Origin of the sequence: Gracilinema caldarium (assembly GCF_029265695.1) — a bacterium.
Classification (GTDB): Bacteria; Spirochaetota; Spirochaetia; order Treponematales; family Breznakiellaceae; genus Gracilinema; species Gracilinema caldarium_A.
In genome coordinates this window covers 173,015-224,448 of record NZ_JAJUHW010000001.1, presented here as the reverse complement: position 1 = coordinate 224,448, position 51,434 = coordinate 173,015, and the positions used below count along the sequence as shown (strand labels likewise).

The following is a 51,434-nucleotide window of genomic DNA, read 5'->3' as shown; positions in this document are numbered from 1 at the left end:
TACAACCATCCGTTGCAGCTCCGCACCACTATTCGCTAGCAACTTTCATGCCAGCTCCCTGTCTGCCTCGCGGCGACAGGCGCGAATCTATCATATCTCGCTTTTCTTTGTCAAGCAGCTTTCTGCTTTTTTTTCTTTTTTTCTACACGCCGCTTTTTTAAGGCGGATACTAAGCTAGATCAAATCGCAATAAAAACCAAGCTTCCAACACTCCGCAACCGAAGTGAAGAAAACATATAGAAGTTTACGCTCTGCAGTTGAAAATTACCAACAGAAATGTATGGCAACGCAACAGACCAGACGCATGCACCACAGAAGTTCGTGGAGCGTGAAAAAGATGATAGCACCACTTTTAATTTAATGCAAGTGTTTTTTTAACTTTTTAGCTCTTTTTCACGTTTTTCAATAGATTTTTTAATCTCTGTAATTTGTGCTACCAGGGCAGCTATTTCTGAATCAGATACAGAAACAGTTTCGGCATTTTTTTCAGAAAAGGCGGTATATACTTCTGTTCCAAGACGGGCAAGTAATTTCTGGGCCTGTCCTTGAAGCTGTGCAATCTCAAGCTTTAATACCCCTTTTTCTCCCAGATCCTGCGCTTTAGCTCCTGCTTTTGCCATAATATCCCGGGAAGTCTCTAAGCCTTTTTCTAAAAAATCTTTCATTTTTTCACCAAATGTCATAACCGGCTCCCTATTTTCTTTTGATACCAAGAATCGTGAGGTCATCGTACTGTTCATCCTCACGAATTCCCATATAGTAAATGTACTCTTTTTGCTGTGCATTTTCCATTTTTTGCGGCACATAACTACTGTACTGTACAAAATGCGCCTGAAGGAATTCATCAACCTTTTTATCCACTAATACTCGCTCATCGGGGCGAACTGCCGGGTCTTTATAGAGCCGGAATATTTTTTCAACCGATACGAGGGCCATGACGGCTTCAGTTATGGTACCCTGACAGTTGGTAAAATCAAAGACAAGGTCTTTGTCCGGGTCGGGATTATGGAATTTGGTAAGAATGAATTTGTTTCTATTGAACACAGCGTTGATTATTCCGGAAACACGATCATAGCCCAGTTCTTCATCGGTCTGGCCCGCCACATGGTTTTCATGGGGGGTTCCGGTCTCACCTTCCGTGCAAGCTATTACTTCATAGGCACTGTTTCTGAAACTCCGTTTAGCCTCCTCAATACCGTCAGTATAAAGGAACAGCACATCGCCGGGATCAAGCTGCAGGGTTTGTACTTTGTAGCCCCCTTTCATATCGATAAGGTCATTATCCAGAACGCCGGCCGCGGGAGAAGGGGGCAAGGTGAGGGTCTGGAGGCTGCCCTGGGAGGCATCAAACCAATGAACAATATTGTCACCTGCGTTACAGAACCGTACAAGGCCAGTCTGGGAATCGAAAAGACAGAGGGTAAAGGCGGCGAATCGGCCCTTAAACTTTAATTTTTCAAGGAGCTCATTAATTTCATAGACGACCCGCTCTATTCTGAGGCCCTCAGAATTGGGTTTCCAATGCTGGAAACTGTTTAAGAAAAGGGTAGCCACCTGAACCATGATGAGGGCTGCGGGAACCCCCTTTCCTGCCACGTCACACTTAATCACCGCAAAATAGCGGTTATCCAAATTGATGTAATCAAAATAGTCGCCTGATACGCCTTTAGCCCCTTCGTAGTATCCAAAAAACTCTGCATAAGCCGCATCCAGATGGCCGGTGGTCAGCTTGTTTCCCGATGCATCGGTTTCCAGGGGGATGAACTTTTTCTGCACCTCCTTACCGATGGTAAGATCCTTGGAAGCAAGTGCGGCCTTTACGAGTCCATGGGTCATATCGTTGATAGTTTCCCCAAGGACAGCAATTTCATCTTTGGACTTTATCGTTATTTCATGCCCCTCGAGGGTTGATTTGTCCTCCGTATCCTTTATTTTTTTTACGTGTTCCACGAGCTTTAGGATGGGGCTTACTATATAAACCGACACGAGAATAGCGCCGATTACACCGATCACCAAAGCTATAAGGGCGATTAGGGCCGTCACCTGTATCAAGGCCTGTCGGCCCGCATCCACCTGGGCATAAATTGAATCGATGGTAACTTCGAGCCGTACCAGACCGCGGAAGTAAATATCGTCCGATCCTTGGCGATATAGAACAGGTTTGTAGAAAATATAGCGAGAATTTTCCCTTGGCGGTAGTTTGTCCGTTAGGAAAGCCGGTTCGGAACCAATATTGGATGCCAGTTGGGTCAACTTCTCATTTAACCGGGCTTCCAGGTTTCTCGTGGTAAGCTGAATGTCATCCCGCCGGCGTACACTTTCCGCATCGGTTTTCAGGGCCAGGATCAGGGCTTCGCGGGTCAAGTCAGCGATAGTTTTGGATATATCCCCCACCTCAGATCGGGCACGGTCATCAAGTTCTTTTGCGATTGCAGCAATATTTGGACTTATGGGGTCCTGCAATCGGGAAATACCGGGCTGGAACTCAGCGGTATCTATTTTTTTCTGAATATCTGGATCGTTGGTTGCCCAGACATGGTCTGAGAAAATGGTTGCCTTTGATCCAAAACCGGTAATCGTGGCATAGGTAGCTTCTGGCACCGCAGATGTCTGGGCTGGAAGGAATCCCAGCTCCAAGAGGTTTTGGGCAGGCAAATATGCCCGAGCTCCGGAGGCAAGACTTTCCAATAATACCTTTGACCGATCCCGAAGGCCCTGCAGCAAGGTTGCTTCTTGGGTGCGGGTCATCATGAGGGTGAGGGGCACCGAAACCATAAGAACAACCATACTAACAAGGAAAATGGTGAATATTGCCAGTTTAATACCAAGGCCAACACCTCGACGCTTAATCCTTGTTATCTTTTTTTGTTTTTCCGCTGTCATAGGCACTCCTGTAATTAGGGCAGCTGCATCGAGCCTGAGCATGGCGGTTTCGGTAAGCACACTGCCAATACCCCTGATTGCGATAAAGAATCCAAGCAATGCAAATAGGAGAATGGCGAAAACTCCCAGCATGGCCACATCCACCGAGAAAGACCGCTTAGCTGGTTTTGACCATGAGGGCTGCCATACTCTGGAAAAATCGCCGAATTTGATGGTTCCCATCTCATCAACCTTGAGAATGGGGCCGGTTCTATAGAGACCCCGACCTGAATGAACAAGGATAATGCGGTACTGGCCCGCATCCAGATCCTCAAGGCGGATGCCTCCAATTTCCCGGTCTGAAATGATCTGGTAATCCCTTTTCTCCAATTGGAACTCCCGGTCATAGGGAGGCACTCCATCACGGTCGATGTAGAGGGCAGTAATTTTTCCACCTTCTAAATATCCCCGGCCCAGAATCCGTATGAGAAGCTTTCCCTGTTCATCGGTTTTTGTGTCCACATAACGGACTATGGTGTAGGGTATATATTTGTTTGTCCTGAAATAATACACCGTTGGCTGACTTATATTGCCAACCCTATCTACTACCGCAAGGGTAAAGCGCCATATTCCGTTATCCTGGTTTGTAAAGGACGCTTGGGTATCGGTTCCCATAAATCGCAAAGGAGTGGTCACTGTAGGGAATGATGCACTAAGACGGGCAGCGAAATCCGCTAAGGAAAGCTTGCCGAATAGATCGAGGGGGCCTAAATATTCCAGATTCCAGGTATAACCTGCCACATCCGAAGCCGGAGGGGCATTCCAAGAAATGGTAAAGGTGTTAGATAACAGATACCCCTCAGCATCAAGATCTGGGCTTATAATACTGGCCGCCGGAGGAGGTGTGGTGTCCCTCACAAAAGAGACAGTGCTGGGCTCGGACCAGTTGCCGGCAAAGTCCTGGGCTCGAAGAGAAAAGTACCAGGGACCATCCTCAGAGGCTACCTGTTCTAGTCGTGTAGTACCCGCATAGAGTTTAACAGTTTTAGGAGGTATTTCGCGGGGATCCCTAGTCCAGATATAGGAATACCCCAAAATACCGGAAGAATCTTCTGGCGCAGACCAGGAGATCTGAATCCGATCGGTTCGCAGCCGTACTCCATCCTGAAAATTATTTGGTCTCAGTATGGGTTTTGCAACGCTTGTGTCCGGCGCAAGAAGGACTAGTCTGTTTTGAGATGCCCTCTGGGTCTGCCAGAAGGCATACAAACCAGAGTCATCGTATATGGGCCTGCAAAAGGTAGCATCCCCGCTTGTAACTGAAAGGTCTGTGTCTTCCCAGTCCAAACCCCTTTTCTGTGCCATATAGACACGATTTTGACCTCGTCGGTTATCAAACCAGAAAAGGGTCCAGCGGCCCTTGATATTTAGAACCACCGGATTATTTGCATACACGCCCCGTGGGCTTATTTGTTCCGCCTCTCCGATAATTTGACCGTCCGGTTTTAATTCCAAACCATAAATCTGGGGATTTCCGTTCGTAGTCCGCCGTTCCCATGCAAGAAAGAGACTGTTGCCAGATCCAAGGATAAAAGGCCGTTGGTTATCGAAATTTTCTGGTTCCCGTCGGCTTGTCACATAGGGATCAATAAAATTGGTAATCTGCCGGGGGGCAGACCAGGTGCGGCCCCCATCGGAACTGGTCACCATAAAGAGCTGGAAAGTAGGCCGAATTTCTCCGGTAAGGGCCTGAAAGACAACATAATCCACAGAACCAAGACTGGTATGGCTGGGTAAAAAGGTCAGCTTGAGGCGCTGATCGGTAACAAAGGGAGTAAAGTCAGTCCAATCCCGGCCATTGTCAGACCGGGCGTAAAAGAGGGAGAGACTTTGTTCCTGTCCCCGGGTGATAAAAAGCAAGTACCCCCCATCGGCCCGGGCAACAATACGGGGCGCGAGAGAAGAATTTATATCTCCTTTGAGTCGATAGGATGAAAAACTTTCCCCCTTATCTTCGGATAACAAAATTTCCGTTTCACCGGATATAAGCCCGACGGCAATTAGAATACGGCCCCTGGCATCCACCACGGCTGAAGCAATGGGCGGTTCGGTACCTGAATACGGATAAGGACCAGCTATCGCACGCTTCACGGACCATGGCCCATCCGCAGTTTTAATTGCCATTGACAGGCTGATAGCGGATGCGGTGGATTCCTGCCAAAGCAATAGAGAAAGTTTTCCATTAGACGAAGTGACCGGGAACTTCGCAGGACCGGGGCTAAAGATTATGGGATTTTCCCAATAAAAGACATCCTGGGCATCCGTAAACGGGATAGTAAAGAGGAATAAAAGACCAACGAGCAAAAGTTGATAAGGCCCCGGATGTTTTTTCATAGCCTCGACTGAATCCTTTTTTGCAGTTCTACCAGTTTGGTGGAGTTTCTATTCTTTGGATCCTGCAACAGTTGTTCAACGATTGCAAGGGCCACAATGGTATTGCCGTTCTGCAATTCCTGGACAGCCCTCTGGTATTCCCGTTCTGCAGCGCTGGAGAGCACCACCGTTGCCTGGCCGCCCACATCGGTTTGTATCCGGTCCTTGAGTGCAATAGCCTGCTCATTGTTGGGGTTCAGCTTAAGAGCTTCATTGAGCTGCGCAAGAGCCACCGGAAACTGGCTTCGGGTATTTGCATCGATAATGCGCCGGGCAGCCGCAGTCAGTTCATTGGAACGGGCTATCGCCTTAGGATCCGGTGGCGGCAGCCTGAGCCCGAGCTGTATTTCGGCTTTTTCGATGATAGTCTTGATTCCTGGATAATTAGGATTAATGGTGTACAGGTCCTGAAGTTCCGCATACCCTTCCTGAGGTTGGACTGCGAGCTTAGCCTGAGCGTCGCTCAGTCGCTGTCTAAAGTTGGCAGAAAAAGCAGCAGGGTCTATAAGCTGATCAATCTGAAGTTCCAAAAGCCCCGCGTCCTGATTAAGGGGAAAGAGGATGCGCACTTCCTGGATCTTTGTGCGGGCTAGGGCAAACTGTTCAAGAGCTTCGGTTCTTTTTTTTGCAGCCAGGAGCGCCTTGCCGGTCTCAAAAGCTTTTTGGGCAGCGCTGAGAAGCTGGCTCATTTCTGGATACAACGGAGCGGTTACCGGAATGGTCCGGCCGGTCTTTATGGAAAGAGCACTGCGGGCAAGGGTAAGCCAATAGGCCACTTCCGGTTCATCTTCCACATTGGTGGTCTTCCAGCGGTTCTGGGCCTGTAACAGTGTTTCCTCAGCCTTGGTAAAATCTCCATTAAAATAGCTCCTTTTCGCCTCCGTAATAAGCCGGCGAACATCCCGGACCACCGTCTCATTTTCTGTCTTGGAAATTTCCGCAGCAAGGGAAAGAAGCCGCTGATCCCGCAGGGTTCGCAGATCCGCTGCTTCTTGGACAGCCAGGGACGCATCATACCGTTCCCCCGACTGCTGCAGGCGCTGCCGAGCAAGATCAAAATTAAGATTCCTTAATGCCGCTTGGGCTTCCAGGAAACGCCGGTCTCCTTCCAGCCTTAACGTCTCGGCCAACGCAACTTGCTGCTGGGCCGTGGCGATATTGGTTTTTGTTTTTCCCTGGAGGGCCTCGAGGGCTGTTAACAATAAAACGGTTTCCTGCTGGAGTTCTTGAATTACTTCCGCTTGCCGTATCGGTACTGGCTCCGTATTGTAGGCTGAAAGAACAGTCCGGACCTTTTGAATATCAGCGGCAAGAAGCCGATCCAGATCGGTGAATAATGGAAGACTTTCCTTTGGATATTTTGCCAAATAAGAAGTGCCCTGTTGCTGTGTTATCTGTACCCCCTGCAGAAGCCTAAAGGCTTTCTGGAACGCCCCATCCCGGGCAGCAAGCCGATTGTTAATTCCTGTATTTTCAATAATAAATCGCTGAGACGCAAGAGTAAGCTCCTGCTTATTTATCAATTGTGTCAGATACGCTAGATGTTCTATTGATTTTTGGATGCGTTCTACCGCAGTTTCTATTGAGAGTGCGTTGTTCGCATAATTTTCATAGGTTTTTAACCTTGATGCAGCAACGGTTTCGCTGGCTGTTACATAATTTTTAAGGTCTAAAATGGCTAATCTCAGATTTGCAAGACCAGCGATGGTATTGTCATCCGAAGCGCGTCCAGCCTGCCAAGTATCAAACACTGAATTCTGCTGTCCTGATAAATCCAGTAAGTCCTTAAGGGCCTTGTAATAAGATGTCATGATCCCGGTATTTTCCAAAAGGCCCTGAACAGCAAGATAGACAGGGACTTTGTTTTTTGCAATGCTTTTACCATAGACGGACACCTGGTCCTGAAATTCCTTAACGGCCACAGAAGACCAGACAGAAAGGAGCCGTAAGGCAAAATCGCTGTATTGCCGCAGCTGTTCTATCATAGGGCTTTGCAATGATACAGGATTAGCTTGGTAGACTTTTTCAAATCCAGTATACATGGTGTCCAATTTTTGAACCGTCGCAGTTTCCAAAGCATTGACACCCTTTACCCAGAAGGTATCCATAGCTCCCACAATACCTTCCGGCTGAATTTCAGTTTTTCGGCCGAGAATAAAACGGAATGCAAAGGGCAAAAATGAACTATCTCCCAAATTTGCATCGGCGCTTTGCAGCAAGAGGAATTGACCTTGGAACCCAAGACCGACAGATGATGCGGTATTGCGCATGGATGCGAATTGGAGCAGCAGCGGTTCCAGTTCAGCATAGGCTGCAAGGATGGGTGCAAAATCACTGTTATAATCGAATGCATTTGTCAGATTGATGAATGTATCTATTCGTTTTTGCAATTCCGGCAGGAGTGTACCAAAGGTACCAAGGTTCTGCTGAATAGTCTTTAGCCCCTGTTTTACATTATTTTCGATAATCTCACCGTAACCAGCCTGAAAAAATTCTTCCTGATACAATGAAAAACCATCCGCATAACGCCGGGCAGCACCGACATAGTCCCCTTTGTCTATGAGCGACCTGCCTTCAGCCATAATTTTTTCGAATTGGGCACGGTTATAGGTAAACAGGGCTGTTTCCTTTGTTTTAAGAATAAATTCCCGGGCTGCCCGGTTTGGCGCTGCTTCGAGGCTTTCCAATTGGCGGATCATGGCCAGTTTCCGCTCATCGTTTGTTGGATCCGTTACCAGCACATTGAGCAGATCCCCCGCAATCGCATTATATTCTTCCCTCAATTTTACAATTCTTTGCAATCTTCGCTGGGCATCATCAAACCGATCGGGATTCTTTTTAATAAATTGGGTTAAAAGCAGTATGGCTTCATTGTATTTCCGTTCTGCGATAAGGGTATCTGCGGTTGCCAGGGGATCTTCCTTCTGCCCCCCGGCATAGACCTTCCCCTGACCATATACCATCATTAAAATTATGGCCGCCACAAGGAGAATGGGAGAGAATCTCAATTTTAAGAACCGCTTCATGTACAAGGTTTACCCATTACTACCTTATCGGAGCTATTACTTTTATCCTATACAGTAGAAATATATATCAAACTGATATATATTTACAGTGAGTACCGATGAAGCGAACCTTCCATATTTTATTAGCAGCTTATTTCTTTCTCACCTTTCCGCTGTATGCCCTTGATATAAACAACTCGTTTTATGGGTCCGTTACCGATTATATACTTGCCATTAATGGAATTGATTCGAATCAGGGATTGACCGCCCTGCCGGTGCTTTCGATTCCTATGGGGGGCCGTTCTGAAGGGCTTGCCACCGCCTTCGCAGCCGTGGCTGATGATGCATCTTTTATTGAATGGAATCCCGCAGGGTCTTCTATGATGGCCAATACGGAGCTGTCCTTTTATCACAACAACTGGATTGCGGACACTAAAATTGAAGGGCTTGTCTATACCCAGCGTTTTGGGAATTTTGGCTTCAGCGCCGGCGGAAAATGGCTGTATGTGCCCTTTACTGAATACAACGATTTCGGCGACAGGGCATCCAAGGGTTTCTATTCGGAAGCGGTTGCCATAGTTAATGGATCCTATAATTTTTTTTCCGGCTATTATTTTAGCGGTCTATCCCTAGGAGCAAATCTCAAAGCTGCACTGAGACTCGTTCCGGACTATTCTGACGATCAGGGAGCCATTCGCACCGGTTCAGGGGCGAGCCAGTCGGCCCTGGCGCCTATGATAGATATTGGGGCATTGAGTCGTTTCAATTTTATGAAATGGTATTACAGCAGGGAACGAAATAGTTCGGTGGCCCTGGTGATAAAAAATATTGGCTTTCCTGTCCAGGGAGATCCCCTGCCAACGGAAGCGGTATTTGCATTGGCCTACAAACCAATCCGGCCGATCCAGTGGTCCTTTGACGGTACAATTCCCATAAATCTCTCTGATCCGGCTCTATCGGAAAAACCCTATTGGGCAACTGGCTTATCCGCGCAGATAACCGAATTCCTGGCCATGAGAACTGGACTCTTATTCAAATCGGGGAATATCCGCATCACCTTAGGAAGCGCGGTCCTAGTTGATACCATTGCGGTAGATATTAACTATACATTAGATCTCTTAACCCAGCTGCAGCCCCTTAACAGGGTGAGCGTGGGAGCAAAATTTAATTTTGGAGATCAGGGCCGGGGCGAACGGGCAAAACAGGTAGAAGCCTATTATCTTGCCGGATTGGAAGCCTATGCGCGGGGCGAAACCGAGGCGGCGATTAAAAACTGGGAAGCGGCCCTTAAAATAGACCCCCGCTATGACCCTGCAAAAGAAGGGTTAAGAGCCATTCTAGGGACAGAAGCCCTTTCCAAACGCATACAGGAAATCCAAAAAATCGAATAAATAAAGCTTTTACCGCTTCTTTCTGAATACCCTGTAGTTGATATCAGGGAAGATATTATGTTTCCGCTCAAGCTGAGTAAGCCATTCGGTACTGATATAATTGCTACCCAAAGAATCGTAGATGGTTGTGAAATTTTGGATACATTCTTCTACAATTGACCGTGCGAAACTGCTGGAGAATCCGACATGCTGGATAGATGCCCAGTCTGCAGCCTGTGCAAGCATAACTTCTCGGGCAGCCTGGTTTAGGGTCCGTTCCTTAAGTCCACCGTCGTTGGGAAAGCGCTCTGCCAGTTCGATCATCCGTTCTATGGCTCTCAGAATATGGGGGTACATCCAGTCATTTGAGGAGTCGAGCCATGTTTCTGCGTAGCCATTCAGACCCCAGGAAGAAAACTCGGGCATGACCTTTTGGAGCGCTTCCTTTTCAAGCTTACTGGCGTAGGTGCCAGGATTAACCATGGAAATGTGTTCCGCTGCCGCCGCTTCCCTGAAAAGGGCCTCAAGGAATTGGGGGCCTTCAAACCAGCGGTGTCCAAAAAGGTCCGCATTAAATGCACAGATTGATATGCCCTTTTCTCCGGTAATTTTTTCCGCTTCTTCCAAAGACTTGAGCCGATCGGCAAGGAATGCTTTAGCGTGAGATCTGGCACGTTCGGATGCAAGATCAGGATTATACAGGTCCTTATGCTGGTTCCGGTGTGTAATGGACCAATACTTATACCCCGTGGGTGTACGCTCTCCTGTTGGTTCAAGGAAGGCTCCGATTAAATCCTGGTCAAGTTCATAGCCCACATCTCGATAAAAATCCCGGTATACAGAATCTGCAGGGTAACCTGTATCGGGATGTAAAATCGTCCGGCTCGCATGCAGATCCCGTCCATATATAACAAGCCCACTCGGAGATCGCACTGGCGAAAAGGTGCCTTTCTGGGGAGTTGGAGTGCCAAGCAGTATACCATGAGTATCGACCATGGTATACGTAAAATTATAGGACCGCAGATATTCATCCAAAGCAGGATGCCACCCCGCTTCAGGCAGCCAGAACCCCTGGGGCAATCGGCCAAAAAGAGACCGATGAGATGAAATTGCCACTTCTAACTGGGCTTGAATATCCTCTGGATAGGATGTGTAGAAGGGAAGAAACGCATAGGTAGCTGCAGTGGTAAGAAGTTCTATTTTTCCTTTTTTTTGATAAAAATCCAGAGTCTTAAGCAAGTCATATTCATAACGGCCGGTAAAAAGTGCCTTGGCTTCTACCGCACGGTCATAATACATGCGAGCAAGCCGGTTAAGATCCCTATTTGACCTTGTCCTATCTACCTCTGAAAGCCCAAAAACAATACGCTGATCTAAATAATCCAGGAAGCGTTCTATCAAAAGCGGGTCTTGCAGCATGTGGCTTAAGGTCGGTGATATAACAAGCCCTAAATGGAAGGGAATCCGTTCTGCATCGAGCCGCTCAAACATGGTAATAAGAGGCAGATAGGTCTCAAGGATTGCATCAAAAAGCCAACGCTCTTCAAAAAAACGGGGATAATCAGGCTGACGTACAAAAGGAATATGTGCATTGAGCACAAGGGAGATATAATACCTATCGTTCATCAAGAAGTACCTCAAAAATCACAATGCTGGTGAATATGGGACTGAAAATCGCTGCTATGGGTAATTTCCAGCTGATCAAGTCCGGAAAGCAGCAATATAGGCGCTAATGGATGGGTGTCCACTGTTTGAAGCAACGCATTAATATTTTCAGGGATCTTAAAAGGAGGAGACTCGGCAAGCAACACGGTTTCCTTAGCCTTTTTCAATCTCAGCTCTACCTTGAACCATCCCTTACTGCTGGGGAAACAAATATACCAGGCCTTATCCATCACATCCACATCGATTGAAAAAGAGTCATCATCCGATGCTTTCCCGGGATAAAGGGAAACAACTCTAAGCTGATATCCGTTAAAACCGGGACTTTCTTCATAGATTTGACGGTCCTGGGTTTTTATTTCCCAAAAGACAAAGGCCCAGACGGGGTCTCGAAGCAGCACTTCTACATAGGTTTTATTGTAAAAATAGGGTGTTTTTTCTACTTTAACCGAAGCAACATCCTCAATATCGTCTTCAGCTTCAACTTCCTGCTGACTGGCTTCGAGAATTTCCTGTATAACAAAAATTCTGTTTAGATCATGCGGAAGGTCCAGACCGAGATCTTCTGCCAAGGCTGCAAGATCATCGGTAGAAAGCGATTCAAGGTAGCTTTTCTTAAGCTGTGTTTCTCCCATAACTTGTCCTATCATGGGAAAAAGCAAGGCCAGTGTCAAGCACTATAAATCAAGGAATTAAGGGTTCGGAAAAGGGAGAGCTTTGTATAAAGCTGTCCAGATCTAATTGTTCCAAACTCGTTGCATCCTTGAGATCCTGGAGCCGGCCCCTGGCTCGTTTGTTTTTTATAAGCAAGTCTTTTGCAATCACGTTCACCGATTCTCCCCAGAATGTACCGTTCCGCCGTTTTTCCCAAGCCTCTTCCCAGGACACTCCAGATATTGATGATATTATGTCTAATTCTTCTGGCGGATAACCAAGTCTGACACAAGCATTGGGATCTATAAAATCTTGGACGGTAAGTCCAAGCGCACCAAACCCAAACTCTTCCAGGGCAAGGAGAAGGTTTTGCACATTGTCGACCTCCGGCGAAATAAAAAGATCGAGGTCGTCCATACTGAGCGGTATACCGTGATAGGCCAGTGCATAGTTGCCGACGATAAGGTACTCTACCCCATGATGGTTAAGACATCTAAAGAGATCAATAAAATCCCGCGGAACCTGTGACATACTATGCCTCCGTATTAAACACTAAAAGAGCTTGTACGGAATTACAAGGGTAAGAAGAATTTTACATTATAATGTCGCCGAATTCTTCGTGAACAAAGGCGTGAAAATATTCAGGCAGAGGAGCCGATACAGTAATAGTCTTTTGAGCAATTCTGGACGGAAAATGAAGCTTCCATGCATGGAGCATGAGTTTTTTCACAGCCCGCTCTTTTTTTAAAAACCGGTTCAGAGCAAAATCACCGTATTTATCGTCTCCTAGAATAGGGTTTCCGACAAGGGCAAGATGACGTCGTATCTGATGCATTCTTCCGCTTCCGAGTCTTAATTCCAATAAGGAGAAATGTTCTGAATAAGCCAATGTTTTATAAAAGGTAAGAGCCCGTTTCTCCGTACCGCGAATCTCAAGGGGATCATCGATTTCCCCTTTGAGCGGTTCAATACGCTTATTACAGAGTGCTACATATATCTTTTCTGCTTTTTTTCCCCCAATTACCGAACTGTAATAGCGGGCTGCATCTTTTGTTTTAGCCACCAATATGAGACCCGATGTGTCCTTGTCCAGACGGTGTACCAGAAAAGGCCGCTGCTGCCATTCTTGAGCCAAAAGGTCATCTAGAGAGGTAGTAATTCGGTCTCCACCTTGAACCGCAAGCCCAGCAGGTTTATTCAGTACCACACAGTCAGCATCTTCGTAGAGAATGTCGATATTCTTCATGAGAGGGAGTATAGTAATAGTATGAAAGACTCGTCCAGTGTGCGGCGAATCATCAGAAGCTGCTGGGTATTGTTTCTTTTAGCAGCTCCATTGTTGTTCGCCGAAACACTTTATTCACCTACATGGGGCTTTAGCATTTCACCGCCTGAAGGATACAGCTATAAAGGAGGAGATGGCAAAAACCGCTTTTCCTTTAGCTTTGAACCCCGTGCTCCCGCCAATTTGGATATCCGTATCTATGATGGGGGAACCTTTGATTCGGTGGAGGACCTCGCTTTAGATATACAGAAACGTCTTTCATCCCAGGGTGAACAGGAACCATTTGTGTACCGCAGCCGAAAGGCACTCCTCATGGAGCTATCCTTTGTTTTAAACGGGAAACAACAATCAGGCTGGGGACTTTGTATTGAATTGGACTCCCGCAACGGAACGAAAAAACCATTCATGGCAGCCCTTGCGTATGGAGATAAGGCGATACAGGAACTTTTAAACTTTCATCTTTCAGCCCTGGACTCTATTATTCCAGGAGCGGAGGACAGCCTTGCACCTGGTCCAATATCGATCTATGCATTTCCGGAAGGAGAAAAAAAAGACACAAAGATAGCCATACTTCCTGCAAAAGCCATGCTTGATCCAAATGCCGCCCTGGCCTGTAAAACAACGGTGGATCGTGAATTCGCCGTACTCAGTGCATACCAGAATGACAGTCTCTGGAAAGATGCATGGATTAGGTTCTACCGGATGATCTTCCGGGATTCCTATGAAAGACTAGCCGATGTCGCTTTTACAATAGAACGAAATATTAGTCAACAGATTGATGGACAAAGCATGGATAGGGCAAAAAAGAACCGGTATTTTGCAGAACAAGCCCTCGCATGGGTACAACAATTTCGCTACGAACGGGATCTCATGGGTACGGACTTTGTTGACCTTGTAACCGCCGCAACTGAAGGCAGGGGAGACTGCGACAGCCGAGCGCTGCTTTGGGCCATTATTCTGCAGCATAACAATATTAAAAGCGCCATTATGGTTTCCCGGGATTACAGCCATGCTATGGGCCTTGCACTGTTAGAAGGCGGCGGAGCCCGTTTTACAACCGGAACTGGAGACACCGAACAAAAGTGGCTGGTGGCTGAAACAACGGCCCAGGTACCCTTGGGCCTTATCGGTGCTTCGGTAGCTGATCCGGCAAAATGGATACCCGTTTTATTTTAACTGAATGGGCCGGCGGTTATCCCGTAGCCGTTGAGATAAATATTCTTTATCCAAGTTCAGCCTGTTCACGAGCAGGACAAGTTGATCCGTAGAGAGAAGATTCTGTTCCGCATAGAGATAGCAGAGCGCCCGTTCGGCAATACAGGGAACTTCCAGGGCATTCATATGTTCAATCCGCGCATCTTCCTGATGAATATACCGCTGAACAAAATTTTTGTAGAGTTCGGATCGCTCCATATCATAGTTCATGGCATATAGTTCCCGTTCAACCGGCGATAGGTCGCCCCGCGCAGCAGCTTCTCCGAGGGGCTTCAAAATAAAATAGGTGTATTCCTTTCCTGGCAAGAAATGGTGCTTGTCACATCGGGTACAGTAATTCGGTTCCCGGGGATCATCCTTTTCGCGATCCCCCCCTACAATGATTAGGGGATCAAAATACAGGGCTGGACACTCTTTTCCGTTTACCTTGTAGTACCGGTAGGTATAAAATGAATCCTCTATACAGTCCTGATGTTCACAATAAGCCGTAAGGGGGTATACATCGGTAGCGTTTTCTACCAAAAGACGGGCTGTAGCATTAAATATTTCCCGCCTAAAATTAAGAATAAGGGTCGGACAAACAAAGACAAGCCCCCGTTGTTCCGACTCGTTTTTCATCAGGTAAGCTATTCGCTCATCGTAAAAAGCAGCCTCGTCCACTATCCAGGTGCCTATTTCTGGGTGGGACTTTATACGGTTCTCCAAATCAAATGAATCCTGTACAAAGGCGATTCGGTCCCCACAGCGTTCAAAGCCACCCCGATACGCCAAGGCATCCTGCGGATAATCGGGAAACCGGCCCGCATCGAGCCTTGATCGGACAAAGAAGATATTTCTCCGATCCGCATTACCCTGACCAGATTCTCCGCTAAAAAGACTTTTCTGAGCGTCCCAATTAGTGGTCTCCGCTGCGACCTTGGCACCTTTCTTCCGTGCAACTTCGCCATCCCGCCAGAGCCGGGCGGAATATTCGGTCTTGCCCGATCCCATGGGACCTATAACCAGGATGCGCCGCCCCGCAGCACGGAAATCAAAATGCTGCAGCGCTTCATGGACTTCCAGGGCAGGAAAACCAAGACTCTTCAGAAATCCCGCCGTTTCTCGTTCTGTATTGGTAGACATGATATTATTCGGAAAGTATATCAGCCTTCAGAAAAAGCTGCCACTCTTTTATTGATACTGTGGTTGCAAGCAGTGACGTGCGGTTTCTAATGGTTACCGACTAACCATTAGAAACCGCAGCCTTTAATGTTCCTGAATTAAAAGATGATAAGCTTCTTGCGGATTTTTAACCGCCAGCAATGCGCTCCTGAGGTCCTTGTTCTTAAGCTTAGCGCTAAAGTAAGAAAGGGTCTGGAGGTAATAGGCATGCTGGTTATATGCGGCGGCGATCATAAAGAGAAGCCTGACCGGCTGGTCGTCCAGGGTCTGGAAATCAATAATATCGCACTGGCTTATACCAACCGATACCACAAGATCAGTAACAGAAGAAAGCCGCACATGGGGAATGGCGATACCACGACCAATGGCGGTGCTCATCAATTCTTCCCGTTTTAAGATCTCCGAAGCAAGCTCCTGGCGGTTTTTTACCTGGGGAGCATTGGCCAGATTATCTGCCAGGGCAAGCAGGGCATCCCGCTTGGTAGAAAAATTAAGGAAAATAATACGGTCCGGAGAAATAATGTTTTCCACCTGAACTGAAGAAAATTGGGGGGACATCCGATTCATCGATAGCCTGTCGTTTACCCATTTTTCAATTTCAGACTTCTTAAAGCGCCAGACAGTACCAATCTTACCCGCGGGTATTTCACCTTTTTGAGCCCAATCATACACGGTCCGTTCGGAAACTCGTAGGTATTTTGCAACTTCTTCTATTGTTAATATATCATCATCAATCATATTCACTCCTTATCTATGAGAGACCGTATAAGTACTACTATATTGCAATACACCGCAGAATATGTCAAGTAAAAGTATAACTTTCTAGACTATAGTTTTTCTGCCAGTTCGTGGAGTGAATCAAAGGGGACCAATACTCCTATGGTTGTATCGAGCCGTACAGGGCTTGAACCGCCGCAGCGGACAGGTGAATCTTTATCCATAAACTCACTTAAGACCTGTCTGCAAGCCCCACAGGGCCCAACGGGGTCAACAGAATCTGGGGTAGCAATCGCCAGGGCGACAAAACGACGTTTACCAGCGCTTACCGCAGCGACAACCGCACTGCGTTCGGCACAAATAGTTAAGCCAAATGAGCGGTTTTCCACATTGGTACCCGTAAAGACGGTACCGTCATCACAAAGCAAGGCTGCCCCTACCCTGAAATGGGAATAGGGGGAGTAGGATGCTTCAGCGGCTTTCTTAGCCTTTTCATATAATTGTTCCATATCCATACACAAACGCTCCAATCGTTGACAGATACTATAATACTATATACCATAAACTTTAAAGAGGGAAAAATGGTCAAAAAGAAGTTATACATATTCATTGGTTCTGCCTTTGCAACCAGTTTGATATATTTAATGGTAGCCGCAAAGCCGATATCCCCCGAATTCACTCTAAAAACCCTATGGACATTGAATCTAGATGATACAAGTCCCCGTACCGCACAGTCTGAAACAATAAAAGAAGCCCCCATACCCTTTGTATTGGGCAATCTGTATGGCTATATTTCCCCCGATGGCGCACTAATTGATAAACGAAGTCTCCAGCAAAACCATTTGATATCGATTACACCTAAATTAGTTTCGGTCATCAATCCCATACCGGATACAATTACTATTGAATCACCGGCATCCCACACAGCTATCCTCGTAAAGGATGCATCTGGCTATCCATTTTTGGTACAGGATCGAATCTTTTTAATAGGTAAGGACCAGGACTCAATATCTTTTATAAGCGATTCTGGCACAGTTCGCTGGAATTATTGTGTGTCCTCTCCTATCACTGCCTTGGCGTGCAATGTGGGCAATATACTTATTGGTACGTTAGACGGAAATCTGTATCTCCTGAATTCCGAAGGGGAGCTCATCTATACGTTCCAGCCTGGAGGTTCCAGGTTGTCTATTATTCTCGGGGTAGCATTAGCTTCTGATAGCAGTAAAATTGCATTGATATCAGGCATCGATAAACAGCGGTTTATATTACTCGGCAAAGCAGGGCAAACCTACAAGGTCATTCATCATCAGTTCCTTAATACCGATTATAGACGGCAGGTAATCATCAAATTTGCTCAGAACAATCAGTATGTGCTCTTTGAAGGAAAAGCGAATCTCAGCGTCTTTGACGGGCTAAAAAAACGGATGTATGAAATTCCTATAGACAAGCCTATTCAAGCTATAGAGGCTATAGAAAAAACCAATAAGGTATTTGTCATGGCCGGGGCAGAGAATCAAAAACAGCTTATTGCCCTTAGTTTGCCAAATAAAAAACTGCTTACTTCATCGTTCGTCTCTCCAGAGAGTTTTATATACAGTTATGCAGACCAACTCATATTGGGAAGCGGCTCAGTTATAACAAGCTTTATTGTGGAAAAATAGGATAGACCTATGAATACAAACCGAATACGAGCAATAATTATTTTTATCGCAGCGGCTGTAGCTTTAACCCCGTATATACAGGCCTTTGACTGGCCCATACAGAACGGAAAGGCCTTAAAGAATTTCGGAATGAACGATAAGGGACAGCCGGAACGGGGAATATTGTTTGCAAAGGAAGATTCGGTTTTCCCTGCCGATGCAGGAGAAGTATTGTTTGTCAGTTCTTATAAAAAGGGGGGAACCTATCTGCAGCCCCTGGGCAACTGGATGGCAATTCAGCACCAGGATGCACTCATTGGCATTTATAGCCATCTATCAGATTTTGCAGGTCCTGTTCAATCCTCTGTGGCAGATGCTTCAATCTCTATTGCAAAAACGGGAAGTTCCGGATGGGCGAGCGGCCCTCAATTACAATTTTCAGTCTATGACCGTAAGACATCAGGGTATGTAAACCCCCAGTTACTCATCAATCTGATAGATACACGGCCTCCCGTGGTTCGACAGACCATATTTGTTGGACGGGACGGCCAGCGCATAATACTGGGCCAGACAAAATCGCTTCGTCAGGGTTTATACAGGGTTTTAGTAGATGCCTATGACCTGGCAGATCTTTTCGGAAACTACCAGGTGGCCCCCTATCAGTTTAGTCTTTTTATTAATGGTTCTCTGCAGGGACAGCTTGACCTAGACATGATTTCTGTAAGGGATGGAAAATTCCATGTGAATCTTCGAAAGGGGCAGCGTACGGATCTTATTTACCAAGCTGACGGTTCGTATTTCATTGGAGAGATTCAACTTAATCGGGGAAAGGTTCTCTGTGAAATAATAGTGACCGACACGGCGGGCAACCAAAAGAGCCAGACATACCAGATTAATGTTGAATGATAAAGGGTCATGAAAAATATAAAAACCTGGTCCACTCCAATCAGAGCTGAAGCAAAAAAATATGTTCCCTGTCCGCTCTGCGGATCTACTAGTTTTGTCCCAGCCCTTACCTGTGAGGGCTTTTCGTTTGTTCGCTGCAATCTTTGTTCCCTGGTTCAACAGAATCCTCAGCCGGTGCAAGAAGCCATAGAAAATCGGTATAGTGGCCATTCAAGCCAGGCCTATTTAGAATATGAACTGCATAACGAAATACCATTTCTTTCCCTTCAGATTAAGGGTCTTGAGGATGGCGGCTTTTTTAAACTTGAAAAGCAATTCCTCGGAACCATGGCTCCTGAAAATGGCAATCGAGCAGAACCTCCCCTTGTACTCGATATTGGCTGTGCGACTGGGGCGCTCCTTGAACAACTAAGAGACCGGGGCTGGGATACCCTTGGAATAGAACTATGCAGCCCCGCGGCTGACTATGCTCGAAAGGTTCGTAAGCTCCCCGTTATAACAGGAACCATAGAAACCGCAGACCTCGCCACAGCATCTGTGGATATTGTTTTGGCTTCCCATGTGATAGAACATGTGAACAACCCCAAAGCTTTTGTTGATGAAATTTATCGGATCCTGAAACCGGGGGGGTATTTTTTCGTTACCACTCCCAATATCGCAGGCTTTCAGGCAAGACTTTTTGGCAGCCGTTGGAGATCCGCTATTTTTGACCACCTGTATCTATTTTCCAAACGAACCCTTGCGCAGCTCCTTATTGATGCAGGATTTGCCATTGAGACTGTAGTGAGCTGGGGAGGACTTGCAAAAGGAAGCGCACCCACACTCGTAAAAGTTATGGCAGACCGGCTAGCAAAATGGCTCAACTGGGGAGATGTGGTCCTTATGCGATGTCGGAAAGCTTCCTGTCAATAACAGCGCCGCCTGCCAAAATGGTATCCGGAGGAACCCGATTGCTCGCCAATTCAAACTCAATATTTTGTTTTAACGGTATATAAAAAGCCACGGATTGTCCGGGAGCGATGGCCCGTTGGGCTTCATCAAATATCACCCGTACCGAGCCATCCGGTCGGGGCTCTACGAGGGCCCAGGCAGGTTTAGACGCAAGCCTGATTTTTGCGAGGGCTCTAAAAGGTTCGTTACCAAAGCCAGGGGCCCACACACTTTGTGAACCCTCAAGAGACTTAGAAAACAATTCCCTCTCATGGCCTACCACAACCTGGTTCTTTACCGCATCGAGGGCAACCACATAGAGCGGTTCTGTTCCGGTGCTTACCCCGACACCTCTTCGCTGGCCGATAGTATAGCGTACGATTCCCCGATGTTCTCCCAGCACCCTTCCCCGACTATCAACGATATTACCCGCTTTAAGCCCATCTCGGGCAAACAGGGTTTCATAATCTTCTTTTGCAATAAAATCCTGGCTGTCTTTTTTTTCCGCCACCTCAAGCCCCCGTTCCCGGGCAAGCTGGCGAACCGCTTCTTTCCTGAGAGCTCCTAAAGGGAACCGTGTTATCTTTAAAATATCCTGCCCCACCCGCTGCAGAAAATAACTCTGGTCCTTAAAAGGGTCCAAACCCGGCGCGAGATAAACCCCCTGTTCTGCTTCACCATAGGGTGAGAGGAGCCTGGCATAATGGCCGGTAACATAATAGTCAAAATGATAACTCCGCTCCCGAAGCGCCATCGGAAGTAAACCGAATTTGATGAGCGGGTTGCAGCGAAGACACGGATTCGGAGTACGGCCCTGCATGTATTCGCTTTTAAAATATTCAAGAACTTCTTTGCCATAGGGTTTTGATAGGTCAATTACTACATATTCTGCTTGTAATTTTTCACACAGCCTGCGGCAGGCAGCTTCATCTTCTTCCTCATCGGGGCCATAGCAGCCATTTCCAGCGCCTTCAGGAAAGGCAATAGAACCATCATAAACTTTCATAGTTACCCCAACAACCTTACAGCCCCGTTCTGCCATGAGGTGGGCCACAAGAGAAGAGTCAACGCCGCCAGACATGGCTACAGCAACTATGGAGCCCCGGGGCGGAAGAGGCAATTCTTGGAGCGAATCGAGATTCAGCATACCTGACTATTATATTAATATTCCGAGTTTTGCCTAGGCAGTTGCCGAGGCAGATGCCGAGGCAGTTGCCGAGGCTGTTCTATATAGATAGACGAGGCATAAGCTTTTGTGTATACTGTTTTCCCTATACGCAAGTATGCTAGGGAAGGAGCAGTATTGAATGGCACCCATTCGTCACCTGGATACGGGATTTCTATTAGGTGATCCGGACTATATCCCCTTTGAAAACGTAACGGAAGTCGAGATCCACACAGAAATTGAACACGCCCTTGAACGGTTTATTTTATCCCCCTCAGGATGGCGTACCGTATTTGCCCCCAGCGGCAACGAAGAGGATCAGGCCAGCACCATCAGTACGGCCCATCAAGTTATTGCAGCCACCGCGGCAAACGTATTTGCTGAATATATCAAATCAAAATCAGGCAATTCAAAGCCCGTAATTCTTATGGGGCAGGATTCACGGCCCACCGGAACGGCAATTGCGGATGTGATGCTCAAGACACTCCTCGCAGCTGGTTGCGAAGTCCGCTATGCGTTCATTATTTCTGCTCCGGAACTAATGGCTTACAGCAGGAAAGGCGGCTTGGCTCCCCAAAATTCAAAAGAACACATTGATGGTTTTGTATATATATCCGCAAGCCACAATCCTATTGGTCATAATGGTATTAAATTCGGCCTCAATGACGGAGGGGTCTTGCCTGCTTCGGAAGCAAAGCTGCTCATAGAACATTTCCAAAAAGCTATACATGATAAGGACAACCTTGAAACTATAAAGAGTCTTCTGAGATGCCTCCCTAAAACCAAAGTTGCGGCGACATATGAAAACAGCGGCCTCGTAAAACGAGAAGCCTTCGCTGCATACCTTTTATTTACCCATGAAGTTATTACCGGTAGTGCTGATCCGGATATGCAAGACCGGGTCTATTCATTTATCAGGGAAACCACAAAACAGAATGGCCTTGGCATACTGATTGATTTTAATGGTTCGGCCCGTACAACCAGTATCGATACCTATTTTCTTCAGTCCCTTGGCTGTACAGTAGAAACCATGAATGCAAAACCACGGGAAATCGCTCATCGCATTGTTCCCGAAGGAGAATCTCTAGAACCTTGCAGACAGGCATTGGAAGCCTTACACGATAAAAATGAAATATTTGTTTTGGGTTATGTACCTGATTGTGATGGAGATAGGGGCAATTTAGTCATTTGGGACGAAAAACTAAAATCGGGCCGCAGTCTCGAAGCTCAGGAAGTATTTGCCCTCTGCTGTGTTGCCGAATTATCCCACATGGTATTTACGGGAGAACTTCGGTACGATAAAAAGGGGAATGCCATCGATAAGGTAGCGGTGGCTATAAACGATCCTACCTCAATGAGAATCGATAGAATCGCCCAGGCCTTTGATGTGTCTGTTTTCCGGGCGGAAGTCGGTGAAGCAAACGTCGTAGGCCTTGCCCGTCGTTTACGCGAACAGGGATACAAGGTGCGCATTTTGGGAGAAGGGGCTGCGGGGGGAAACATTACCCATCCATCTTCGGTCCGGGACCCCATCGACACCATTGGGTCCATGCTTAAACTGCTCACTATCCGCAGCCATAAGGATACCATGGGACTCTTTGAAATATGGTGCGAGTTATCAGGCCAGGCTGAAGCTTACCGGGATGATTTTACCCTTTCAACTATAATCGGTACCCTGCCAAGTTTTGTCACCACCAGTGCCTATGTAAGTGATGCGATACTAAAAATAGAAACAAGCGATCATGGATTGCTTAAAGAACGGTTCCAGTCCGTCTTCCTCAGGGAATGGGAGCAGCGAAAAGAAGAATTGGCCAGCCGTTATGGAATTGTAGAGTGGGAAGCCCTGGCCTATAACGGAATGGAAGAAAAAAGAAATATTCAACACTTTAGAGAAGCCGGAAAGGGCGGCCTTAAAATTCTTTTTAGGAATCATCAGAATCTTGAAATAGCCTATATCTGGATGCGCGGTTCGGGCACCGAACCGGTGTTTCGAATTATGGCAGATGTATCGGGCCAGGACAGCAGGATGGAGCGGGACCTCCTGGGATGGTTGCGACGAATGGTAGAAATGGCAGATAACAGTAAATAGGAGATATATTGTATGGGAATTAGAGGGGAATTGTTCTCCACCAAAGTAAGTCTGCAAAACAGGACTTATTTCTTTAACGTAAAAGAAAACCGGATGGGAGATTTATATCTCAATATCGTGGAAAGCAAAAACAAAGAAACCGGTGGTTTTGAACGGCAGTCTATTGTACTTTTTGCGGAGGATCTGCAGGAATTTCTTAAGGGCTTTGATGGCTCACTTAAGGTTCTCGAAAAGGCCTACAAGGATAAAAAACGAACAGATTTTGAAAAAAAGACTACTATCGAAAAGGAAATCCCCAAAAAGGTAGTTAAAAAGCACTCCGCTGGGTCGTCTTATTCCGAGGGCTCTTCGGTTCGTCACAAAGGGGCTTCTGCTAAAAATGCAAAAAAACCGGTGATACGAACCTATAAAAAGGACAATAAAGAAAATTGATCCAATATTAAATGTCGGTCACTACGCTTCGCGTTTTGGAATTAACTTAAAAATCAAACAGGGCCTGTTCCGGACCGATACTGAAACTAAACCGTTGTATTGGAGAAGGCCCATACTGCAGAATCCGGGACCGGTGCAGTTTGGTTGGATACCCCTTATGCTGTTCAAAGCCATATTCAGGGTATATCCAGCCGTAACGCTCCATCATCCGGTCCCTGGCTGTTTTAGCAAGAATAGATGCGGCCATTACTTCAGGTACGGACCCGTCAGCCTTTACAAGGGCAGAGCAAGGGACTGGGATGTGGGGGGTATATAAGCCGTCTGCCACCGCTTCAGAAATATCAAGCGATCGATTCAACGATGCTGCATAGGAAAGCATGGCATAAAAGGCCCGTTCCATGGCAAGGAGACTGGCTTGTAAAATATTAATTTTATCGATCTCCGCCGCGGAGGCCCAGCCAATTCCCCAGGCAATAGCCTCTTCGTAAATAATGATACGGGCCTTTTCCCGCTGAGCCAGAGAAAGTTTTTTACTATCCCCAAGCACTTCTATAGGAAAATCCTGGGGCAACACAACCGCTGCCGCACAGACAGGGCCAGCCAGGGGCCCCCTACCCGCTTCATCAAGACCGCAGCGCATTATTTTTTTTTGATCACCAATTGTACCGGCCCCTTCACCGTATTTTGTCCTTCAGAATTTCCAGCAAAGAGGGAGACTGCAAGATAGTAAACTTTAGATTTTTCTAGAGGATACTCCATCACTTTTTCCACCGCATACTCAATATTAGAAAAGATGCTTTCACCATCCTTATCAAAGAGAATAAACAGAAATGGAATATTGCCAAGTCCATCAAGATAAATCCGATAGGGTCCATCTTCTTCGACAGCAATTCTAAACAGGTTCGCTGCAGTAGTTTCTACTTCTGAAACGATAGGAAAAATTTGTGTGCGACCAAATTGTATAGGGGTAGATGAAGAAAGCAGTTTTCCCGTTTTATCCTGTATTTTTCGCAGTGCATTTTCTTCAGGACCCACAAGAAGCTGTACCGTATCGGATCGTACCGTTTCTGTATCGCCAAAATGGTACGTTCCGGTGCTGAGGTCCCCATGAATTGCATATAGTTCATATGTTTCTGGGTTAAACTTCATAAATGAAATTATTAAATGAGATATTGGAAAAGATTTGATCGGAACAAGCGTTTCAGGTTCAAGAATTACAATAGCCGGTTCTGATGTGGCTAGAATAACCGCATTAGTGCAAAGGTAGGGACCTGCAGTTATGGTAAAAGGAGCGGTCCAGATAGCCTTAGGGTCGCCAACGGGGAGCTGGGCTGGATCGGGTAATACTTTTTCAGTTATCATTGATTCATCAAGGGACCTTGCTATTATTTTTTTTGATCCCTCGACTGAGTATCGATAGGTGGACATAAAAGCCCTGTTTCCGACAGCGGACTTAACGGAAAGCGCCCCATCCGATTGAAATGCCCTTGATAGTTCACTTAATCTAATTGCGGCGGTAGGCAAGGCAATAGAATAGGAATTCCATGAAGGATCAGTCTTATCTTTGAATGTAGGTCGTGCTACTTGTTCTTCCTTGACAGCCGAAGGAGGCAAAGCATCAGGCTGTTGAGCCTCATGAGCACCTTTGCTACAAGCGGAAATAAGCAGAATTGATACCCCTATACATAACAGTCGTTTCATATAAATTATTCCTGAGATTCCAGCTGGTTTACATAAAATACAAGCCTAAAACAGCTGCTGCCCGCATGAATATAATTCATACATATTGTTTCTTGCCCATACAGATTATTGTTTATAAGTAGTTTTTCAGGAATTCCATTTGCACGGCTAAGTTTTGATACATAGGTAGCAAGCCAAGGATGCTGTTCCTTTGTAACCCTTTGATTTTTAGCTATCAATAATCCGAGGATTTCTGGTTGCAGTAGGCTCATCGATTGTGATTGCAATAGCAAAAAAACCTGGTTAAACGGCAGGGCTGCCAGCGAAGCTACAGTGGGAGCTTCATAGAAGGCTTTTGTGAGCCTTTGGAACAATAGACTCCGATCCTGTTCATAACGATTACTTTCAAGGAAAACCGCAAAGGCGTCGCTTTTAAGCATAAACTCTGAAACAATAGGCAGCATACCTGAGAGTTCCTGAGGCTTTTGCAGTTTAACCGCATAGGATTCTGCGCTGACTACTGTACTCCATGATATATCGTTTTTATCATTTACCACCTCTGATTCTTGTACGATTTTTTGCAGGGCGATTCTTATTGAATCAGGGGCAATATTGCCGAAGGGCCATAAGGCAGCAACCCACAATTCAGGCCGGGTAGCATAAACCCAGCTTTGGGTAAGAATTTCTAGCAGAGCTCCAGATAACAACTGGTCTTGCCCACAGGCATTTGCATATTCTGCGATCTTATCGGAAAATAAACTTTGCAGGAACACAGTATTTAGTGCTGGGACATTCCCTTCTGTACTGGCAAATCCTGCTAAACGATCCGTATACCAGGATAAAACAATCCCCGTGGGTATCAGTTCACGAATTTGTTTTTTCTTTTGATAAGTGGCATTAAATAGGGTGAGTAATTTTTCAAAATTTTTACCCTCAGCACTGTCGGCTAGTCCTTTGATTGCCGATGTGGTCAGTGCCGATGGACTCCCCCTCGCTAATATAAGGATCCATTGTCGATATTGAGATGGTGGCAATTGTTCGGCACTTACTGTAAGCTCAGATATGAAAGCCGGGCAGTCAGGGTGTAACATCAACCTGCTTGCAAGGGAGAGCGCCATAGGTTTAAGAGAAGACTTTCCGCTTTTTGTAATGCGGGAAGCTAAGAAATCTGCAAGAGCTTTTCCATTTTTAAGCAGAAGTTCTTCTTGCTTACTGTAGGTAAGCAATTCTTTTGTGGTCCTGTGTCCATATTGATAATCTGCATAGGATCTCGCTTCTGTTAAATATAAAAGTCTTAAACGGGATAATTCTTTTTCAGCCTCTGAAACAGTTAGAACCGGCAGCTCTAACCATTGTTCGGCTTTCATAAAAGCAGATTCATCGGAGCGATATCGATCTAATAGTGATTCAAGTAGACGTATTTTATTTCTGTAGGTAACAAGAGCCTCTGCTACGGTTTTGGTGTCCTGCATCATGGCACTTCTTATTTTATCAAGCTCTGCCACTATACTTCGGATTGCATCCTGGTCTTTTTTAACAAATATACTTACCCAGCCTGTGCTTTTTGCAAGATTTTGAGATAAGAGCTGCTCTGCAATAAGTCGTTCAGGAGATAAGATTATTGTAACCACGACAAAGCAGAAAATGCTTACATAAAGAGCATTCTTAATTGACATTTCTAGAGATCCTCAGCAATAAAATTAGGACTATTAGTAGATGCAAAAGTACGATTAAAAGCTTGCAGATCGAAACCTTTTGAAGCGTTATGAAGCACCGCGGCAAAACCAATAAAATAATTACCAGTAATGGTATTTTTTGTGTCTTGCGAAATAGAATCCAGTCTCCCCAAATTAAATACAACAGATCCTTGAGCGTTTCCTTTAAAATTAAGCACCGAGTCCTTAAAGATAGGTACGGTGCCGCTGGATATACAAGTCTGGGCAGCAAAGTCGGCGGTCAAAGAAATCTTTGATCGACTAACAAGGGCTTGTTGCATATTAGTAAACTGAAACACAGTCCCATCACGGGCTTTTACGTTTACCGAGCTGTCTTCCTGAATATAAGTACTGCCAGAAGCATCCACCGCATTACCATATTTTTGAGCTGAAACATTGATCGTCGTATTTCCAAAGCGCAAAGCACTTTCCTGAATACGAATACCAGTTGCCATATTGCTTGATTCAAGATTAATAAGGCAGTTTTCTAAAGTAAGAGTTCCTTGTTGAGCAAAAATCGCCCTGATGTCCGTACCTTTAACAGAAATTCGAACCGTATCCAAAACTAATTTGCTGCCTTGGACTGATATAAGTGGACTTGCTTCCATGCTGGTCGCTATGATACTTAAAGACCTTATGCTTGCAGTTCCTGATGGAAGAAGAAGTTGCCCCTTTCTCTGGACTCTCAATTCTCCTCCAATAGAACTGCCTGGCAAACTTTCCAGACTTATTCCCGAGGTAAGAGATAGGGGCGTATCAATGACTATGGAACCCTCTATTCTAATAGAAGACCTGTTCAACGTTTTTGCCAATTCTATGGCTTTTTGTAGAGAATCAACTGGATTATTTCTGCTGCCGTCTCCAGAGGGGAGACCTTTGCTGCTGACATACACCGAATTGGAATCGATGGTAAAACTTCTTGTTATTGAAGAACTTTTATTTCCCGAAGCATCGACGGTATAGGCCGAGAGGCGAACCAATACAGGACTCTCCCGAGGGACATCTAAAATAAGTGTACCAACGGCTCTTTTTGTCTCCGTTGTACCAGAAGGATTTTGTAAGCTAGCTTCGATGACTGATTGTACATTTTCTTCATGTTCCGGACTGGAACTCGTAATAGTTACACCGCCGCTAATCCACAAGCCCTCTTGCGGAGCAGAAAGCATTGGCGGAGAAGGGGGCAATGAATCCGTACGCACACGATATATTTCTTTTCCTTCAGGAGAGATATAACGCCATTCCAAATCTTCCCCTGCACAAGCGGCAAAATCAGGGGGCCTATCCCCAGCAAAAAGACCGAGCACATCAAATGATCCCTGAACTGGATCGAAGGGCCGATATTCGATCCGGCCGCTTTGGATCTCCATATCAGCGGATTGCCTTTCCAACATCATGCGTTCAGGGCCTTCCTGAATCAAACCTCTATCTAAAAGCCATGCAACTTCTGATATCTCTGGAGACAGTACTACCGGCCCATTATAATCTATCCAGCGAGTATCTCCCTGGAAATGGTAGCGGATAACACCGCTATCGATACTATTCCAATACAAGACCCTGAGCCTACCCGCCGTGATAATTTGCGGTTTCTGAATGTTTGTCTGGACTTGTTCAGCTAAAGGGTCTTTTTTATCATTATTTTGAGCCGTCGAAGCTACTTCGGAATCTTCAGGGTTCCCATCGAGCAGTATAGGATATCGGTAAATAAGCCCATCCTTTTTTAAGGATAAAATAATATACCGCTTGAAAGGAGCTACCGGTACTAGTGTGATTGGTATATCTTTTTCGAGCCAAGGCCCTGTTCCGATTTTCCAGACATAAGTTCCGTTTAATTCGAGATTCTTCACAGAATTGACATGCTGAGGAATAGTAAAAGGACTATCATCATAATCGGAAGCTTCATAGATGATCTTTTTTTCGAATCTGAGACCGTTTGGCAATGTCATGCCCACGCGAAGGGTCACTGTACCTTTTTTTGTGATCAGTACCGGTGCTTCATACAGATGATGTGTTGTTCCAAAAGGATCGGATCCATCGTCGGTCCAATAGATTTCTCCGGAACCTGTTTTAGATATAACTAATTGCTGTACATTCGCCCATAGACCGGGCTCAGGGTTAAGGATGGTAAAACCAGCAGCTTCGGCAGCAAAGGTAATAGGTTCGGAATAATTACCCGCCTTATCGACAGCCCATAAAATGAGGGAGCAGGGAGCGGTACAATGTTGAGAAAACCGTGTGATCCCCTCTTCACGTTTTAGAAGCCGAGAAGCTCCATTGCTTTCATAAATACCTTCCAGCAGTGCATTATCATCGCAGGAAGCTGATATTAAATAAGAAGCCCCATCATCTGTGGAAGCAGAAAATGCTGGTTTTTGGGGTGCCTGTTTATCAATCTGTATAGAATAGGTCTGTTCTTCGAGAACACGGTTATCAGGAGGTGCAGACCGCCGTTGAGCCACAACGATAAAGGTTTTTTCAGCCCCCGACGGGGCAGAAAGCAACACTGAGGCAGAACCAATACCCCGGAAAATTTCCTTGCCGTCCAAATTGACTACAAGCCGATCTTCCTCTGGCACGGAGAACCAAAACCGCTGGTCCCCTTTGTAAGATTTGCTCGCCGCATTAGTAAGCAGCCCTGCAGGCTGAGATTGCACCCCAAGGGGGAGCAAAATGAGAATAAGGCTAGTCCAGAAGGGTATCGATCTATGCCCCATATACTTTCCTATTTTATCGCATCCAGTACCTTCCGCAATTCTGGATCCTGTTTATAGTAATGTTCTTCCAGTTCAGCCCTGGTCAATCCGACCAGCTCATGGCTCATATAATGGATCCACCGGTCCTCGTCATGAACGCTCATTTCATGTTTGCGGCACCAGTAGTCTGGCTGAATGGGAAGCTGATTTTCCTTGTCGGTAAAATATTTATAATCATGGACCGCAACTTTCAAATCCTTCCGCGGGATACCCTTTTCTAAAATAATTTCTGCAAGCCTGTTGATAGTTCTTCCAGAATCAAAAATATCATCAACCAGGAGAACCTTGTCACCGGTCCGCAGGTATTCGGGAGCGTAGGTCCAGCCGTCTACCATGACCCGCTCCTGCTTACGGATATCCGTATATGAACGGGCAACGACCGCCGCGTAATATACCGGACGGCCTTCTGAGCGAACAATTTTAAAATATTCGCTGATTACGTTTCCAAGATATGCCCCGCCGCGAAGGGAGACATAAATAACATCGGGCACAAAGCCATCTTCATGAATTCGATGGGCTAGCTTAAGCGCATTGTTGCGAACCAGATCGTAGGGTAAAAATTCTTTCTTCATGGATTAAATGTAGCGTAAAACAAAACTTTTTGAAAGCATCCCGCGCGGGATTATAGCAGCGGGTCCCTTTTTATTGCTCTGGGACCCGCTGCTTAAAGATTATAGCTTAAGGCCGCTTGTAACGCATAGTCTCCAAGCTTGTGTCGCCCCGCTGGACTTCGAACCAGAGATCTTTTTTGGATTTGTCATTCAGTAAACGGTAGAAATCAGGAAGGGTCCTAGCACTTTCGCCGTTTATTCCTGTAATGATATCCCCCCGCTGCAGCCCCATAACTGCCGCAGGACTCTTGGCAATGACTTCCACTACATAAAGGCCCTTAACTTTTGCATCCAATTTTAGAGTCTTTTGAATCTCTTCATTAACTGGTGTAACGATAGCGCCGGGCCACAACTTGCTGTTGTCGGACACTACATCGTCCTTCCGTTCATCAATACGTACCCGGATGGTCCGTTCAGTTCCGCCTCTTAAAACCACAAAGGTAGCCTGTTCTCCCGCTTTAAGATCTCCGACCGCAAGCACAAGCTGATCGCGGTTTCGAACTTCTTTATCATTCAGTTTGATGATAAAGTCTCCGGGAAGTATACCGCCCTTGTCGGCCGGTGAACCGATAAAGACCTGAGATGCAAGGGCCCCTCTCCGGTTCTGGATGCCGAGTTCAGCAGCCATGTCCTTATCCGCATCGATAAGAGATACACCAAGCCATCCATATTTAACCTGCCCCTTAGTTATAAAATCGTCTATCGCCCGTTTTACGTTGTTGACCGGTATGGAAAAGCCGAGACCCACAGAGCCTCCTGATGGAGAGGCTATCCATGTATTAATGCCTATAACTTCGCCGCGGATATTTACTAAGGCGCCGCCAGAGTTTCCCTGGTTTATGGCCGCATCGGTCTGAATAAAATCATTTATGTTACCCGCGGGGCCTCCGGTTCTGCCCACGGCACTTACAATACCCATCGTTACAGATGACATAAGACCCAAGGGACTTCCCACCGCAATTGCCAAGTCGCCAACTTTAACCTGGTCCGAATCTCCAAGGACCGCGATGGGAAAGTTTTCTTTAGATTCGAAGGAAATAAGCGCCAGGTCTTTCCGTTCATCCTTGCCGACCAATTTAGCCTTGAATTCCCGGCCATCGTTCACAGTAATACTAATCTCTGATGCGCTACCGGCAACATGGTTATTGGTGAGTACATAGTAGGTATTTCCTGCCTTCCGCACGATAATACCGGAACCTACCCCTTTAGACCGATATTCTCGCTCCTGATTCCCTTGAGGAGTGGAATCCTGAGGGGTGCCAAAGAAAAATTCCCAGGGGATACCGTTAAATTGGGGGACCTGCTGTTTTTGGATCTCCACCGTATTAACCTGTACGATCACGGGCAGCACCGCATCCGATACGGCTCGGAAAGCTTTTTGCAAGCTTTCTGCTACCGAAAGGGCGTCAGAACTCACCGGTGAAGGAACCGATTGGGCATAAGCTACCTGCTTGGTCGCAGGCTTTGCTAACGAAAAAGAAAATAAAGCAAGGGAAAAACCGAAAAGCGCTCCCAGCAATACGAGATTGAAAATAAAGAATTTCTTTGATGAGAGTTTTTCATACAGAGACATAGGAACCTCCATTACATAAATATAATAAATTCCCGAGTTGATAGGTTACAGAGTCTCTACAGAGTTAATATCTCGGTGTGATCTTGAAAAATAGCAACCGTATGTTCCCAATGGCATGAAATTTTTCTATCAGCGGTCACGACAGTCCATCCATCATCGAGGACTTCTACTTCTGCGGTCCCCAAATTGATCATCGGTTCTATGGCAATAACCAGACCTTCCATCATGCGTGGATTAGGGCCCCGGGGATTGTTAGGAACCTGGGGGTCCTCGTGGGGAGAAAAGCCGACTCCATGGCCGCAATACTGGTGTACTACCCCATAGCCATGGCTTGTGGCATGATTGTATACCGCCCGGGCAATCTGAAGTATCCGGTTACCATAAATAGCCTGTTCTATGGCCTTATCAAGACATTCCCGTGTAACACGGTTAAGCTTTTTTGCTTCCTCGCTCACTTGACCAACTTCTACAGTTACGGCCATATCGCTGAAATGGCCGCCCAGATTTATGCCGCAATCCAGGGAGACCAGGTCTCCGTAAGCTACCTTTCTTTTTGAAGGTATTCCGTGAATAACCTCTTCGTTTATAGAGACACAGAGTGCCGCAGGAAAGGGGTTATCATCATCCCCGTAGTTAAGAAAAGCAGGTTTTCCCCCCGCTTTTTTTATCCAGTTCTGCACCCATTGATCCAGGTCCCTCGTTTCTACACCTGGAACCACCAGGGGGGTCAATTCTTTGAACATGGCACTGAGCATTTTGCAGGACTCACGAATGCCTGCGATCTGTTCATGATTTTTAAGTCGTATCATATCACATTCCTATTCCCAATCGGCGCCGTAATTGGACCACATTTGGTAATGCGGGATCCCGCTGCAATGCACCTTGTAAGGCCAGGCGGGCGTCGCCTATATGACCAAGCCGAAACAAAGCCTCAGCCATGGTCCTGAGCCAGCGGGCTTCATCCTTACGAGAATATCCTAATTCGAGCAGTTCTTCCATACACTCAACCAGGACCTCATCATCTACAGAGTTCATCAATTTGGTTCTTACGAGGGTCTTGATAAATGAATCCACTTCTTCCATAAAGTGTCTAAAATAAGGGCGTCTCCGTTCTTCTCTGATGATATCGGTTAAGAGTATAAAAGCTTCGTAATGCTGGCCGCGCTTATCCAATTCTTCAGCTAAAATAAAAGAACAGTCCATCCAGTCTTCCCGGTCTAAATAGGCATCCATCGGGAAATCGAGCCCACCGAGTTCGTGCCAGACCTCTAAAGCTTCATCTTCTTCCAAATGCAATAGATCGAAAAATATAAGCTTCGCCTGACTTTCGGGATCATCCCTCCGTTCCTTTAAAAACGTGCGGTAATCAAAATCATACTGTTTGGTAAAACGGATATATGCGCGGTCGTATTCAGCTCGCCTATCATGGTTAGAAAGGGTCTCATAGGCGGTAAGCAGCTTCTGCATTGCCTGCTTGCCCGATTCGCCGGCTATATCAGGATGGACCTTTTTGGCCCGCTCCCGAAAGGCCCGTTTAATCTCTTCGTCTGTAGCGGACTGCTCAAGACCGAGTATTTGATAGTAATTTTCCACTTATGCGCCGATTCGTTTTCCTAGTGCTTCAGCCTGATCTTGATTGAGTATGATATCCGACCAGTTTACGAACATTCCTTCTTTTTCCATAACCCGCATAAGATTGGTCATGGCTTTAACTGTCCATGGGGTTGTTTTTATTAAAAAGGCAGCACTTTTCTTTCCTAAGAGGGAACTTGCGGTAGAAAGTATTTTTGAAAGCTTTTCCGGCATCCGTCCGCCGAAGAGGGAGACCGATTCAGCGGCAACAACAATATATTCATAACCAGGGAGACGTAGGCCATCATCGGTCCAAGCATCAAGCAAATCCACCCGATGGCCCATGGATTCCATTCCCTTGGCCAAGGCTTTTACCGTTTCAGAAACAGGGGATTTCTTTTTATATGCGTACACAAGGGCTATTCTCATACAATATTACTCCTAGGCTTGTTTAAACAGTTGATCAATATTCGGTTCCTTTACCACAAAAACAGAACATTTTGCATTAACCATAATTTCCCGGTGAGAGTGGGATATAATGTCCCGGGCGCTCCGATCCTTTTCCCAGCCCCCGAGCACGATAAGATCAACCTTCCGTTCGTCCGCAGCAGCCAAAATCTCGGTATAGACGGCACCCCGGCGCAGTTCCGTTTCGACCTTTATGCCCTTGGTCTTTGCCAATTCGCTAATAAAAGAAAGATAGCGCTCCCCATTGGCTTGCAGACTTTGTTCATACTCCTGGCTTTCTTCCTGAATAAAGATTTTACTTAAAGTTAACTGCCGGATAGTTGCCGTGTCGACCACATAGACCGCACTGAGTCTGCAGCGATACAATTTTGACATAATAATCGCATACTTTGCGGCATGTATTGAGGCGTCCGATCCGGAAACTGCGACAAGAATGTTGGAGAAAAGGGGGCTAATCATGCTTTACCGGCCTTCCTTTTTAAGAGCTTGCTGGAAAAAAAGGCTTCCCGTTCCCGTTCTTCCAAAGATGATTCGATAAAAGCCTTGGTTTCCCGGGCTACAGGAATTACCTGTTTTTCCAGGGCATTGACCCGCCGCTGGGTTTTGCGTACCTCACGGGCCAATCTCCAGGCGATTGTCCGCACCGCGGCCAATTCTGTAAGTATTTTAAGCAGCTCATAGAATTCTACCACAGTTTCGTCACATTCTGCAAACGAATTCGCAGGAGAATAGGTTAATTCAAGGTCCCCGAGATGAACTTCCAGGCTTGGCAAGTTCATACCCGCAATCATGACCCGCTTTTCACGCAATTCTACATGCTGCCTGCTGTGTCTGCTGAGTCGATCGGCCTTTTCCCGGCCAAGCACAAGAAGCATTTTTTTAAGCGCCGGATAGGCACTTGCAATTCTTTTGTTGAGATCCCGTTCAAGAATTTTAATCGATTCCACGGTCTGCATCAATTCCATGACCAGGATCTCTCGTTTTTGTTCCAAAAGGTCATAACCTTCCAGAGCAGTAAGGAGTCGTTCTTTTACTTTGATGAGATTGCTTTTAGTCGGCGCAATCTGTTCCCGTGTCATGGTTTATCGGCCTCCGTGTCCCACACTGCGCATCCGCTCCGACTCTGGATCTTCATCTATATCTTCCTGTACCTGCGCGGAAGCCGCAAGAATAGGATCAAGATATTTTTGCAGCAGGTCTTGCTTAATACGAAGCAGTTCCTCCCGCGGAAGGAGGCTTAACAATTTCCAGCCCAGATCCAATGTGGTTTCAATACTTCTATCCTCATATTCTCCCTGGCTCAGAAAATCCTGTTCAAATCGCTCACCAAAGGCCAGATACCGTTTATCCAGAGCTGACAGTTCTTCTTCTCCGATTATAGAGGCCAGGTTTCTCACCGATTTTACGCGGGAATAGGCCGCAAACAGCTGGCTCGACACATCCTTGTGGTCTTCCCTCGTCATTCCAGGGCCGATACCATCCTTCATAAGCCGGGAAAGACTGGGAAGCCCTGCCACCGGTGGATATACACCCCGCTGGGTAAGTTCCCGGTCGAGTACTATTTGTCCTTCCGTAATATACCCGGAAAGGTCCGGAATTGGATGACTAATGTCATCGTTCGGCATGGTTAAAATAGGAATTTGCGTTATGGAACCACTTGATCCCTGAATTTTACCAGCCCGCTCATACAGGGACGCCAAATCTGAATAGAGGTATCCTGGATAACCCTTCCGGCTTGGGACCTCCCCTCGGATAGAAGAAACCTCCCGCAGGGCTTCGCAATAGTTGGTCATGTCGGTCATAACAACCAGAACATGCATATTCCGCTCGTAGGCAAGATATTCGGCAGCAGTCAGAGCACAGCGGGGTGTAATGAGCCGTTCAATAGAAGGCGCATCTGCCAAGGACATAAAAACAACTACGTTGGCAAGAACGCCGGTCCGTTCAAAGTCTTCCAAAAAAAAGCGGGCCACATCGTATTTTACCCCCATAGCGGCAAAGACCACCACGAAGGATTCATCGGCGCTCCTAATTTTAGACTGTCTAACAATTTGTGCCGCAAGCCGGTTATGGGGAAGACCGTTTCCGGAAAAAATAGGAAGCTTCTGCCCCCTAATGAGGGTATTCATGCCGTCAATGGCAGAAATCCCGGTTTGAATAAAATCCCGGGGATAGACCCGGGCGTAGGGATTAATCGGGAGACCATTGATATCCCGCCGGTCGGAAGAAAAAATTTCGCCGTACCCATCGATGGGCCGCCCTAGACCATCAAAGACTCTCCCTAAAAGACCGGGGCCGACCCGCAGTTCCATGGGCCGATCAAGGAATTCGAGCCGTGAATCGTCCGCAGAAAGACCCGTACTGGAACCAAAAACCTGAATGGCGGCCCAATCCTCTGCAAGATCAACGACCCGACCAAGGCGGCGCTTCTGATCACGGCCATATACAGCGACCATTTCGCCAAAACCAACTCCACGGCTTCGTTTTGTAATGACCACAGGCCCTTCGATGCGTTCGAGGCGCTTATATTCAATTCCTCTCATAGAACCGCCTCCTTAGTCTTGTATGTACGCTCCAGGGCCTCTAGGCTGTCCCTCATTTCCCGTTCAAAGACTATAAAAGAGTCCAGGTCGTCATTTTTTATTTCACTTTTAAGCCGGGCAAGCCGCTCCTTGACAGGGAGGGCGGTTATACTCATCAGGGGAGAGCCCAGTTTTATAATTGCCATGGCCCGTTCATGGAATTCCAAAATGAGCGACAAAATATGAATCTGTTTGTCTGGAACACAGTACATATCTATTTCATCAAAAGAGTTTTGCTGCAAAAACCCGTTTTTAATAAGATCAGCGGTGAGAAGAATGAGCCGCTGATCGTCCGGCAACGCATCGGGACCGATAAGCCTCACTATTTCAGCCAGACGCTGTTCCTTTTTTAACAATTCCAGTGCAGAACGACGGAGCTTTGCCCAGAGAGGATTTACCCTCTCCCACCAGGGCTGTACTTCCTCGGCATATTCGGAATAACTGTCTATCCAACTGATAGCCGGATAATGCCGTGCATTGGCTAATTCCCGGTCCAAAGCCCAGAAGCAGCGGATAAAGCGCTTGGTGTGTTGGGTAACCGGCTCGGAGAAATCACCTCCCGGTGGAGACACGGCGCCAATAATAGAAACAGACCCTTCATTTCCATTAAGCGTTGTTACCCGACCTGCCCGTTCATAAAATTCCGCAAGCCGTGTAGGCAGGTATGCAGGGAAGCCCTCCTCCGCAGGCATCTCTTCCATACGACCAGAAAGTTCCCGAAGAGCCTCTGCCCAGCGGCTTGTAGAGTCTGCCATGATAGCCACATGGTAGCCCATATCACGGTAGAACTCAGCCAGGGTAACCCCCGTATAAATCGATACTTCCCGGGCGGCTACTGGCATATTTGAGGTGTTCGCTATAAGAATGGTCCGTTCCATCAAAGACCGACCGGTACGGGGGTCTATCAGATGAGGGAACTCGGTGAGTACATCGGTCATTTCATTGCCCCGTTCACCGCAACCAATATACACAATTACATCCGCATCACACCATTTGGCGATGGCATGCTGGGTCATGGTCTTTCCGGTGCCAAAACCACCGGGAATGGCAGCAGTACCTCCCTTGGAAAGGGGAAAAAATGCGTCGATGACCCTAAGGCCCGTGATAAGCGGTGTGTCCGGTGCAAGTTTTTGGGCTACTGGCCGGGGCGCACGCACCGGCCACCATTGGACAATCGGAATTTCTTTTCCCGAAACGGTCCGAGCAATATGCTCGAGGCAGGTATACTTACCTTGTTCTGCAAGCTCCGCCAAGGTTTCTCCCGCAGCATCGGGGGGAACCATAATTTTACATACGATACTTTCCGTTTCCTTTATAGTGCCCAGAATCATACCAGTCGTGGCAACTATGTGCTGACCTTCTTTTATTTTTTGAGCAAGTTCCGGATTAGGTATAAATTCCCATTTCTTGTTTAAATCCAAAGCTTTGCCGCGGGAGCCGGGTTTTAGGAACGGTCCATCCTGTTGATAAAGGGTGTTCAGAGGCCTCTGTATCCCATCATAGATGGTGCCGATGAGTCCTGGTCCCAACAATACCGAAAGCGGTCGCCCGGTAGAACGGGCCGCGGAACCAACTTTAAGGCCCGTATCATCCTCATACACCTGGATGACCGCATTGTCTTCTTCTATTCGGATAATTTCACCAATAATTCTATTCTCACCAACTTCGACCACATCAAAAAGCCCGGCACCTCCGAGCCCCTTTGCATGAACTATGGGACCAGACACCCGGTGTATACGCCCTTCAATCATTGACCACCCCTTTCCCTAGCAAAGCCACCGCAAGTTCAGACCGTTTATCGAGCAACAACTGATCAATCAAGGTTTTAAGCGAAACAACCAGTCTAAAATTAGAATGTTCACACACAATTTCAGGATACGTTATTTTATCTGACCAGGAACAGGCAGCCCCAAAGGACCATGAAATATCCTTTAAGACCCTATTCAGGAGTTTTTCAGCTTCGTTTTTAAGCAGGCCATGAATAGAAACTGTTATAGTCTCAGCATTTTCGCTCAGTGCATCAATTTTTTTAATAATATCTTGTTCCATTAAAAAAAGAACACGATCCCGAGGAAGGGAAGCACTAAAGGATTCAGCGGCCTGCTGCAACTGCTGTTCAGCCCATTCAGAACGGAGCCGATGTTTATCCAAAGGAAGCCGGGCCATAATTTCCTGTTCCGATTTTGCCCGCCGCTGCTGATACAGCTGCTCTAATTCAGCTAAAGCAGTTCGGGTCTTTTCTTTCCACTGCTGGTCAATAGTTCGGACAGTTTGATCAGCGGTTTTCAGAATTCGATCCGCCTTTTTTCGGGCATCTTCCAATATTTCCCGGTCCAGTGCTTCCGTCGATCGTAATTCTTCCATAATGACAATTCCTGTATTAAATATGAATACCGATGGCTTCCCTAATGGCATCAATAAGCGTCTTTTTGCCTTCCATAGGACCGATAATGCCGGGGATTTCTACCACAAGGGGATATCGTCCCGAAAGCTGCCAGTCTATTAGAGTATTACCCAGCCAGGCGGCAACCTCTTCGGTAACGATAAGCACTTTGTACGTAGTATCCTGGGGAAGCAGCAACTTGGCATCACCTACTTCACCGGTACTGATACGGCCGAAAGCTCTTTTTGCTTCCTCAGCGGTTTCTACCGCCACCCCATCGATACCTATGAAACGAAAAGCCGTCAGTAGTTCCGCATCTCCAATAAAATAGTAATCCACGGCAATTGCTAAATAAGCAAAATAAAGAGCGCAACCAGGAAGCCCCACAGACAGATACCCTCAGCCAAACCGGCATAGGGCAGCGCTTTACCAGAGAGTTCAGGATTTTCACTCATAGCACCCATGGCCGCAGCACCAATCTGGCCTACAGCAATACCGCCGGCTATACAGGCTATACCGACAGCCAATGCGGCAGCGATATACTTCCATTGAGCGGTGTTGCTTGCCACTGCGGTAGTTTCTGTGCTCTGTGGCTTAGCTTCCTGCGCAAACAACAGGCCGCCTATTGAGGCAGAAACAAGGAGAACCGCTAGAATAACAAAACGCTTCATGATGTAACCTCCCTCTGGAACCGGAATGGATTATAAGAAACACCGGTTTCAGTAAAAAATTTGCTGAAAAACTCATAATATTGCAATCGCACAACCTGGATTGCCACAATCATACCCTCTAGAACAATGATGACCATATTACCAAATACAGCCACCAGTATCCCCATTATGGGACCTACAAGAGCCTGTTTTGCAATCATTGAAGACAGCGTAAAGACAATAAACGAGAGTACCGCATGGGACAAAGCAAAGGCGCCGACCCGAAGAAAACTAACGGTATTCGAGACATAGGTAGAGATGGTTTCGAGAATTTCAACAAAACCCTCCATAAAAAACACAAGGAAACCATGTTCCATTGCTGGTTTCTGTTTTGTAAGAAGCCGGAATAAGACGGGCCCCCAAAAAATCATTAAGGCAGGTACTGCAAGTGCAATGAAATCTAACCAAACCAAGGAGTTTCCAAGAAGCATTTTAACCGCAATAAAGAGGGCATACCAAAAGAGAAAAGCCCCCGCCAGACCGGTTTTCCCAAAAAATGCCTTTTCGTAATGCTTCATAGAAATCTGATTTATTATATTGATGATAAGCCCAACAGAATTGATAAGTACCCCTACCCCTATGGTAAAACCAAAAAAAATGAACAATTTTTCTAAACTGCCCTTTTCAGGCATAAGGGTTAAAATCCTATCCACCGGATGACCGGTCAACATGCCGGTTATTATCCTTGTCGGACGGATAAGGATTTCTTCGTTGGCAAATACTTCTCCGTCAAGAAACCCCATTATCATAGAAGCAATACCAACTGCAATCAGTGGAGTTGAATAAGTACGGAACCCTTTAAGAGCCTGTATCCCTTTCCTGCTTGTGGCTAAACCAAGCAGAAATAATACAAATCCCTGACCCACATCTCCAAACATAATCCCAAAGAGGAGGGTAAAAATAATAGCCACAAAGGGTGTCGGATCAATAGTGCCGTAGAGAGGGGCTCCATAAGAGAAAACCACCCCCTGAAATCCCTTTACAAAGGCACCGTGGTCCAATAAAACGGGAACCTTTTCTTCCCCGTCAAGTACTTTTTTCCTTTCACTGGGATTATATGATCGAACCGAAATCCGTCCTTCTGTCAGAGCAACCAGGTCCTGTACCATTGATTGCACTTCCGAAGCAGGAACCCATCCAGACAACATATAGGCATTTTTAGAAGAACGTAACGACGTTTTTAGCTGTTCTATAATAAAAGCAAGTGTAAAATTGTTGTACAGCCGCTGCAGTACCGGTTCCAGAGTTTTTATCAATAAGGCCTTTTCAGCATTGAGCGCTTCAACTTCCGTTTTTGCATTCTGCAAGGAACGCTCTAGACCTTCGAGCATATCCTGAGGAACCCCTGTAAAACCTTCGGGCATAACAAGGGCTGTAAAAGCGGCCTTCTTTAATTCTGAATCCAAGGCAAAGCGGCCTTTTCTGGAAGCAGCGGCTATTACTTTATTATCACTGCCCAGCGGAATAATCACGGCCCGATCCCCTAAAGCAGCTGTAACCATTTCTTGTCCGGTAGGATCAAGCCGGCCGATACGTAAGGTCAAATAAGAAAGCTGATCCAGATTAGAAAAGGGTGCCTTAAGGTTGGCAAAAGCCCGAGCTTCATGCAGGGTTTCTTCGAGTGTTTTAAGCTGCTGTGTTTTTTCTAATTCTTTTGCACGTAAAGCGTCAATGCGGCCTGCAATTTCAAGAAGACTTGTTTCATCTTCTACTTTTGGCAGCTGCGCGAGATCGCCCGAAAAAGATTTTTTTATTTTTTCAAAGAGAAGTAAATATGCAGATACATCTTCGATTTTTTCAAGTTGCTTTCTGATCTTTTCTATGTTATCAGTATCGAAATCTGACAGAGCATCATTTTTAGCTTTCGCTTCATCATCCTGTGATACATGTAACAGAGCCTTTCTTCCCAGATACTCTATGACCGTATCTACGTCCCGGGAAAGTACAAATAATTCAATATATTTCATTGGCCGTGGACGAATCATTGAGAAACCTCCAACATAGAAAGCACCTCTCGCCCGGAAAGTCCCAGCGAGACACCCTCTGCAAGACTAATAAGAAGATCTTCTTCAAATTGTTTTAGCTTTATAAAACAAGCAGTAGTATTCAAAGAGAATGGACTTCTCCGAAAATAGATTCGTGCTTTCCGATACAATAGCAGCGCTGCTTTTCTTTGAACATGGGGAACATCTAAGCGCCAAAAGGTTCCCGGTTCTTCGCCATTTATTAAAAATGCATATTTAAAATTAGTCCAGGCAGAATATTGATCAAAGGGCAGATCAAGACAATCCCGAGCAGCCTGGGATAATGAGTATTTTCCGTCATAAAGATCCAACAGTAAGGGCTCAATATCTTTTTTTTCAAAATGGTAATAATAGCTTAGCCGAAGGGCCCAAAGAATATTTTTTAATACAATTTCATCAGAAATAATGTCTCTAATATATTTTATATCTGTACTAGAAACCTTTTGTAATTCATTCCACAGTATCGAATAATAATGCTGATCAAGTTCTATGTGCAGCTTTACAAGCTCATTTTGATTATCCCCCAGCCGCTTGAGCAGCCATTCGAAATCAGTACCGGTAAACATACCCTTTGGATCAGGATATTTTTCAAAATGAACTGTTTCAAAACGGCCTAAATCAGCATGAGAGGGAGCTTGAGGCTCCTTATCAATAAGTGCGGAAATGAGTAACTTTACATCCGCAAATTCATAACTTCTTACTAAAAGCTCTATGAAACGGGGTATACTTGGTTGTGTTTTTAAAAGCTGGTTAATCTGATGGGTTGTTCGGGCGATAACTTTTTTTTGAAATGCAACAAGCAATTCCTTTTCAGGAAGTTCAACAAAGTCATTGGGAAAGATGAGCCGATCCAGTTCCGATAGACGATTTATATCTTGCAAACGCTTGATACGGTTTCCAACAAAGGATTTGCCAATAATTCCGCATGCTTTAGCGTAGATATAAGCTCTATCGGCGGTTGAATTCATCCTAATCGCTCCCGAACAGCAGTTGTTGCATCAATTGGTTAAAAGCTAAATACTGTACGGGCTGGTTTTCCAAATCTTTTTTATATTTGGCTAGGGATTCAACATAAGAGTTTTTTACTTTTTGCACATTATTTTGAAATTCTTTTTCTAGTTCTGAAAGTTTTGTTTTATATGTACTTTCATAAGCTTCCCGGCATATTTTTTCCTGCTCAGCTATTCGCCGGTCTGCTTCTTTCTGCGCTTCCAGCACAAGCGCAGAAGCCTCATTTTCAATCTCTAAAAGGTGCTGGAGCACATCTTGTTCACTCATGGGGTCCTTCTTTAACTTAATGCAATTAACACATCCTCGTATTTTTTAATGATTGCATGGGCGCTTTGGGGCGAATTTTGCGCCACAAGGTCAGTATAGAACTGCGGATTGTCAAGAAGTTCTGCAAGGCGTTTCAATAGCCGAAGATGCTTTTCCGAATCTTTTTGCGGAGCTAACATTAGGAACAGAAGATAAACCGGCTCTCCATCCAGGGCATCATAATCAAGACCCTTTTTAGAGATTCCCAGAACGCCATACACACGATCAACCACATTGGTCTTTCCATGAGGTATGGCGATTCCCTTTTTAATACCAGTAGACATTTTAGATTCCCGGTCACGGATGGCGGCGAGAATTTCATCCCGGGCTGATGAATTGGTGACTTGGCAGAAAAAGTCTACCAATTCTTCAAAGGCTTCGTCTTTATCTTCTGCTTCAAGCCCAACTTTAATTAATTCAGGGGGAAAAGTCTCATGCAGGAGCATCGCCGCCTCCTAAAATTATTGACCGGAAGTAGAACTGGTATTTGCGGAATCAGTAGCAGCCGGACTTGTAGTACCAGCCTGGTCATTCCACCATTCAGAGTTGCTCGTACTTTCAAGCTGCTGAGCCGCAGCTTTAACGCCTTTATCGCTGGGAGTACGATTCACCAAAGCCAATGAAAAGCTTAAAATAAGAAACAATGCGCCCAAAATAGTGGTAGTTTTGGTAAGCACATTGCCAGACCGGGATCCAAAGGCAGAGTTGCTGCCGCCGGCAAAAATACCACCCAAAGAATCCCCTTCTTCGTTCTGGATAAGCACAATAAGAATTAAAAGAATGGCTACAATAACAAAAAGCACAAGCAATAAGACATTAACTAAACCCATCGATATCACTCCGTAATAAAGCTAACGGCCATTCTATCGAATGGCCGTTGATTATGCAAGGGTTTTACGCAAACTTTGCGATGGGGACGAAGGTTTCTGCCTTAAGAGCAGCGCCTCCGACCAGGGCTCCGTCTATGTTTTCTTTAGCCATAAGCTGAGATGCATTTTCAGGTTTTACCGAACCACCGTACTGGATGCACATAGCCTTAGCGGCCCCTTCACCATACAGTTTTCCGATAACTTTCCGTATATATGCATGGATTGCATCCGCATCCTCGGGTGTAGCGGTTTTTCCCGTACCGATAGCCCACACAGGTTCATAAGCGATGGTAACCCGTTTGAGCTCTTCGGCAGAGACGCCTTCCAACCCCTTTACAGTTTGGGTTTCGCAAACCGCTTCGGCTTTGCCTGCTTCTCGTTCTTCCAGGAGTTCACCAACACAAAGAATTACCTCAAGCCCATGTTTGAGAGCAAGACGAACCTTTTTGTTGATAAGTTCGTCGTCTTCTTTATACAGATGCCGGCGTTCACTATGACCAAGAATAACAGCTTGCACTCCCAGATCCTTGAGCTGCAGCACCGAAACTTCTCCGGTATGAGCACCCTGTTCTTCAGCGGCCATATTCTGAGCCCCCAGCATGATATTGGTGCCCGCTACAATCTTTCCTACGGTTTCCAGGGCAGTAAAGCTCGGAGCCACAAGATACTTATGTTTTCCGTCCTTAAGCTGAGCTACCAGGGCGGTGGCTAGTTCGACTGCTTCCTGCCGGGTTTTGTGCATCTTCCAATTGCCCGCAATAAAATAATTCCGCATCAATAACTCCTCGTATTAACGGCAAACTTCGATACCGGGAAGCTTCTTGCCTTCCAAGAGTTCCAGAGAAGCACCGCCGCCGGTGGATACGTGGCTCATTTTCTCAGCCAGACCAAACTTGTTCACCGCTGCCACTGAATCACCGCCGCCTACAACAGTAATTGCACCGCGGCCGGTAGCTTCTGCAACCATTTTGGCCACTTCACCGGTTCCCTTGGCAAAGTTATCGAATTCAAATACACCGACCGGGCCGTTCCAGACGATTGTCTTTGCCTTTGCAAGCACTTCCTTGTATTTTGTCAAAGTCTTGGGTCCTACATCCAGCCCCATGAGACCATCGGGAACATCGATACCGTCGACAGCAACCGGAGTTGCATTTGCGTCGAACTTATCCGCACAGACATGGTCAACGGGAAGCACAATCTCGGCCCCAACATTTTTAGCAGCAGCAAGTATGCTCTTGGCTGTATCCAGTTGATCATCTTCTACTAGGGAAGAACCAACTTTGTAGCCTTGGGCCTTTAAGAAGGTATAGGCCATACCGCCGCCGATAACCAGAGCAGACGCATTCTTAAGGAGGCTTTCAAGAACGGCAATTTTGGAGGAGACCTTAGCACCGCCGATGATAGCCACCAGGGGCTTTACCGGATTAGTAACGATAGGCTCAAGGTAATTAACTTCCTTTTCCATAAGGAAGCCACCGACGGAAACAGGAACAAATTTAGCAATAGAAGCGGTAGAAGCATGGTCCCGGTGGGCGGTACCAAAGGCATCGTTTACGAAGACCTCACCATAGGTGGCCAGTTCCTTTGCAAGCTTATCCCGTTCTGCTCCATCTTCACTGGTCTCTTCTTTGTGGAAACGGGTGTTTTCCAGCATGATAATCGATCCATCAGGCTGGGATTCGATAAAGGCCTTTTTGCCAAAACAGCTGTCTTCACCAGCAAAAACAACCGGCTTGCCGAGCTTTTGGGAAAGATATGCCGCAACCGGTGCCATGCGGTGCTTACCCGCGATATAGGAGGCTTCATCAAAGGGTTTACCATCCTTTTCAGCCTTTTCCTTAGCCTTTTTCATATCCTTTTTGGGATCTCCCAAATGGCTCATGAGCACAAGGCTTTTTGCTCCCTGGTCCAAAACATACTTAATGGTAGGAATAGCTGCCACAATGCGGGTATCATCCTGAACTTTACCATCCTTCATGGGGACGTTAAAGTCTACGCGCATAACAACCCGTTTTCCCTTAAGATTTACATCCCGTACTGTCTTAATCATATGGTTCCTCCTGAAATGAAAAAGCCCCGGCCTAAATGGACGGGGCCCTACCTTGAAACCGTAGGCCGTACGGATTCAGGGCAAATCAATAATGAGAGGCTTTCCGAGCCACTGTCAGGTTCAGAAAGCCTGCTTTGTAGTTTGCTTAGATCTTAGCCATGTGGCGGAGCAGACCAACAACGCGGTTGGAATAGCCCCACTCATTGTCATACCAGGAAACAACCTTAAAGAAGCGTTTTTCGCCAGGAAGATTGTTCTGCAGGGTTGCCAGGCTGTCGTAAATAGAAGACCGGGCATCATGGATAAAGTCGGTGGAAACGACTTCTTCGTTGCAGTAACCCAGGATTCCCTTGAGGTAGGTCTCGGAAGCCTTCTTCATGAGGCTGTCGATTTCCTCGATGGAGGTATCCCGAGCTGCGGTAAAGGTCAGGTCAACCACAGAAACCGTGGGAGTGGGTACGCGGAAAGACATACCGGTGAGCTTGCCCTTGGTTTCGGGAAGCACTTCGCCAACTGCCTTGGCAGCGCCGGTGGTGGAGGGAATAATATTGATTGCCGCAGCGCGGCCGCCCCGCCAGTCCTTCTTGGAAACACCGTCTACAGTCTTCTGGGTAGCGGTATAGGAGTGAATGGTGGTCATGAGACCCTTTTCGATTCCAATACCTTCCTTCATGATTACATGAACGAGGGGAGCAAGACAGTTGGTAGTACAGGATGCATTGGAAACAACGTCGTGCTTGGATGCATCATATTTTTCATGGTTAACACCCATTACGAAGGTGGGAATCTTCTTGGTCTCGTCAGCGCTCTTTGCAGGAGCGGAAATGATAACCTTCTTAGCACCGGCTTCCAGGTGACCCCAGGCCTTTTCATTGGTGAAGAGACCAGTGGATTCGATGACGTACTCAACACCGAGCTTGCCCCAAGGAAGATTCTTAAGTTCCTTTTCAGCCATAATACATTTAATCTCATGGCCGTTAACCACGAGGATATCATCTTCTGCCAGAGAAGGATCGCTCTTCTTGGAAGAAATGTTAGCGTTCATCTTGCCCTGGGTGGAATCATATTTCAGCTGATATGCAAAATACTGTGCGTCGGTAGCCACATCGACCACTGCCACTACATCAATCTTGTCTTTGCCAAGCATTCCCTGGTCCACAATGGCCTGAAATACCAGGCGGCCGATACGGCCGAAACCATTAATAGCTATCTTCATACTTATACCTCCAAATCGGTAATTTTATAATGAAACAGTACGCAAAAACTAAAAAAGTGTCAACCGGCAGAAATAATTTCCAATAAATGTTAGTTATTGCATGCAAATCAATAGCTAAAAGTTGCAGCTTTTTAGATATGCCCGCCGGCTGACCACAAGAGATTTGAGCTCCGTGAGCATATCTTTATTAACCTCTTCTGCAATGGGAAATATGAAACGTTCAGTTTCATCAGTATAGCGGGCGATAAATTCAGCGTTGGTGACAAAGCCGAGGGAAATCATGTTAGAAATCCGGTCGGCCACCTTTAACACCTTGGCATTATAGGACCCCTGATTTTTCACCCGAATAAGAAAGGCAGCCTTTGTTTCGTCTATCCTACGGGATACTTCGAGGACCAGGTTGTACACCGCAGGACTGTCATAATCTATAGAGAGAAGCTGGTTCCTGTTAAAATCCGGAACATCTTCGATAAGATCATGGACCACCGAGGCTTTGAGGAGCACCGAATCGATATAGCCATAGTCAATTAAGGTTGCCATGGTATCAATCTGATGCCGAAACATATTACCACCGCCCTCGCGGTTTTTCCCGATAAGACTCGTGGCAAGCTGAATATAGGGGGCAATATGCATCCCCTTAAGCTTGAGCATTTCCTCGGTGTTCATAGCATACCCTACGCCAAATCCCGCATATAGGTTTCCAGTTTTACAATCCGTTCCTGAACTTCCACCAGTTTGGCCCGTTCCTGGTTCACCAGTTCCGCAGGAGCATTGTTTACAAAGTTCTCATTGCCAAGTTTTGCTTCTAGTACGGAACGGAATTTCTGATCCTTTTCGAGATCCTTACTAAATTTTGCCAAAAGCTGGCTCCGATCGACCGCATCTGCAATAAAGACAAAAATTTCAAAACCCTTCCCGACAAGTCCGATCGTCCCCTGCGGTTTGGCGCTCTGGCCGGCGCTTCCAAGTTCGCAAAACTCAATGGTCTCAGCCCGTGCAAGGAGGGCTATCAGGGCTTGCATCTCAATGAACGCGTCTCGGTAAGGGAATACAGCATCGAAACGTACAAGCAGTTTGATGTTTTTTTCCGGAGGTACCGTACATTCGCTGCGAAGGGTCCGGACCTGTCGAATAAGATCCTGAAGGCTTGCAAATTGAGCTTCGATATCATCGGCACGTCTGGCTTCTGTGTATTCAGGATAGGGAGCGGTAATTAGCAGCCCCTGAACGTTGGGAAGCTTGCTATAAATCTCTTCTGTCACAAAGGGAAGGAGGGGATGAAGGAGCCTCAGTGATTCAGCCAATACATCCAAAAGCACCGTAGTGGCCCGATCCTTCTCTTTGTCATCCCCCTGTTTCATGGAGATTTTAGTTGCTTCTACATACCAGTCGCAAAAATCATTCCAGAAGTATTCGTAAGCAGCCTGGGCAGCATCGTTAAAACGGTAGGTGGTAAAGGCCGCTGCAAGTTCTTTTGCAGCCCTGTTCAGTCGGGCATAAATCCATCGGTCTATGCTGGTAAGTTCGGGCTTTTCAATAAGGTTGCGGCCATTTAGATTCATTAAAATATAACGGCTTGCATTCCAGACTTTGTTCGCAAACTTGGATCCCAGCTTAAACGATTCCTTGTCGATCAAAATATCCTGGCCCTGGGCGCAGTTAAAGGCCAAGGTAAACTTAAGAGCGTCAGCACCATATTCTTCTACCAATTCAAGAGGGTCGAGCCCATTTCCGAGGCTTTTTGACATTTTTCGGCCCTGCTTATCCCGGACCAGTCCGTGAATATAAATATCCCGGAACGGAACCTGGCCGGTAAATTCAAGGCCAGCCATAATCATACGGGCAACCCAGAAAAAGATAATATCGTAGGCGGTGACTAATGTTGTGGTGGGGTAATAATTGCGCAGGTCCGCCGTATCCTTAGGCCAGCCCAGAGTACTGAAAGGCCAAAGCCAGCTCGAAAACCAGGTATCCAGCACATCCGGATCCTGTTCAAGTTCGATGGACTTGCAATAGGGACATTCAAGGGGCTCTTCCCGGGCAACAACAGTCTTTCCGCAATGCTTGCAGTACCAGGCTGGAATCCGGTGGCCCCACCAGAGCTGTCGGCTGATACACCAGTCCCGGATATTGCTGAGCCAATGTTCATAGGTATGTTCCCATTTTTGGGGGAAAAACTGAATCTCACCCCGTTTCCATGCCGCCAAAGCCTTGTCCGCCAATGGTTTCATTTTTACAAACCACTGTTCTGAAAGATAGGGTTCTATGACCGTATGGCAGCGATAACAATGACCTACCGCATGACTTATTTTTTCTTCTTTCACAAAGAGCCCCGCAGCTTTCAAATCCTCCAAAACAAACGCCCGTGCTTCTTGAGCCGACTTGCCCTGATACCGAGCGGGGACTGCATCGTTAAGTCTTCCAGTAGGGGTAAGTATGTTGATGAGCGGAAGGTTGTGCCGCTTGGCCACTTCCCAGTCATTGGGATCATGGGCGGGTGTAATTTTAACTACCCCCGTACCGAAGGCCTTATCTACATAGCTATCGGCAACAACTGGAATTGTGCGTCCCGTAAGAGGCAGCTCTACCATTTTGCCCACCAGGTGCCGATAGCGCTCATCCTCAGGGTGGACCGCGACAGCCGTATCTCCCAGTAAGGTCTCGGGCCGTGTTGTTGCGAGTTCTACATATTCAGAGCCATTTGTCCCTGCAACCGGGTAGCGTATATGATAGAGGGCGCCTTCTACATCTTCATGTTCAACTTCGTCATCAGAAAGGGCAGTTCCGCAGGATGGGCACCAGTTAACCAAATAGTTTCCCTTATACAAAAGGCCCCGTTCATAGAGGGTAACGAAGACTTCCCGTACAGCCTGAGAGAGGCCTTCGTCGAGGGTAAAGCGTTCTCGGGACCAGTCCACACTGGCCCCTATCTTTGCGAGCTGGCGGCTAATGATTTCGTGATGTTCTTTCTTTACCTTCCAGGTTTCTGCAACAAAGGCATCTCGACCTAAATCATGCCGGGATTTACCTTCCTTTTTTAAGCGCTTTTCTACCACATTCTGCGTTGCAATTCCCGCATGATCAGTACCGGGCACCCAGAGGGTTGGCTCCCCTCGCATGCGATGAAAACGCACAATGATATCCTGCAACGAATTATTAAGACCATGGCCCATGTGGAGGACACCGGTGACATTGGGGGGTGGTATTACTACGACAAAGGGTCTTTTTCCCTTTACCGGTTTGGGCTGAAAACTACTAGATGTTTTCCATTGATCGTAAATACGGTCCTCGAAACTTTTTGGATCATAGGCTTTATCCATTTCAACGGCTTCCATGGCCTACTCCTTGCGTGCAATGCATTATGTTGTAGTTAAAACCACACCCTATAGTAATGAAAGAGCAGGATCTATGCAACATCACTGTATGTTTTATTGAGAATTGCTGAGAATCGATTCAATTCGGTCTATGAGTTCTTTTGGGGTAGAAGCTCCAGCGGTTAAGCCAACCGTATCAAATTGGTATATTGCTTCGGGCAGATCCCGTTCATCTTCTATAAGCCAAACAGGGAGTCCCTGCTCTTCTGCAATGGCTTTGAGCCGCTGGGTATTGGCTGATTTTTTACCGCCGATTACCAAAACAGCGTCTACTAATTTACAGAGATTATACAAAGATTCCTGCCGTTCCCTTGTGGCTTTGCAAATAGTGTGTGCTACCTCAAGATTCGGCAAAATCTCCTTAAGAGCCGAAACCATCTCGGCAAATTTTGACTCTGAATAGGTAGTTTGTGCGAGAAGTACAACCTTCGTAGGGCTGCCATCGGTTTCTTTTATACGATGCGCAATTTCTAAGGCTTCATCGATATCGAGAACAACCATAGCCGAGGTAGCATACCCTAAGATACCAATAATTTCACTATGATTTTTTTCGCCTGCTATGATTATTCGATAACCTGCTTTCTCATAGTCCTGGGCCATTTTTTGACTCATATGCACTTTTGGGCAGGTCGCATCTACGATTGAAGCACCGGTTTGCAAAATCTCTTTTTCTAACTTTGGGGGAACACCATGTGCTCTAATGATAACAATTGTATTGTGAGGATCAGCAATTTCATTGGGAGTCTCAATAGAATAGACACCCCTTTGTTCAAGCTTGGCTAGTGTATTTGGATTATGAATAAGGGGCCCAAGAGTTACTATTTTCTTTTCAGGATGAGAAACAGCTTCCTGAAACGTTTTTTTTATTGCCCGTTCAACCCCCATACAATAACCACAAACGGAAGCTCGTATCAGTTTCATCATGCTTTCCTAAAAAAAGAGGTTGCCTAAAAAGTTATTTAACTTTTCAGGCAACCCTACCAGGTCTAACAGTATTAAAAACTATGCCTTTTT

The 51,434-nt window shown here is 46.3% G+C and carries 46 protein-coding genes (1 of these 46 cut by a window edge); 7 read left to right on the top strand and 39 right to left on the bottom strand.

Features of this window, described 5'->3' with window-relative positions; translation table 11 throughout:
• Positions 1-374: 374 nt before the first annotated feature.
• From Q7P68_RS00945 to Q7P68_RS00935, 3 genes are read right to left on the bottom strand one after another with little or no spacing between them, the layout of a single operon-like run.
• Positions 375-683 carry a hypothetical protein gene (locus tag Q7P68_RS00945; protein WP_304221651.1) on the bottom strand — a complete coding sequence of 103 codons (309 nt, stop codon included), beginning with the start codon at positions 681-683 and terminating at the stop codon, positions 375-377.
• A 10-nt stretch (positions 684-693) separates the two neighbouring features.
• The gene (locus Q7P68_RS00940) at positions 694-5,256 is read right to left on the bottom strand and encodes a SpoIIE family protein phosphatase (protein ID WP_304221649.1); all 4,563 of its coding nucleotides are present in this window, start codon (positions 5,254-5,256) and stop codon (positions 694-696) included.
• Positions 5,253-8,321 carry a tetratricopeptide repeat protein gene (locus Q7P68_RS00935; protein WP_304221647.1) on the bottom strand — a complete coding sequence of 1,023 codons (3,069 nt, stop codon included), beginning with the start codon at positions 8,319-8,321 and terminating at the stop codon, positions 5,253-5,255. Before Q7P68_RS00935 ends, Q7P68_RS00940 begins: the two co-directional genes overlap by 4 nt.
• 98 nt (positions 8,322-8,419) lie before the next feature.
• Here Q7P68_RS00935 and Q7P68_RS00930 point away from each other — a divergent pair, with 98 nt between their 5' ends.
• A complete protein-coding gene (locus Q7P68_RS00930) occupies positions 8,420-9,691 on the top strand; it encodes a UPF0164 family protein (RefSeq protein ID WP_304221645.1) in 1,272 nt (423 codons plus the stop codon).
• 9 nt (positions 9,692-9,700) lie between these two features.
• Here the strand turns inward: Q7P68_RS00930 and Q7P68_RS00925 are convergent, their stop codons facing one another.
• The 4 genes from Q7P68_RS00925 to Q7P68_RS00910 form a co-directional block, all read right to left on the bottom strand.
• Positions 9,701-11,296: a glycoside hydrolase family 57 protein gene (locus tag Q7P68_RS00925; protein ID WP_304221643.1), complete on the bottom strand. Its 1,596-nt coding sequence runs from the start codon at positions 11,294-11,296 to the stop codon at positions 9,701-9,703.
• 11 nt (positions 11,297-11,307) lie between these two features.
• Complete coding sequence (locus Q7P68_RS00920; RefSeq protein WP_304221640.1) at positions 11,308-11,982, bottom strand: DUF4912 domain-containing protein; 675 nt, start codon at positions 11,980-11,982, stop codon at positions 11,308-11,310.
• Between the two features lie 34 nt (positions 11,983-12,016).
• Complete coding sequence (locus Q7P68_RS00915) at positions 12,017-12,517, bottom strand: hypothetical protein (RefSeq protein WP_304221638.1); 501 nt, start codon at positions 12,515-12,517, stop codon at positions 12,017-12,019.
• Between the two features lie 61 nt (positions 12,518-12,578).
• Positions 12,579-13,232: an RluA family pseudouridine synthase gene (locus Q7P68_RS00910; protein WP_304221636.1), complete on the bottom strand. Its 654-nt coding sequence runs from the start codon at positions 13,230-13,232 to the stop codon at positions 12,579-12,581.
• 21 nt (positions 13,233-13,253) lie between these two features.
• Here Q7P68_RS00910 and Q7P68_RS00905 point away from each other — a divergent pair, with 21 nt between their 5' ends.
• Positions 13,254-14,447 carry a hypothetical protein gene (locus Q7P68_RS00905; protein ID WP_304221634.1) on the top strand — a complete coding sequence of 398 codons (1,194 nt, stop codon included), beginning with the start codon at positions 13,254-13,256 and terminating at the stop codon, positions 14,445-14,447.
• On the opposite strand, the gene Q7P68_RS00900 is transcribed toward Q7P68_RS00905, so the two are convergent.
• From Q7P68_RS00900 to Q7P68_RS00890, 3 genes are all read right to left on the bottom strand, one after another.
• Entirely contained in the window at positions 14,439-15,608 is a 1,170-nt protein-coding gene (locus Q7P68_RS00900; RefSeq protein ID WP_304221632.1) for a thymidine kinase, read from the bottom strand. The genes Q7P68_RS00905 and Q7P68_RS00900 overlap by 9 nt on opposite strands.
• A gap of 123 nt (positions 15,609-15,731) precedes the next feature.
• On the bottom strand, positions 15,732-16,385 hold the full coding sequence (locus tag Q7P68_RS00895) for a PTS sugar transporter subunit IIA (protein WP_304221629.1): 654 nt from the start codon (positions 16,383-16,385) through the stop codon (positions 15,732-15,734).
• 89 nt (positions 16,386-16,474) lie between these two features.
• Entirely contained in the window at positions 16,475-16,879 is a 405-nt protein-coding gene (locus Q7P68_RS00890; RefSeq protein ID WP_304221627.1) for a cytidine deaminase, read from the bottom strand.
• 66 nt (positions 16,880-16,945) lie between these two features.
• Between Q7P68_RS00890 and Q7P68_RS00885 the strand changes: the two genes are divergently transcribed.
• Genes Q7P68_RS00885 through Q7P68_RS00875 form a run of 3 tightly spaced genes read left to right on the top strand, consistent with a single transcriptional unit; the run spans position 16,946 to position 19,822 of the window.
• A complete protein-coding gene (locus Q7P68_RS00885; protein WP_304221626.1) occupies positions 16,946-18,025 on the top strand; it encodes a hypothetical protein in 1,080 nt (359 codons plus the stop codon).
• Between the two features lie 9 nt (positions 18,026-18,034).
• Positions 18,035-18,910, top strand: a complete 876-nt coding sequence (locus Q7P68_RS00880; RefSeq protein WP_304221624.1) for a M23 family metallopeptidase — start codon at positions 18,035-18,037, stop codon at positions 18,908-18,910.
• A 9-nt stretch (positions 18,911-18,919) separates the two neighbouring features.
• Positions 18,920-19,822, top strand: coding sequence for a class I SAM-dependent methyltransferase (locus Q7P68_RS00875; RefSeq protein ID WP_304221622.1), 903 nt, complete (start codon positions 18,920-18,922; stop codon positions 19,820-19,822).
• Here the strand turns inward: Q7P68_RS00875 and mnmA are convergent.
• The gene (mnmA, locus tag Q7P68_RS00870) at positions 19,791-20,987 is read right to left on the bottom strand and encodes a tRNA 2-thiouridine(34) synthase MnmA (RefSeq protein WP_304221620.1); all 1,197 of its coding nucleotides are present in this window, start codon (positions 20,985-20,987) and stop codon (positions 19,791-19,793) included. The two genes, Q7P68_RS00875 and mnmA, sit on opposite strands and share 32 nt — an antisense overlap.
• Positions 20,988-21,147: 160 nt before the next feature.
• On the opposite strand from mnmA, the gene Q7P68_RS00865 reads away from it, so the two are divergent.
• Entirely contained in the window at positions 21,148-23,094 is a 1,947-nt protein-coding gene (locus Q7P68_RS00865) for a phosphatidylglycerol lysyltransferase (protein WP_304221618.1), read from the top strand.
• A 12-nt stretch (positions 23,095-23,106) separates the two neighbouring features.
• Complete coding sequence (locus Q7P68_RS00860; RefSeq protein WP_304221616.1) at positions 23,107-23,526, top strand: DUF3276 family protein; 420 nt, start codon at positions 23,107-23,109, stop codon at positions 23,524-23,526.
• Positions 23,527-23,572: 46 nt separating this feature from the next.
• Here the strand turns inward: Q7P68_RS00860 and Q7P68_RS00855 are convergent, their stop codons facing one another.
• The 28 genes from Q7P68_RS00855 to secF form a co-directional block, all read right to left on the bottom strand.
• Entirely contained in the window at positions 23,573-24,166 is a 594-nt protein-coding gene (locus Q7P68_RS00855; RefSeq protein WP_304221615.1) for a ribonuclease HII, read from the bottom strand.
• Entirely contained in the window at positions 24,166-25,227 is a 1,062-nt protein-coding gene (locus Q7P68_RS00850) for a hypothetical protein (protein ID WP_304221613.1), read from the bottom strand. Before Q7P68_RS00850 ends, Q7P68_RS00855 begins: the two co-directional genes overlap by 1 nt.
• Before the next feature lie 5 nt (positions 25,228-25,232).
• Positions 25,233-26,882 (bottom strand): hypothetical protein, encoded by a 1,650-nt coding sequence (locus tag Q7P68_RS00845; RefSeq protein ID WP_304221611.1) that lies wholly within the window; start codon positions 26,880-26,882, stop codon positions 25,233-25,235.
• A 2-nt stretch (positions 26,883-26,884) separates the two neighbouring features.
• A complete protein-coding gene (locus tag Q7P68_RS00840) occupies positions 26,885-29,632 on the bottom strand; it encodes a hypothetical protein (protein ID WP_304221609.1) in 2,748 nt (915 codons plus the stop codon).
• A gap of 8 nt (positions 29,633-29,640) precedes the next feature.
• On the bottom strand, positions 29,641-30,243 hold the full coding sequence (locus Q7P68_RS00835) for a phosphoribosyltransferase (protein ID WP_304221607.1): 603 nt from the start codon (positions 30,241-30,243) through the stop codon (positions 29,641-29,643).
• A 106-nt stretch (positions 30,244-30,349) separates the two neighbouring features.
• Positions 30,350-31,855, bottom strand: coding sequence for a Do family serine endopeptidase (locus Q7P68_RS00830; RefSeq protein WP_304221605.1), 1,506 nt, complete (start codon positions 31,853-31,855; stop codon positions 30,350-30,352).
• Between the two features lie 56 nt (positions 31,856-31,911).
• Positions 31,912-32,664, bottom strand: coding sequence for a type I methionyl aminopeptidase (gene map, locus Q7P68_RS00825; RefSeq protein WP_304221603.1), 753 nt, complete (start codon positions 32,662-32,664; stop codon positions 31,912-31,914).
• Between the two features lies 1 nt (position 32,665).
• Positions 32,666-33,448 carry a J domain-containing protein gene (locus Q7P68_RS00820; protein WP_304221600.1) on the bottom strand — a complete coding sequence of 261 codons (783 nt, stop codon included), beginning with the start codon at positions 33,446-33,448 and terminating at the stop codon, positions 32,666-32,668.
• Complete coding sequence (locus Q7P68_RS00815; protein WP_304221598.1) at positions 33,449-33,856, bottom strand: hypothetical protein; 408 nt, start codon at positions 33,854-33,856, stop codon at positions 33,449-33,451.
• Positions 33,857-33,868: 12 nt separating this feature from the next.
• Positions 33,869-34,354, bottom strand: a complete 486-nt coding sequence (locus Q7P68_RS00810; protein ID WP_304221596.1) for a universal stress protein — start codon at positions 34,352-34,354, stop codon at positions 33,869-33,871.
• Positions 34,351-34,974, bottom strand: coding sequence for a V-type ATP synthase subunit D (locus Q7P68_RS00805; protein ID WP_304221594.1), 624 nt, complete (start codon positions 34,972-34,974; stop codon positions 34,351-34,353). The genes Q7P68_RS00810 and Q7P68_RS00805 overlap by 4 nt, the downstream gene beginning before the upstream one ends.
• 3 nt (positions 34,975-34,977) lie before the next feature.
• Positions 34,978-36,438 carry a V-type ATP synthase subunit B gene (locus tag Q7P68_RS00800; protein ID WP_304221591.1) on the bottom strand — a complete coding sequence of 487 codons (1,461 nt, stop codon included), beginning with the start codon at positions 36,436-36,438 and terminating at the stop codon, positions 34,978-34,980.
• Positions 36,435-38,228 (bottom strand): V-type ATP synthase subunit A, encoded by a 1,794-nt coding sequence (locus tag Q7P68_RS00795; RefSeq protein ID WP_304221589.1) that lies wholly within the window; start codon positions 38,226-38,228, stop codon positions 36,435-36,437. The genes Q7P68_RS00800 and Q7P68_RS00795 overlap by 4 nt, the downstream gene beginning before the upstream one ends.
• Positions 38,221-38,841, bottom strand: a complete 621-nt coding sequence (locus Q7P68_RS00790) for a hypothetical protein (protein ID WP_304221587.1) — start codon at positions 38,839-38,841, stop codon at positions 38,221-38,223. The genes Q7P68_RS00795 and Q7P68_RS00790 overlap by 8 nt, the downstream gene beginning before the upstream one ends.
• A 16-nt stretch (positions 38,842-38,857) precedes the next feature.
• Entirely contained in the window at positions 38,858-39,199 is a 342-nt protein-coding gene (locus Q7P68_RS00785; RefSeq protein WP_304221585.1) for a V-type ATP synthase subunit F, read from the bottom strand.
• Positions 39,200-39,207: 8 nt separating this feature from the next.
• On the bottom strand, positions 39,208-39,531 hold the full coding sequence (locus tag Q7P68_RS00780; RefSeq protein ID WP_304221583.1) for an ATP synthase subunit C: 324 nt from the start codon (positions 39,529-39,531) through the stop codon (positions 39,208-39,210).
• Positions 39,528-41,555 (bottom strand): V-type ATP synthase subunit I, encoded by a 2,028-nt coding sequence (locus Q7P68_RS00775; RefSeq protein WP_304221581.1) that lies wholly within the window; start codon positions 41,553-41,555, stop codon positions 39,528-39,530. Before Q7P68_RS00775 ends, Q7P68_RS00780 begins: the two co-directional genes overlap by 4 nt.
• Positions 41,552-42,562, bottom strand: coding sequence for a V0D/AC39 family V-type ATPase subunit (locus Q7P68_RS00770; protein ID WP_304221579.1), 1,011 nt, complete (start codon positions 42,560-42,562; stop codon positions 41,552-41,554). The genes Q7P68_RS00775 and Q7P68_RS00770 overlap by 4 nt, the downstream gene beginning before the upstream one ends.
• Before the next feature lies 1 nt (position 42,563).
• Positions 42,564-42,872 carry a hypothetical protein gene (locus Q7P68_RS00765; RefSeq protein WP_304221577.1) on the bottom strand — a complete coding sequence of 103 codons (309 nt, stop codon included), beginning with the start codon at positions 42,870-42,872 and terminating at the stop codon, positions 42,564-42,566.
• Between the two features lie 11 nt (positions 42,873-42,883).
• Positions 42,884-43,357 carry a PTS sugar transporter subunit IIA gene (locus Q7P68_RS00760; RefSeq protein WP_304221575.1) on the bottom strand — a complete coding sequence of 158 codons (474 nt, stop codon included), beginning with the start codon at positions 43,355-43,357 and terminating at the stop codon, positions 42,884-42,886.
• Between the two features lie 15 nt (positions 43,358-43,372).
• Entirely contained in the window at positions 43,373-43,741 is a 369-nt protein-coding gene (secG, locus tag Q7P68_RS00755; protein WP_304221573.1) for a preprotein translocase subunit SecG, read from the bottom strand.
• A 64-nt stretch (positions 43,742-43,805) separates the two neighbouring features.
• On the bottom strand, positions 43,806-44,555 hold the full coding sequence (gene tpiA, locus Q7P68_RS00750; RefSeq protein ID WP_304221571.1) for a triose-phosphate isomerase: 750 nt from the start codon (positions 44,553-44,555) through the stop codon (positions 43,806-43,808).
• Positions 44,556-44,570: 15 nt separating this feature from the next.
• Positions 44,571-45,830 (bottom strand): phosphoglycerate kinase, encoded by a 1,260-nt coding sequence (locus Q7P68_RS00745; RefSeq protein ID WP_304221568.1) that lies wholly within the window; start codon positions 45,828-45,830, stop codon positions 44,571-44,573.
• A 145-nt stretch (positions 45,831-45,975) separates the two neighbouring features.
• Positions 45,976-47,046 (bottom strand): type I glyceraldehyde-3-phosphate dehydrogenase, encoded by a 1,071-nt coding sequence (gene gap, locus Q7P68_RS00740; RefSeq protein ID WP_304221565.1) that lies wholly within the window; start codon positions 47,044-47,046, stop codon positions 45,976-45,978.
• A gap of 114 nt (positions 47,047-47,160) precedes the next feature.
• A complete protein-coding gene (locus tag Q7P68_RS00735; protein WP_304221562.1) occupies positions 47,161-47,712 on the bottom strand; it encodes a hypothetical protein in 552 nt (183 codons plus the stop codon).
• An 8-nt stretch (positions 47,713-47,720) separates the two neighbouring features.
• Positions 47,721-50,381: a valine--tRNA ligase gene (locus Q7P68_RS00730; protein WP_304221559.1), complete on the bottom strand. Its 2,661-nt coding sequence runs from the start codon at positions 50,379-50,381 to the stop codon at positions 47,721-47,723.
• 93 nt (positions 50,382-50,474) lie between these two features.
• Complete coding sequence (ispH, locus tag Q7P68_RS00725; RefSeq protein ID WP_304221556.1) at positions 50,475-51,341, bottom strand: 4-hydroxy-3-methylbut-2-enyl diphosphate reductase; 867 nt, start codon at positions 51,339-51,341, stop codon at positions 50,475-50,477.
• 81 nt (positions 51,342-51,422) lie between these two features.
• Positions 51,423-51,434, bottom strand: partial view of a protein translocase subunit SecF gene (gene secF / locus Q7P68_RS00720; protein WP_304221553.1) — the 3' portion only. It continues 1,224 nt past the right edge of the window; only the last 12 of its 1,236 coding nucleotides appear in the window; its start codon lies beyond the right edge, outside the window; it ends in the stop codon at positions 51,423-51,425.

Coding starts and splice junctions, on each gene's coding strand:
- Q7P68_RS00945 (WP_304221651.1), bottom strand. CDS start 683: ATGACATTTGGTGAAAAAATGAAAGATTTTTTAGAAAAAGGCTTAGAG.
- Q7P68_RS00940 (WP_304221649.1), bottom strand. CDS start 5,256: ATGAAAAAACATCCGGGGCCTTATCAACTTTTGCTCGTTGGTCTTTTA.
- Q7P68_RS00935 (WP_304221647.1), bottom strand. CDS start 8,321: ATGAAGCGGTTCTTAAAATTGAGATTCTCTCCCATTCTCCTTGTGGCG.
- Q7P68_RS00930 (WP_304221645.1), top strand. CDS start 8,420: ATGAAGCGAACCTTCCATATTTTATTAGCAGCTTATTTCTTTCTCACC.
- Q7P68_RS00925 (WP_304221643.1), bottom strand. CDS start 11,296: ATGAACGATAGGTATTATATCTCCCTTGTGCTCAATGCACATATTCCT.
- Q7P68_RS00920 (WP_304221640.1), bottom strand. CDS start 11,982: ATGATAGGACAAGTTATGGGAGAAACACAGCTTAAGAAAAGCTACCTT.
- Q7P68_RS00915 (WP_304221638.1), bottom strand. CDS start 12,517: ATGTCACAGGTTCCGCGGGATTTTATTGATCTCTTTAGATGTCTTAAC.
- Q7P68_RS00910 (WP_304221636.1), bottom strand. CDS start 13,232: ATGAAGAATATCGACATTCTCTACGAAGATGCTGACTGTGTGGTACTG.
- Q7P68_RS00905 (WP_304221634.1), top strand. CDS start 13,254: ATGAAAGACTCGTCCAGTGTGCGGCGAATCATCAGAAGCTGCTGGGTA.
- Q7P68_RS00900 (WP_304221632.1), bottom strand. CDS start 15,608: ATGTCTACCAATACAGAACGAGAAACGGCGGGATTTCTGAAGAGTCTT.
- Q7P68_RS00895 (WP_304221629.1), bottom strand. CDS start 16,385: ATGATTGATGATGATATATTAACAATAGAAGAAGTTGCAAAATACCTA.
- Q7P68_RS00890 (WP_304221627.1), bottom strand. CDS start 16,879: ATGGATATGGAACAATTATATGAAAAGGCTAAGAAAGCCGCTGAAGCA.
- Q7P68_RS00885 (WP_304221626.1), top strand. CDS start 16,946: ATGGTCAAAAAGAAGTTATACATATTCATTGGTTCTGCCTTTGCAACC.
- Q7P68_RS00880 (WP_304221624.1), top strand. CDS start 18,035: ATGAATACAAACCGAATACGAGCAATAATTATTTTTATCGCAGCGGCT.
- Q7P68_RS00875 (WP_304221622.1), top strand. CDS start 18,920: ATGAAAAATATAAAAACCTGGTCCACTCCAATCAGAGCTGAAGCAAAA.
- mnmA (WP_304221620.1), bottom strand. CDS start 20,987: ATGCTGAATCTCGATTCGCTCCAAGAATTGCCTCTTCCGCCCCGGGGC.
- Q7P68_RS00865 (WP_304221618.1), top strand. CDS start 21,148: ATGGCACCCATTCGTCACCTGGATACGGGATTTCTATTAGGTGATCCG.
- Q7P68_RS00860 (WP_304221616.1), top strand. CDS start 23,107: ATGGGAATTAGAGGGGAATTGTTCTCCACCAAAGTAAGTCTGCAAAAC.
- Q7P68_RS00855 (WP_304221615.1), bottom strand. CDS start 24,166: ATGCGCTGCGGTCTTGATGAAGCGGGTAGGGGGCCCCTGGCTGGCCCT.
- Q7P68_RS00850 (WP_304221613.1), bottom strand. CDS start 25,227: ATGAAACGACTGTTATGTATAGGGGTATCAATTCTGCTTATTTCCGCT.
- Q7P68_RS00845 (WP_304221611.1), bottom strand. CDS start 26,882: ATGTCAATTAAGAATGCTCTTTATGTAAGCATTTTCTGCTTTGTCGTG.
- Q7P68_RS00840 (WP_304221609.1), bottom strand. CDS start 29,632: ATGGGGCATAGATCGATACCCTTCTGGACTAGCCTTATTCTCATTTTG.
- Q7P68_RS00835 (WP_304221607.1), bottom strand. CDS start 30,243: ATGAAGAAAGAATTTTTACCCTACGATCTGGTTCGCAACAATGCGCTT.
- Q7P68_RS00830 (WP_304221605.1), bottom strand. CDS start 31,855: ATGTCTCTGTATGAAAAACTCTCATCAAAGAAATTCTTTATTTTCAAT.
- map (WP_304221603.1), bottom strand. CDS start 32,664: ATGATACGACTTAAAAATCATGAACAGATCGCAGGCATTCGTGAGTCC.
- Q7P68_RS00815 (WP_304221598.1), bottom strand. CDS start 33,856: ATGAGAATAGCCCTTGTGTACGCATATAAAAAGAAATCCCCTGTTTCT.
- Q7P68_RS00810 (WP_304221596.1), bottom strand. CDS start 34,354: ATGATTAGCCCCCTTTTCTCCAACATTCTTGTCGCAGTTTCCGGATCG.
- Q7P68_RS00805 (WP_304221594.1), bottom strand. CDS start 34,974: ATGACACGGGAACAGATTGCGCCGACTAAAAGCAATCTCATCAAAGTA.
- Q7P68_RS00800 (WP_304221591.1), bottom strand. CDS start 36,438: ATGAGAGGAATTGAATATAAGCGCCTCGAACGCATCGAAGGGCCTGTG.
- Q7P68_RS00795 (WP_304221589.1), bottom strand. CDS start 38,228: ATGATTGAAGGGCGTATACACCGGGTGTCTGGTCCCATAGTTCATGCA.
- Q7P68_RS00790 (WP_304221587.1), bottom strand. CDS start 38,841: ATGGAAGAATTACGATCGACGGAAGCACTGGACCGGGAAATATTGGAA.
- Q7P68_RS00780 (WP_304221583.1), bottom strand. CDS start 39,531: ATGAAGCGTTTTGTTATTCTAGCGGTTCTCCTTGTTTCTGCCTCAATA.
- Q7P68_RS00775 (WP_304221581.1), bottom strand. CDS start 41,555: ATGATTCGTCCACGGCCAATGAAATATATTGAATTATTTGTACTTTCC.
- Q7P68_RS00770 (WP_304221579.1), bottom strand. CDS start 42,562: ATGAATTCAACCGCCGATAGAGCTTATATCTACGCTAAAGCATGCGGA.
- Q7P68_RS00765 (WP_304221577.1), bottom strand. CDS start 42,872: ATGAGTGAACAAGATGTGCTCCAGCACCTTTTAGAGATTGAAAATGAG.
- Q7P68_RS00760 (WP_304221575.1), bottom strand. CDS start 43,357: ATGCTCCTGCATGAGACTTTTCCCCCTGAATTAATTAAAGTTGGGCTT.
- secG (WP_304221573.1), bottom strand. CDS start 43,741: ATGGGTTTAGTTAATGTCTTATTGCTTGTGCTTTTTGTTATTGTAGCC.
- tpiA (WP_304221571.1), bottom strand. CDS start 44,555: ATGCGGAATTATTTTATTGCGGGCAATTGGAAGATGCACAAAACCCGG.
- Q7P68_RS00745 (WP_304221568.1), bottom strand. CDS start 45,830: ATGATTAAGACAGTACGGGATGTAAATCTTAAGGGAAAACGGGTTGTT.
- gap (WP_304221565.1), bottom strand. CDS start 47,046: ATGAAGATAGCTATTAATGGTTTCGGCCGTATCGGCCGCCTGGTATTT.
- Q7P68_RS00735 (WP_304221562.1), bottom strand. CDS start 47,712: ATGAACACCGAGGAAATGCTCAAGCTTAAGGGGATGCATATTGCCCCC.
- Q7P68_RS00730 (WP_304221559.1), bottom strand. CDS start 50,381: ATGGAAGCCGTTGAAATGGATAAAGCCTATGATCCAAAAAGTTTCGAG.
- ispH (WP_304221556.1), bottom strand. CDS start 51,341: ATGAAACTGATACGAGCTTCCGTTTGTGGTTATTGTATGGGGGTTGAA.